The sequence below is a fragment of the Pseudomonas sp. GW822-FHT03F08 genome (assembly GCF_058801265.1).
In genome coordinates, this window is record NZ_JBXANC010000004.1 from 114,119 (window position 1) to 171,789 (window position 57,671).

General features: G+C 61.9%; 50 protein-coding genes (2 of these 50 running past the window's edge). 26 read left to right on the forward strand and 24 right to left on the reverse strand.

Annotated elements, in window-relative coordinates:
• The 10 genes in view from urtB to ureC are tightly spaced (at most 43 nt apart) and all read left to right on the forward strand, a layout consistent with a single transcriptional unit that may run on beyond the window.
• A protein-coding gene (gene urtB, locus AC1RME_RS11040) for an urea ABC transporter permease subunit UrtB (protein WP_096819768.1) crosses the window boundary here: on the forward strand, positions 1 to 523 show its final stretch. It extends 980 nt beyond the left edge of the window; only the last 523 of its 1,503 coding nucleotides appear in the window; its start codon lies beyond the left edge, outside the window; the stop codon is at positions 521 to 523.
• A complete protein-coding gene (gene urtC / locus AC1RME_RS11045; RefSeq protein ID WP_096819769.1) occupies positions 523 to 1,602 on the forward strand; it encodes an urea ABC transporter permease subunit UrtC in 1,080 nt (359 codons plus the stop codon). The genes urtB and urtC overlap by 1 nt, the downstream gene beginning before the upstream one ends.
• Positions 1,599 to 2,468, forward strand: coding sequence for an urea ABC transporter ATP-binding protein UrtD (urtD, locus tag AC1RME_RS11050; RefSeq protein ID WP_085711202.1), 870 nt, complete (start codon positions 1,599 to 1,601; stop codon positions 2,466 to 2,468). Before urtC ends, urtD begins: the two co-directional genes overlap by 4 nt.
• A 14-nt stretch (positions 2,469 to 2,482) precedes the next feature.
• Entirely contained in the window at positions 2,483 to 3,181 is a 699-nt protein-coding gene (gene urtE, locus AC1RME_RS11055) for an urea ABC transporter ATP-binding subunit UrtE (RefSeq protein WP_096819770.1), read from the forward strand.
• Positions 3,182 to 3,224: 43 nt separating this feature from the next.
• Positions 3,225 to 4,064 (forward strand): urease accessory protein UreD, encoded by an 840-nt coding sequence (locus tag AC1RME_RS11060; protein ID WP_096819771.1) that lies wholly within the window; start codon positions 3,225 to 3,227, stop codon positions 4,062 to 4,064.
• A 33-nt stretch (positions 4,065 to 4,097) separates the two neighbouring features.
• A complete protein-coding gene (gene ureA, locus AC1RME_RS11065; RefSeq protein ID WP_007950602.1) occupies positions 4,098 to 4,400 on the forward strand; it encodes an urease subunit gamma in 303 nt (100 codons plus the stop codon).
• Between the two features lie 9 nt (positions 4,401 to 4,409).
• Positions 4,410 to 4,943 (forward strand): GNAT family N-acetyltransferase, encoded by a 534-nt coding sequence (locus tag AC1RME_RS11070; RefSeq protein ID WP_096819772.1) that lies wholly within the window; start codon positions 4,410 to 4,412, stop codon positions 4,941 to 4,943.
• A gap of 5 nt (positions 4,944 to 4,948) precedes the next feature.
• Positions 4,949 to 5,482, forward strand: coding sequence for a GNAT family N-acetyltransferase (locus AC1RME_RS11075; RefSeq protein WP_096819773.1), 534 nt, complete (start codon positions 4,949 to 4,951; stop codon positions 5,480 to 5,482).
• Positions 5,482 to 5,787, forward strand: a complete 306-nt coding sequence (locus tag AC1RME_RS11080; RefSeq protein ID WP_096819774.1) for an urease subunit beta — start codon at positions 5,482 to 5,484, stop codon at positions 5,785 to 5,787. The genes AC1RME_RS11075 and AC1RME_RS11080 overlap by 1 nt, the downstream gene beginning before the upstream one ends.
• A gap of 36 nt (positions 5,788 to 5,823) precedes the next feature.
• The gene (ureC, locus tag AC1RME_RS11085; RefSeq protein WP_096819775.1) at positions 5,824 to 7,524 is read left to right on the forward strand and encodes an urease subunit alpha; all 1,701 of its coding nucleotides are present in this window, start codon (positions 5,824 to 5,826) and stop codon (positions 7,522 to 7,524) included.
• A 49-nt stretch (positions 7,525 to 7,573) separates the two neighbouring features.
• Here the strand turns inward: ureC and AC1RME_RS11090 are convergent, their stop codons facing one another.
• Positions 7,574 to 14,626, reverse strand: coding sequence for an NEL-type E3 ubiquitin ligase domain-containing protein (locus AC1RME_RS11090; protein ID WP_493091211.1), 7,053 nt, complete (start codon positions 14,624 to 14,626; stop codon positions 7,574 to 7,576).
• A 178-nt stretch (positions 14,627 to 14,804) separates the two neighbouring features.
• Between AC1RME_RS11090 and AC1RME_RS11095 the strand changes: the two genes are divergently transcribed.
• The gene (locus AC1RME_RS11095; RefSeq protein WP_096819777.1) at positions 14,805 to 15,932 is read left to right on the forward strand and encodes a sensor histidine kinase; all 1,128 of its coding nucleotides are present in this window, start codon (positions 14,805 to 14,807) and stop codon (positions 15,930 to 15,932) included.
• Positions 15,933 to 15,936: 4 nt separating this feature from the next.
• Here AC1RME_RS11095 and AC1RME_RS11100 read toward each other — a convergent pair whose 3' ends face one another.
• Together AC1RME_RS11100 and AC1RME_RS11105 are read right to left on the reverse strand one after the other, a co-directional pair.
• Positions 15,937 to 16,242, reverse strand: a complete 306-nt coding sequence (locus tag AC1RME_RS11100; RefSeq protein WP_096819778.1) for a chaperone modulator CbpM — start codon at positions 16,240 to 16,242, stop codon at positions 15,937 to 15,939.
• 23 nt (positions 16,243 to 16,265) lie between these two features.
• Complete coding sequence (locus AC1RME_RS11105; RefSeq protein ID WP_096819779.1) at positions 16,266 to 17,216, reverse strand: DnaJ C-terminal domain-containing protein; 951 nt, start codon at positions 17,214 to 17,216, stop codon at positions 16,266 to 16,268.
• A gap of 293 nt (positions 17,217 to 17,509) precedes the next feature.
• Between AC1RME_RS11105 and AC1RME_RS11110 the strand changes: the two genes are divergently transcribed.
• Positions 17,510 to 18,784, forward strand: coding sequence for an Hsp70 family protein (locus AC1RME_RS11110; protein ID WP_096819780.1), 1,275 nt, complete (start codon positions 17,510 to 17,512; stop codon positions 18,782 to 18,784).
• A gap of 57 nt (positions 18,785 to 18,841) precedes the next feature.
• On the opposite strand, the gene AC1RME_RS11115 is transcribed toward AC1RME_RS11110, so the two are convergent.
• The 3 genes from AC1RME_RS11115 to AC1RME_RS11125 all read right to left on the reverse strand — a co-directional run bounded on the left by AC1RME_RS11115 (position 18,842) and on the right by AC1RME_RS11125 (position 21,117).
• The gene (locus AC1RME_RS11115; RefSeq protein ID WP_096819781.1) at positions 18,842 to 19,855 is read right to left on the reverse strand and encodes an AI-2E family transporter; all 1,014 of its coding nucleotides are present in this window, start codon (positions 19,853 to 19,855) and stop codon (positions 18,842 to 18,844) included.
• A gap of 98 nt (positions 19,856 to 19,953) precedes the next feature.
• Positions 19,954 to 20,259, reverse strand: coding sequence for a PsiF family protein (locus AC1RME_RS11120; protein WP_025111807.1), 306 nt, complete (start codon positions 20,257 to 20,259; stop codon positions 19,954 to 19,956).
• Positions 20,260 to 20,322: 63 nt separating this feature from the next.
• Positions 20,323 to 21,117, reverse strand: a complete 795-nt coding sequence (locus AC1RME_RS11125; protein ID WP_096819782.1) for an AraC family transcriptional regulator — start codon at positions 21,115 to 21,117, stop codon at positions 20,323 to 20,325.
• 98 nt (positions 21,118 to 21,215) lie between these two features.
• Between AC1RME_RS11125 and AC1RME_RS11130 the strand changes: the two genes are divergently transcribed.
• Positions 21,216 to 22,109 carry a DMT family transporter gene (locus AC1RME_RS11130; RefSeq protein WP_096819783.1) on the forward strand — a complete coding sequence of 298 codons (894 nt, stop codon included), beginning with the start codon at positions 21,216 to 21,218 and terminating at the stop codon, positions 22,107 to 22,109.
• On the opposite strand, the gene AC1RME_RS11135 is transcribed toward AC1RME_RS11130, so the two are convergent.
• The 3 genes from AC1RME_RS11135 to AC1RME_RS11145 all read right to left on the reverse strand — a co-directional run bounded on the left by AC1RME_RS11135 (position 22,106) and on the right by AC1RME_RS11145 (position 24,032).
• Positions 22,106 to 22,996 carry an esterase/lipase family protein gene (locus AC1RME_RS11135; RefSeq protein ID WP_096819784.1) on the reverse strand — a complete coding sequence of 297 codons (891 nt, stop codon included), beginning with the start codon at positions 22,994 to 22,996 and terminating at the stop codon, positions 22,106 to 22,108. The genes AC1RME_RS11130 and AC1RME_RS11135 overlap by 4 nt on opposite strands.
• Positions 22,997 to 23,087: 91 nt before the next feature.
• On the reverse strand, positions 23,088 to 23,393 hold the full coding sequence (locus AC1RME_RS11140; RefSeq protein ID WP_096819785.1) for a DMT family transporter: 306 nt from the start codon (positions 23,391 to 23,393) through the stop codon (positions 23,088 to 23,090).
• Positions 23,394 to 24,032, reverse strand: a complete 639-nt coding sequence (locus AC1RME_RS11145) for an FMN-dependent NADH-azoreductase (RefSeq protein ID WP_096819786.1) — start codon at positions 24,030 to 24,032, stop codon at positions 23,394 to 23,396.
• Positions 24,033 to 24,151: 119 nt separating this feature from the next.
• Here AC1RME_RS11145 and AC1RME_RS11150 point away from each other — a divergent pair, with 119 nt between their 5' ends.
• Positions 24,152 to 25,057: a LysR substrate-binding domain-containing protein gene (locus AC1RME_RS11150; RefSeq protein WP_096819787.1), complete on the forward strand. Its 906-nt coding sequence runs from the start codon at positions 24,152 to 24,154 to the stop codon at positions 25,055 to 25,057.
• A gap of 30 nt (positions 25,058 to 25,087) precedes the next feature.
• Here the strand turns inward: AC1RME_RS11150 and AC1RME_RS11155 are convergent, their stop codons facing one another.
• Positions 25,088 to 27,163 (reverse strand): AsmA family protein, encoded by a 2,076-nt coding sequence (locus tag AC1RME_RS11155; RefSeq protein WP_096819788.1) that lies wholly within the window; start codon positions 27,161 to 27,163, stop codon positions 25,088 to 25,090.
• Between the two features lie 376 nt (positions 27,164 to 27,539).
• Here AC1RME_RS11155 and AC1RME_RS11160 point away from each other — a divergent pair, with 376 nt between their 5' ends.
• From AC1RME_RS11160 to AC1RME_RS11190, 7 genes are all read left to right on the forward strand, one after another.
• Positions 27,540 to 28,046, forward strand: a complete 507-nt coding sequence (locus AC1RME_RS11160; protein WP_096819789.1) for a hypothetical protein — start codon at positions 27,540 to 27,542, stop codon at positions 28,044 to 28,046.
• A 174-nt stretch (positions 28,047 to 28,220) separates the two neighbouring features.
• Positions 28,221 to 28,853 carry a TetR family transcriptional regulator gene (locus AC1RME_RS11165; protein ID WP_096819790.1) on the forward strand — a complete coding sequence of 211 codons (633 nt, stop codon included), beginning with the start codon at positions 28,221 to 28,223 and terminating at the stop codon, positions 28,851 to 28,853.
• A gap of 203 nt (positions 28,854 to 29,056) precedes the next feature.
• A complete protein-coding gene (gene ureE, locus AC1RME_RS11170) occupies positions 29,057 to 29,557 on the forward strand; it encodes an urease accessory protein UreE (RefSeq protein WP_096819791.1) in 501 nt (166 codons plus the stop codon).
• Positions 29,554 to 30,228 (forward strand): urease accessory protein UreF, encoded by a 675-nt coding sequence (locus tag AC1RME_RS11175; RefSeq protein WP_102620117.1) that lies wholly within the window; start codon positions 29,554 to 29,556, stop codon positions 30,226 to 30,228. The genes ureE and AC1RME_RS11175 overlap by 4 nt, the downstream gene beginning before the upstream one ends.
• A gap of 22 nt (positions 30,229 to 30,250) precedes the next feature.
• Entirely contained in the window at positions 30,251 to 30,865 is a 615-nt protein-coding gene (gene ureG, locus AC1RME_RS11180; protein WP_007950645.1) for an urease accessory protein UreG, read from the forward strand.
• Positions 30,866 to 30,892: 27 nt separating this feature from the next.
• Positions 30,893 to 31,465 carry a HupE/UreJ family protein gene (locus AC1RME_RS11185; RefSeq protein ID WP_493091216.1) on the forward strand — a complete coding sequence of 191 codons (573 nt, stop codon included), beginning with the start codon at positions 30,893 to 30,895 and terminating at the stop codon, positions 31,463 to 31,465.
• Positions 31,466 to 31,565: 100 nt separating this feature from the next.
• Positions 31,566 to 32,699 (forward strand): AGE family epimerase/isomerase, encoded by a 1,134-nt coding sequence (locus AC1RME_RS11190; RefSeq protein ID WP_493091218.1) that lies wholly within the window; start codon positions 31,566 to 31,568, stop codon positions 32,697 to 32,699.
• Positions 32,700 to 32,738: 39 nt separating this feature from the next.
• Here the strand turns inward: AC1RME_RS11190 and AC1RME_RS11195 are convergent, their stop codons facing one another.
• From AC1RME_RS11195 to amaB, 9 genes are all read right to left on the reverse strand, one after another.
• On the reverse strand, positions 32,739 to 33,644 hold the full coding sequence (locus AC1RME_RS11195; RefSeq protein WP_102620120.1) for a cation diffusion facilitator family transporter: 906 nt from the start codon (positions 33,642 to 33,644) through the stop codon (positions 32,739 to 32,741).
• 130 nt (positions 33,645 to 33,774) lie between these two features.
• Positions 33,775 to 34,539 (reverse strand): SDR family oxidoreductase, encoded by a 765-nt coding sequence (locus AC1RME_RS11200; protein WP_493091220.1) that lies wholly within the window; start codon positions 34,537 to 34,539, stop codon positions 33,775 to 33,777.
• A 757-nt stretch (positions 34,540 to 35,296) separates the two neighbouring features.
• Positions 35,297 to 36,013, reverse strand: a complete 717-nt coding sequence (locus tag AC1RME_RS11205; RefSeq protein WP_096819796.1) for an ABC transporter ATP-binding protein — start codon at positions 36,011 to 36,013, stop codon at positions 35,297 to 35,299.
• Complete coding sequence (locus AC1RME_RS11210; protein WP_096819797.1) at positions 36,010 to 36,882, reverse strand: ATP-binding cassette domain-containing protein; 873 nt, start codon at positions 36,880 to 36,882, stop codon at positions 36,010 to 36,012. Before AC1RME_RS11210 ends, AC1RME_RS11205 begins: the two co-directional genes overlap by 4 nt.
• Complete coding sequence (livM, locus tag AC1RME_RS11215) at positions 36,879 to 38,180, reverse strand: high-affinity branched-chain amino acid ABC transporter permease LivM (RefSeq protein ID WP_096819798.1); 1,302 nt, start codon at positions 38,178 to 38,180, stop codon at positions 36,879 to 36,881. The genes AC1RME_RS11210 and livM overlap by 4 nt, the downstream gene beginning before the upstream one ends.
• Before the next feature lie 3 nt (positions 38,181 to 38,183).
• Positions 38,184 to 39,098: an ABC transporter permease subunit gene (locus tag AC1RME_RS11220; protein ID WP_007950661.1), complete on the reverse strand. Its 915-nt coding sequence runs from the start codon at positions 39,096 to 39,098 to the stop codon at positions 38,184 to 38,186.
• Positions 39,099 to 39,244: 146 nt separating this feature from the next.
• Positions 39,245 to 40,378, reverse strand: a complete 1,134-nt coding sequence (locus AC1RME_RS11225; protein WP_096819799.1) for an ABC transporter substrate-binding protein — start codon at positions 40,376 to 40,378, stop codon at positions 39,245 to 39,247.
• A 364-nt stretch (positions 40,379 to 40,742) separates the two neighbouring features.
• Entirely contained in the window at positions 40,743 to 42,026 is a 1,284-nt protein-coding gene (amaA, locus tag AC1RME_RS11230; protein WP_493091222.1) for an L-pipecolate oxidase, read from the reverse strand.
• Between the two features lie 89 nt (positions 42,027 to 42,115).
• Positions 42,116 to 43,606: an L-piperidine-6-carboxylate dehydrogenase gene (gene amaB, locus AC1RME_RS11235; protein ID WP_096819801.1), complete on the reverse strand. Its 1,491-nt coding sequence runs from the start codon at positions 43,604 to 43,606 to the stop codon at positions 42,116 to 42,118.
• 161 nt (positions 43,607 to 43,767) lie between these two features.
• On the opposite strand from amaB, the gene AC1RME_RS11240 reads away from it, so the two are divergent.
• From AC1RME_RS11240 to nadE, 3 genes are all read left to right on the forward strand, one after another.
• The gene (locus tag AC1RME_RS11240) at positions 43,768 to 44,673 is read left to right on the forward strand and encodes a LysR family transcriptional regulator (protein ID WP_096819802.1); all 906 of its coding nucleotides are present in this window, start codon (positions 43,768 to 43,770) and stop codon (positions 44,671 to 44,673) included.
• A gap of 107 nt (positions 44,674 to 44,780) precedes the next feature.
• Complete coding sequence (gene pncB, locus AC1RME_RS11245) at positions 44,781 to 46,004, forward strand: nicotinate phosphoribosyltransferase (protein ID WP_085685119.1); 1,224 nt, start codon at positions 44,781 to 44,783, stop codon at positions 46,002 to 46,004.
• Between the two features lie 4 nt (positions 46,005 to 46,008).
• Entirely contained in the window at positions 46,009 to 46,836 is an 828-nt protein-coding gene (nadE, locus tag AC1RME_RS11250) for an NAD(+) synthase (protein WP_096819803.1), read from the forward strand.
• A 55-nt stretch (positions 46,837 to 46,891) separates the two neighbouring features.
• On the opposite strand, the gene azu is transcribed toward nadE, so the two are convergent.
• Positions 46,892 to 47,338, reverse strand: a complete 447-nt coding sequence (gene azu / locus AC1RME_RS11255; RefSeq protein WP_096819804.1) for an azurin — start codon at positions 47,336 to 47,338, stop codon at positions 46,892 to 46,894.
• Positions 47,339 to 47,679: 341 nt separating this feature from the next.
• Between azu and AC1RME_RS11260 the strand changes: the two genes are divergently transcribed.
• Both AC1RME_RS11260 and AC1RME_RS11265 read left to right on the forward strand, forming a co-directional pair.
• Positions 47,680 to 48,267 carry a cytokinin riboside 5'-monophosphate phosphoribohydrolase gene (locus AC1RME_RS11260; protein WP_273539032.1) on the forward strand — a complete coding sequence of 196 codons (588 nt, stop codon included), beginning with the start codon at positions 47,680 to 47,682 and terminating at the stop codon, positions 48,265 to 48,267.
• 68 nt (positions 48,268 to 48,335) lie between these two features.
• Positions 48,336 to 48,515: a hypothetical protein gene (locus AC1RME_RS11265; protein WP_085732676.1), complete on the forward strand. Its 180-nt coding sequence runs from the start codon at positions 48,336 to 48,338 to the stop codon at positions 48,513 to 48,515.
• 69 nt (positions 48,516 to 48,584) lie between these two features.
• Here the strand turns inward: AC1RME_RS11265 and AC1RME_RS11270 are convergent, their stop codons facing one another.
• The 4 genes from AC1RME_RS11270 to AC1RME_RS11285 all read right to left on the reverse strand — a co-directional run.
• The gene (locus tag AC1RME_RS11270) at positions 48,585 to 49,478 is read right to left on the reverse strand and encodes a transglutaminase family protein (RefSeq protein ID WP_096819806.1); all 894 of its coding nucleotides are present in this window, start codon (positions 49,476 to 49,478) and stop codon (positions 48,585 to 48,587) included.
• The gene (locus AC1RME_RS11275) at positions 49,478 to 51,964 is read right to left on the reverse strand and encodes a circularly permuted type 2 ATP-grasp protein (protein ID WP_493091225.1); all 2,487 of its coding nucleotides are present in this window, start codon (positions 51,962 to 51,964) and stop codon (positions 49,478 to 49,480) included. Before AC1RME_RS11275 ends, AC1RME_RS11270 begins: the two co-directional genes overlap by 1 nt.
• 88 nt (positions 51,965 to 52,052) lie before the next feature.
• On the reverse strand, positions 52,053 to 55,328 hold the full coding sequence (locus AC1RME_RS11280; RefSeq protein ID WP_493091227.1) for a transglutaminase family protein: 3,276 nt from the start codon (positions 55,326 to 55,328) through the stop codon (positions 52,053 to 52,055).
• 211 nt (positions 55,329 to 55,539) lie between these two features.
• Positions 55,540 to 57,671, reverse strand: partial view of a YgiQ family radical SAM protein gene (locus tag AC1RME_RS11285; protein ID WP_096819809.1) — the 3' portion only. It continues 181 nt past the right edge of the window; the window shows 2,132 of its 2,313 coding nt (coding positions 182-2,313); the start codon falls outside the window, past its right edge; the stop codon is at positions 55,540 to 55,542.

The window sequence follows — 57,671 nt, forward strand, 5'->3', positions numbered from 1 at the left end:
AGTGGCGAACCCGGCATGGTTGTCCGGCGGGATTCAGGTGTTGCCGAATCTGGTGCTGCCGTACAACCGCATCGTGATCATCGCCTTCGCATTGTTCGTAGTGGTGCTGACCTGGCTGTTACTGAACAAGACTCGCCTCGGTCTGAACGTGCGCGCCGTCACCCAGAACCGCAACATGGCCGCCTGCTGCGGCGTGCCGACCGGGCGTGTCGACATGCTCGCCTTCGGTCTCGGCTCGGGCATCGCCGGGCTCGGCGGCGTGGCGCTGAGCCAGATCGGCAACGTCGGCCCGGACCTCGGCCAGAGCTACATCATCGATTCATTCCTGGTGGTGGTGCTTGGCGGCGTCGGGCAACTGGCCGGCAGCGTGTTCGCAGCGTTCGGCCTGGGCATCGCCAACAAGATTCTCGAGCCGCAGATCGGTGCGGTGCTCGGCAAGATCCTGATCCTCGCGCTGATCATTCTGTTCATCCAGAAACGTCCGCAAGGCCTCTTCGCACTGAAAGGACGGGTGATCGACTGATGAACCAGCCCCTGCTCGTTACGGCCACACAAAAGGCCGGCCCCAAAGTTTCCATCGCTGTCGGTGCCGTTGTTCTCGCGTTGCTGATCGCCCTGCCGCTGCTGTCGTTGTTGCCGGCGGACAGTGCGCTGCATGTCTCGGCTTACACCCTGACGCTGGTCGGCAAGATTCTCTGCTACGCCATCGTCGCCCTGGCGCTGGATCTGGTCTGGGGCTACGCCGGTCTCTTGTCCCTCGGTCACGGCCTGTTCTTCGCCCTCGGCGGTTATGCGATGGGCATGTACCTGATGCGTCAGGCCGCCGGCGATGGCTTACCGGCGTTCATGACCTTTCTGTCGTGGAGCGAATTGCCGTGGTACTGGAGCGGCACCGGCAACTTCCTCTGGGCGATGTGTCTGGTGGTGCTGGCGCCGGGTTTGCTGGCGCTGGTGTTCGGCTTCTTCGCCTTCCGTTCGCGGATCAAAGGCGTGTATTTCTCGATCATGACCCAGGCCCTGACTTTCGCCGGGATGCTGCTGTTTTTCCGCAACGAGACCGGCTTCGGCGGCAACAACGGCTTTACCAATTTCCGCACGATCCTCGGTTTCGGCATCACCGAACCCGGCACCCGCGCGGTGCTGTTTCTGGCGACGGTATTGCTGCTGGTGGCGAGCCTGTTCATCGGCTGGCGGCTGGCGCGCAGCAAGTTCGGCCGGGTGCTGACCGCCCTGCGTGACGCGGAAAACCGCCTGATGTTCTGCGGCTACGACCCACGGGGTTTCAAGCTGTTCGTCTGGGTATTGAGTGCGGTGTTGTGTGGTCTGGCCGGTGCGCTGTACGTGCCGCAGGTGGGGATCATCAACCCGAGCGAAATGTCGCCGACCAACTCGATCGAGGCCGCCGTGTGGGTGGCCCTTGGCGGGCGCGGCACCCTGATCGGCCCGCTGCTCGGCGCCGGCGTGGTCAACGGCATGAAGAGCTGGTTCACCGTGGCGTTCCCCGAATACTGGCTGTTCTTCCTCGGCGCGCTGTTCATCGTCGTGACGTTGTACCTGCCCAAAGGCGTGATCGGTCTGCTGAAGAAACGAGGTGAATCATGAGAGTCACGGCGAGCGCTGAATTCATGCTGGAACCGGCCTTTTTCCCGGTGGAGCCCAACAAGGACGAAGGCACCAGCCGCGACTCGATCGGCCTCGGACAACGCGTCGGTCCGGGCCTCGACACCCGTCACGGCACGATCCTGACCCTGGAAGACATCAGCGTCAGCTTCGACGGTTTCCGGGCGCTGAACGCTCTGAACCTGTACATCGGCGTCGGCGAACTGCGCTGCATCATCGGCCCCAACGGCGCGGGCAAGACCACGCTGATGGACGTGATCACCGGCAAGACCCGCCCGAGTCATGGCAAGGCGTGGTTCGGCGAAACCCTCGACCTGACGCAAATGAGCGAAGTACAGATCGCCCAGGCCGGCATCGGTCGCAAGTTCCAGAAACCCACGGTGTTCGAAGCCCTGAGCGTGTTCGAGAACCTTGAGCTGGCGCAGAAAACCGACAAGTCGGTGTGGGCCAGCCTGCGGGCAAAATTGAGCGGCGAGCAGAAAGACCGGATCAGCGAAGTGCTCGACACCATTCGCCTGACCACCTCGGTCAATCGCCCGGCGGGGCTGCTGTCCCACGGGCAGAAACAGTTTCTGGAAATCGGCATGTTGCTGATGCAGGACCCGCAACTGCTGCTGCTCGACGAACCGGTGGCGGGCATGACCGACGCCGAAACCGAATTCACCGCCGAGCTGTTCAAGTCGCTCGCGGGCAAGCATTCGCTGATGGTGGTGGAACACGACATGGGCTTCGTCGGCTCGATTGCCGACCACGTCACCGTGTTGCATCAGGGCAGCGTGCTGGCTGAAGGCTCGCTGGAACAGGTGCAGGACAACGAGCGCGTGATCGAAGTCTATCTCGGGCGCTGAAGAGGAATTCCAACATGCTGCAAGTCGACAAATTGCATCAGTACTACGGCGGTAGCCACATCCTGCGTGGCCTGAGCTTTGACGTGAAGGTCGGCGAAGTGACCTGCCTGCTCGGCCGTAACGGCGTGGGCAAGACCACGTTGCTCAAATGCCTGATGGGCCTGTTGCCGGCCAAGGAAGGCGCGGTGAACTGGGAAGGCAAACCGATCACCGCGTTCAAGCCGCATCAACGGGTGCACGCCGGGATCGCCTACGTGCCGCAGGGCCGGGAGATTTTCGGCCGACTGACCGTGGAAGAAAACCTGCTGATGGGCCTGTCGCGCTTCCCCGGCAGCGAAGCCAAAGAGGTTCCTGCGTTCATCTACGAACTGTTCCCGGTGCTGCTGCAAATGAAACAGCGGCGCGGCGGCGACCTGTCCGGCGGTCAGCAACAACAACTCGCCATCGGCCGAGCGTTGGCCAGCCGTCCGCGACTGTTGATCCTCGACGAACCCACCGAAGGCATCCAGCCGTCGGTGATCAAGGAAATCGGCGCGGTGATCAAAAAGCTCGCCGCCCGAGGCGACATGGCGATCCTGTTGGTGGAGCAGTTCTACGATTTCGCCGCCGAACTGGCCGATCAGTACCTGGTGATGTCCCGGGGCGAGATCGTGCAGCAGGGCCGTGGCGAAAATATGGAAGCCGAAGGTGTGCGCGGGCTGGTGACTATTTGAGGTTACGGACTAATCTGTAGCGTCCTAACGATAATCAGAAAACATGAACTTACCTTTAGCGACTGCCCTGTTTACCCCGAGCTGGCACGCCGAGCTTGAGCTGGCCTACGCCCGCTTCGGCGATTGCACGCGGCCGACCCGACGCCGACACCTCGGTCCGTTGCGGGTGCAAAAGCATCTGTATGCCGAAGGGCCCGAGGTCTGCCAGCACATCATCGTCCACCCGCCGGGCGGCATTGCCGGCGGTGACCGGCTCGACATCAGCGCCCGCGTCGAACAGAGCGCCTGGGCACAGATCACCAGCCCCGGCGCGGCCAAGTGGTATCGCGCGGCAGGCCCCGCTTATCAGTCGCTGGACCTGCACGTCGCCGCCGGCGCGACACTGGAATGGCTGCCGCAGGAAACCATCGTCTACAGCGCCGCCCAGGCGGAACTCACGACCTCGATCGACCTTGAAGGCGATGCACGACTGTTCTACTGGGACGTGGTGGCCCTCGGGCGCCCGGCCAGTGGTGAGCGTTTCGACCTCGGGCATTTCCAGGCGCATCTGGATATTCGCCGCGATGGCCGGCTGCTGTGGCATGAGCGCCAGCGCATCGTCGGCGATGACGGTTTGCTTGATTCGCCGATCGGACTGGACGGCAATCCGGTGTTTGCGACGTTGCTGGTCACCGGTGAGATTGATGCTGAACTGCTGGAGCGCTGCCGCTCGCTGGACCATGAAGTGCGCGGGGATCTGACGCAATTGCCCGGACTTTTGGTCGCCCGTTGCCTGGCCAGTGAAGCATTGCTGGCGCGGGCCTGGCTGATCGAACTCTGGCGATTGCTCAGGCCTGCGCTGCTTGGCCGTGAAGCCCTGCCTCCCCGAATCTGGAACACCTGATTTTCTTCAACTGCCGACAATGGATTTCAAACGATGGACCTGACCCCACGCGAAAAAGACAAGCTGCTGATCTTCACCGCCGGCCTCGTTGCCGAGCGGCGACTGGCCCGTGGCGTGAAGCTCAACTACCCGGAAGCCATGGCTTTCATCTCGGCGGCGCTGCTCGAGGGCGCCCGGGACGGCCAGACCGTGGCTGAACTGATGCATTACGGCACCACCCTGCTGACCCGCGATCAGGTGATGGAAGGCATCCCGGAAATGATCCCGGAGATCCAGGTCGAAGCGACGTTCCCCGACGGCACCAAACTGGTCACCGTTCACCAACCGATCGTCTGAGGCCGCGCCATGACTTACACCATCCGCGATGCACTGCATGCCGACCTGCCGGCGATCCGCGACATCTACAACGACGCCGTGCTCAACACCACGGCGATCTGGAACGAATCCCCGGTCGACCTCGGCAACCGTCAGGCGTGGTTCAGCGCGCGCCAGGCCCAAGGCTATCCGATCCTGGTCATCGTCGACGCCGACAACACCACCCTCGGCTACGCTTCGTTCGGTGACTGGCGGCCGTTCGACGGTTTCCGTCACACGGTCGAGCACTCGGTCTACGTGCGCAGCGACCAGCGCGGCAACGGCCTCGGCCCGCAACTGATGACCGCGCTGATCGAACGTGCGAAAACCTGCGGCAAGCACGTCATGGTCGCCGCCATCGAAAGCGGCAACGCCGCGTCGATCCGCCTGCACGAACGCGCCGGGTTCATCAGCACCGGGCAAATGCCGCAGGTCGGCACCAAGTTCGGCCGCTGGCTCGACCTGACGTTCATGCAACTGACCCTCAACCCTGGCGCGGAGCCGCCGCTCGCCAACAAGGAGTGACACCGATGAACCCCGCCCAACTGCGACGCGTCAATGCTGAAAGTTTTGCGCACTATCGTCAGGGCCTGATCGACCTGCTGCTCGACGCCGTGGGGTATGGCGCCAGCGTCGGCTTCATGGCCGATCTGGATGCCACTCAGGCCCGCGCCTATTTCGATGAAGTGCAGGACAACCTGAACAAGGGCAACGTCTTGCTGTGGGTGGTGGTCAAGGACGAACAGGTGCAGGCCAGCGTGCAACTGGGCCTGTGCCAGAAGGCCAACGGTCTGAACCGCGCCGAAGTGCAGAAACTGCTGGTGCGCGAACAGGCCCGGCGGCGCGGCCTCGGTCAGCAGTTGATGGAAGCGCTGGAACTGACCGCTCGCCAGTACAAGCGCGGCATGCTCTACCTCGATACCGAGGCCGGCTCCCCCGCCGAAGATTTCTACAAGGCCCTGGGTTACACCCGCGCCGGGGAAATTCCCGATTACGCCTGCGACCCGAGCGGCACGTATCGCCCGACAGCCCTCTATTACAAGATCCTGCAAGGAGCCCACTGATGATTCCCGGCGAATACCGGATCCAGCCCGGCGACATCGAACTCAACGTCGGTCGTCGCACGATCAGCCTGAAAGTGGCAAACAGTGGCGACCGGCCGATCCAGGTCGGTTCGCACTACCACTTTTTCGAGACCAACGACGCCCTGACCTTCGACCGCGCCGCCAGCCGTGGCATGCGCCTGAACATCCCGGCGGGTACGGCCGTGCGTTTCGAGCCGGGCCAGAGCCGCGAAGTGGAACTGGTGGATTACGCCGGGCACCGGCGGGTGTTCGGGTTTGCCGGGCGGGTCATGGGTGACCTCTGAGTCCGTGTGTGCCGTTATTTCTCTGAAGGACGCTAGATGAAGATTTCCAGACAAGCCTACGCCGACATGTTCGGCCCTACCGTCGGCGACAAGGTGCGCCTGGCCGACACCGAGCTGTGGATCGAAGTCGAACAGGACTTCACCACCTACGGCGAAGAAGTGAAATTCGGTGGCGGCAAAGTGATCCGCGACGGCCAGGGCCAGAGCCAGTTGCTGGCAGCCGAAGTGGTCGACACTGTCATCACCAACGCGCTGATCATCGACCACTGGGGCATCGTCAAGGCTGACGTCGGCCTCAAGGACGGGCGCATCGCCGCCATCGGCAAGGCCGGCAACCCGGACGTGCAGCCCGGCGTGACCATCGCCATCGGTGCCAGCACCGAAGTGATTGCCGGCGAAGGCATGATCCTCACCGCCGGCGGCATCGACACGCACATCCACTTCATCTGCCCGCAGCAGATCGAAGAAGCACTGATGAGCGGCGTCACCACCATGATCGGCGGCGGCACGGGGCCGGCCACCGGCACCAATGCAACGACCTGCACTTCGGGACCGTGGCACCTGGCGCGGATGCTCCAGGCGGCCGATGCGTTCCCGATGAACATCGGCCTCACCGGCAAGGGCAACGCCAGCCTGCCGGAGCCATTGATCGAACAGGTCAAGGCCGGCGCCATTGGCCTCAAGCTGCACGAAGACTGGGGTACGACCCCGGCGAGCATCGACAACTGCCTGAGCGTCGCCGACCAGTACGACGTGCAGGTGGCGATCCACACCGACACCCTCAACGAATCCGGTTTCGTTGAAACCACCCTCGGCGCATTCAAGGGTCGGACCATCCACACCTATCACACCGAAGGTGCCGGCGGCGGTCACGCGCCGGACATCATCAAGGCCTGCGGTTTCGCCAACGTGCTGCCGAGTTCGACCAACCCGACCCGGCCGTTCACCCGCAACACCATCGACGAACACCTCGACATGCTGATGGTCTGCCACCACCTCGACCCGAGCATTGCCGAAGACGTGGCGTTCGCCGAAAGCCGTATCCGCCGCGAAACCATTGCCGCCGAAGACATCCTCCACGACCTCGGCGCGTTCTCGATGATCAGCTCCGACAGCCAGGCCATGGGCCGCGTCGGCGAAGTCATCACGCGCACCTGGCAGACCGCCGACAAAATGAAAAAGCAGCGCGGCCCGTTGCCTAAGGACGGCGAAGGCAACGACAACTTCCGCGCCAAACGCTACATCGCCAAGTACACCATCAACCCGGCGATCACCCATGGCATCAGCCACGAGGTAGGTTCGGTGGAAGTCGGCAAGTGGGCGGATCTGGTGCTGTGGCGCCCGGCCTTCTTCGGTGTAAAACCGACGCTGATCCTCAAGGGCGGCGCCATCGCCGCGAGCCTGATGGGCGACGCCAACGCGTCGATCCCGACCCCGCAACCGGTGCACTATCGCCCGATGTTCGCCAGTTACGGTGGCTCGTTGCATGCCACCAGTCTGACGTTCATCAGCCAGGCAGCGCAGGAATCCGGGCTGCCCGAAGCGTTGGGCCTGAAAAAGAAAATCGCCGTGGTCAAAGGCTGCCGCGACGTGCAGAAAACCGACCTGATCCACAACGATTACCTGCCGAACATCGACGTCGACCCGCAGACCTATCAGGTCAAAGCCGACGGCGTGTTGCTCTGGTGTGAGCCGGCCGAAACCCTGCCGATGGCGCAGCGTTACTTTCTGTTCTGATGTCTGGCCCCGGTCGTCGAGCCTCTCGACGACCGAGGCTGCCAGCGCTTCAGCGGTCTGAGGTGTCCATCAGATACCGCGAAGTGCCGGACCGCTCCCCCTCAAGCCCGACCGTCACCGGCTCGCCGGTTTCCAGGCGTGACAAGGCAATCAGTTGCTGGTTGCGCTCAATACTGCGTTCAACCTCGAGCATCTGCACCGCCTCCTGGTACGCCGCGCTGGTGACGTCTTCGTATTCATCCTCAAGTCGCTGCAATTTTTCATCCGAACTGCGCTTGAGCGCGCCGAGTTCATCCGGGTACTTCTCGGTCAGGTATTGCACCCAGTAATCACGGCTGATCAGTTCCTCATAAAACCCCTCGCCTTTTTCAGCCTTCACCACCGCAGCGCGAGCGGCTGCCAGATCCTCGCCCCTGAGCGGCCGGGCAAACCGCATGTGGCTGGGTTGCCCCGGCAGTTGCAGACCATCCTCCCAACCCGACGTCAGGCCGATTCGATACTGCAGGCGCACTTCCGCAGGATCGGCGTGACGGCCCATGCTGCGCGCCGCGAGTTTTTCCACCTCACCCAGGCGAAACAGTTGTCGCGACAGGTCGAGCAAGGCACGCCCTTTCGCCGCAAGACCTGGCTGCAGGTGTCGCAAGGCGTTGTACTCATACACTTTGACCTCGATTTCGCTGAGCGCCAGGGTTCGCCCGTCGACGCAGGTCGTGTGCGTGGTCGCCATGGAAAACAGCGTATCGCGCAGCTCTTGGCTGCCATCGGCCGCCTCGACGATTTCCCAGACCCGTCGGGTCAGGTCGGCGCGAAACACCCGGAATTCCTCGGTGTCCGGCATCCGCGACAGCAGATGGAAGAAGGCCTCGTTGTCGGGTTCGACTGCCAACCGCTGCCACATCGCCCGATAACGCACGGCGTCCTCCTGGGGGATGTTTTCAATCCACGGCGTCATTTGCTGCTCGAGAACCGTTTCGGCGAGTGCCGGAATGTCCTCATCCGGCTCGGGATCGCTATCGGTGCCCGCGCCCTCCGCATCGCTTTCGGTGGTGCTGCCCAGATCGTCGATCATCCGGTCGATATCGGCATACGTCATGCCCAGCGCGTCACGACGCCCATTCGCATCAGCGTACTCGCGCAGCAGAACGAGACTTTGCTGCGACATTTCATAGTTTTCCGAAAGATTGCTGCCGGCAATCAGCGCAGCATGGCTGCCGTCATACAGCTGCGTTGGAATTGACGATATTTCGTTGTTGCTCAAGTCGATCGCCTGCAAGTGCGGGGCTTGCAATACTCCCTCCGGCCAGCCCGTGAGCAGGTTGTCGCGCAGATCCAGCCGCTCCAGCCGCCCGAGTCGAGCGACACTGAACGTGCGCAGGCTGTTATGGCTCAGATCCAGCCATTGCAATTGGGTCAACCCCTCAAGCGTTTGAGACAGCGCCGCAGAATCCGCAAGGCCGGTGAACGACAGTTCCAGTCGCGCCAGCTGACGCATTTGCCCGACAGGTTCGGGGAGAGCCGGCAAGTGGTTGCCGCTGAGATTGAGTCGGCGCACCTGCGTGAATGCCCTGAGGAACGCATTGGAGCCATCGGTGGAAAGCTTGACCCCCGCCAGGTTCAGGGTGCTCACCGCAGGAAACACGTTCGTCAGCTCGGGCAGATTGCCTACTTGCAGACCGTCGAGGTTCAGCTCGCGATCAGTGACGCCATTCCAGTCGACCGTACCGTCCCGCCAGCATTCGATGATGCGCTGCGCAGCAATCTGGCGGGTGCGCGACGACACGACCCAATCCATACCGCGGGTTTCGTGGGTGAACAACCAATCGTTGAGGCGCCGCGTCAGCGACTCGAATGTCTGTTCCCAAGCGTCGATTCGCGCACTGATCTGCACCTCGGTCAGCCCCGCGCCCTGCATCCGTTCGATGGCCTGTTGTGCCCGAGTGTTGTCGTACTGCGGGCGCAGGCGGCGCAAGCGCGCGCCCCATCCGGCCGGCCCTTCAACAGCAGGCAACCGTGGCGGCAACGGCAACAGGCGCCGCGCGATGACCGAACCGCTTTCGGTGGGCGGTGTACGGTGACGCGGTTCCTCCAGCGCAAAACGCTGCAACGATCCGGGGGCCAGGCCTCGGGCGCCTTCGATCCTCTGCCGCGCAGTGGCGAGCGCGGCTTTGGCTTGCGGGTTCAACGGGGTGCCGGTCAGGCTGGTATCCAGCAACAATGCATCACGCGTCAGCAGCGCATCCGGCAGCGAGGTCAACTGGCTGCCACTGAGATCCAGCCAGGTCAGTTCCGGAAGATCCTCGGCACCGGCCGGCCATTCGCGCAGGGCCGTCGAACTCAGGTCCAGCGCCATCAGGCGATTCATGCCGCGCACGTCGACACGCTCCAGAGGGTTATCGTGCAGGTTCAGGGTTTCGAGCGCCGGCAGATCGCTCGGCTCCAGCGGCAGTTCGGTCAAGCCACAATGGCTCAGGTCGAGGGTATCGACCCCGCGGAAGGTGCGGATGAAACCGCGCAACTGTTCGACCGGGGCCTGCAACCCGGCCAGATGCAGGCTTCTGACGTGGCTGAAACCTTCAGCAGACAAGACCGGCAGACTGTCCACGGGAGAACCCAGAAGATCCAGCACCGACGGATCGGTGGGCAAACTGACGTACAGGTTGAAAAACACGCTTTCGGTGCGCGCGCCGTAGCGCTGGAACAAGCCACTGCGCCAATTGCTCCGCAAGGTTTCGGCGACTGCCGAGCGTGCGGCGCCGCCATTGGCGATGGTCGGTTCGGAACCGACCCACTCCGTCAGCCGGTTGAGTTCGCTGAACTGTTCACTCAGGGCTTCGATGGCGACGAGCCGGCTCCCGGCATCTGTCCATTGCATCTTGAAACCATTGCTCAGGACATCGAACAGGCTGGACTCCATACCGACAAAACGCTTGAGCTCACCGCGACAGTAGTCGGCAACCATTTCGTCCAGATCGATCAGATGCCGAGGTTGACTGCGGACGAATTCGTAGATCGGTTTGAACACCCGGCGCGGGAACTTCGACCAGTCCAGCGACAGACCGGACAACAGTCGCTGATGACCTTCATAGATTTCCATCGGCAGCGCATTGATCGAGGTTGATCGCAGGTTCAGACGCTCCAGTCGTGATAAATCCAGAACGCCGCGCGGCCATTGGTGCATTGGCGGGCTGCCGACTTCAAGCCTGCGCAGCTGGCGCATGCCGCTGACATCCAACTGCATCGGTATCACTGTGTTGATGCCGCCGCCCGTACAGTGCAGTTCCAGTTCCTCGAGCCGGATCAGTTCCCTGACCCTCGACGCCACCGCGCCCGTGATGGGTGTGGCCAGTTTCAGCCGGGTCATGTGCCGCAGTGTCTTCAACGTCGTGAGGACCTTGTCGAATTCCCCGACACCGGCGCTCATCACCAGTTTTTCAACATTGGGGAACGCTGCAAGCGTGTCACCCACTACCGGGGCACGCAATGTCAGTTCGCGCACATGAGAGAAATCCGCCGTCAATGACGGCAACGGAGCATCACTGATGATCGTGAGGCGCGCCGCTTGAGCGTTGTGCTCGGCCAACGGTGCGTTGCGCCAACAGTCCTTTATGTTTTGCACCACGCTGACGAATTCGTCGCGGGTACTGCGCAGGCGCAGGTTCTGCGACATCAGCCATTGATCAAGCGTTGTTTCCAGCTCTCGCCATTCGCTCATTCGATTGTTGAGCAGATGAAAGATCTGTTGGTCGGTCTTGCCCAGCCGCCATTGCTCAAGAATGAAGCCGCGGGCCTGGACGTCGGTCAATCCCGGATAGACGTTCTGCACGTGCCCGATCAACACCGGGGCCGGCCCCGGTCCATCGCCGCTGGCGGGATAGCCAAGCAGTTTGGGGGCAATGCGTTGCGGCGGTTTGAACCAGGTTTTTTCTGCGGCGCCTGCACGCAGAATCCCGGCCGACTGACTGCGTTCGGCGAGCGCACGATCAAAGATTGCGTCTTGTAATTGGACACTCTGCCCGACATTCGGCAGACCCAGTGCATGACGTGCCTGATCAGGCAAGGCGTGCATCAACGAGGCGAAAAAGTTGTCGCCCCTGAACGGAATGCTGTTGAGCGGCTCGCCTCGTTCATTGGCGGCTTGATAGGCGTCCCTGTACTTGACCAGATACTTGTGTTCGGCGGCCGTTTCGCTGCCGATGGCATCCAGCATCGGGCCGCTGATACTGCCCTCGCGGATTTCCAGACGCACGTCATTGGACCAGCCCGGTAGCCGTCCCAACGTCTGCAACGCGAGATGGCGGCTATCGGCAGAGGCCATGGTTTCACTGCGCAATCCGGCCAGGGCCCGGCTCAAGCGCCCTGCCTGGCCATACCAGCGACCGAGTTCCTGTAAATGCAAGGGGACCTTCGCTGCGCTGTCCAGCCGTGCCAGTTCCCCGGCATTGGCTTGCCCCAACACGGCTGCGGCCGCACGGTCGGTCAGGCCGGGGATCACTCGTTGCAGCTTTGCTGTCCGAGGCTCTACAGGCTCGGTTCCCTTGAGCAGGCTGTTGAATAACGCAGGCTGACGAGCGCTGGCGAAGTCGGCCATCTGTCTGGAGAACTCCTGCGCCCGTGCCGACCGAACGCGTGCAGGCTCACCACCCAACAGGCGAATCGTCTCTGCTTCATCCAGCGCCGCGAGTATCCGGGTCGGCATCTGACCGTTCAACACCTCGGCCCGGCTGATCCGGATCGGCGCCTTGCCGCCGCGCCTCGTCCCGTAACTGCGCGCCCTCCCCGAGAGTTCAGGGCTGTCGTAGATCTTCAGCACTCGTCCGAACGGCCAGCGTGGCATATCGGGAAGCAGCGCCAGCAGATGCAGAAAGCGACTGTCGATCGCCTGTGCACCGGCGGCCTGCCCGACGATCAGTCCGGCGTCACGCTCGGCGTTGAACAGGCGCATGGCGTCCGCCAGTTCCGGCGGCGGCAAGGCATTGTCCAGGTGCATCTTGCGCAAGGCGTTGTCGCTGACACCGGCGACATCGGCCAGCGTCAGCAACTGCGCGTCAGCGAAGGGCTCGGTGCTGTGGCCGATGCGCCGCAACAGCGTCAATCGATCCCAGTCCTGTGGGCGTTCCAGAGTATGCCGCCATGCGCCGGCGCCGTTGTGCGCCAGGGGCGGCTGATAGGCCTGCGGATCGCTCGGATGCTGGATGCGCCAGGTCTTGAGCGATTCGTCATAAGCCTGCTGGTAGGTCTTGCCGTCGAGCCGGATGCAGGTTTTTTCTCCGGCCTCGTATTGCCCCAGCGCATTCGGCATCGCGTGCGGATCCAGCCTAACCGGACTCTCGTAACCACGAAGGTCAGGCTTCCACAAACGGGTCGTGCCGTCGGGCAATTCCACCTGATGCAGGTTCTCGATGACCGGCACCGATCTGGCTGCCGCCAACCGAGCAAACCCCTTTCCCGCCCCCGCCATCAAGGCAATCAACGCGAGATTCTGCGCGACATCGATCAGATGGGCCTTGGCAGCCTTGCGATCACCTTCGCTCCACTCGATGGCGCCTTCAAAGGTTTCTTCGAACAGTTGCCCGGCCATCACTACCATCATCACCTCGCCCAGCACCGGCACGAACATCGAGACACCCATCAGCACCAGCATGCCAATGTTCAACAACGCGGCGAGCTTCTCCGAGCGTACCCTGGCGTCGACATCCGCCGTGGGCACGGCATGGCTGCGGGCATCGGCGATCAACCGCTCACGATGCTGCTCGAACTGGTAATTCCACAGGTCGACATTGTCCGACCAGATCCCGCCCCCCTTGCGAGACAGGTCAACCGGGTTCAGATACGGCTCAACATTCGGCACCTGCTCGACCGGCGGCGCAGGCGGCAATTCGCGGATCCCTGTCAGCGCGGCGTTGATCGGGTTGAGTGCCTTGAAAAACTCGTTGAGCAGCGGCTCGTAGGGCGCCAGTCTTTGCGTGAACGTGCGGTTCGGCGTGTCGTCGGTGAACTGGTCGAAGTAGCGCGGCCGGTCGGCATAGGCGACGAACTGACTGAAAAAGCGCTGGTAGGCATTCGGTTCGGCGGGATGAGTTTGAGTCGCGTCGCGTGCGGTAAACCGCTGCTTGAACATTGCTGCGATTTCCCGCCCCTTGTAGCGTTTGAGCGGGTGGTAAGGATCACCCGGGATATACAGGATCGAGTCGTCGCTGTAGCGATACTTCTCGCAGATTGTGAACATCACGCAGCCAGTCATGCGCCGGCCCATCAGGCCCAGATCACGGAACCAGATCTGCCGACGGCCCTGACGCGGCGCCAGTTCGCCGTTGAGGATCGAGCGAATCGAGGCGTAGTCTTCGTGTCCGATATCACCTTTGACCAATGCCAGTTCGGCCGCCGCACGCAACGCGGCTTTATGCGCGGCGACGAATTTGTCGCGCAGCACGTGTTCGGCCACCGCGTCCTTGGGGCGCAGGAAATCCTTGAGGTAAGCCTGATATTTCGCCCCGATGTCCAACGAACGGCACAGACCGGTGAATTGCTCGACCGTCAGGGGCGTGCTCAACGGCGCAAGCGTGCCGGGTGTCGAGGTTTCCCTGCGAAATCCCGAGGTTTCATGAAAGGCGCCACGTTTACATTCACGATCTTCGAAGTTGTGCAGGGCCGCTTGCAGCAATGGCAGTTTCAGGACTTCGAAGAAATCGATGTCAATGGCAAAAATCCCCATTTCCACCGGTTTGTTCAGCAGCAGCCAGGTCTTGTTGACGTCCAGCGTCACGTTGAAGCGGTCCTTGAGGGCCTTGGTCAGCAACGGCGCGGCGAAGCTGTCGATGTCCTGGAAGCTCGACATGGCTTTGTCCAGGCGAGCCTGGGCAGCGAGGCTGGCAGTCACGGCGTCGCCCACAGCCTTGCGCTGATCGCGCGAGGCGCGCCTGTACCAGTCGGGTGTGGCGTTATCGGCACTTTTCAGCCCTTCACGCTGCTGAACCGGTGCATTGATCAGCCAGTCGGGGATGGCCTGCTGAAGAAAACCGGCGTGCAGACTTTGCGTCACGACCGGCCCCGGCGGCGGTGCAGCCTTATCTGGCGAAGGTGGGGTGAGAAGGATTTCGGACATGATTTCGCTCCTTGAAATGGAGCGAAAGCAGACCATGGCGAACCTCCGTGGCTGCGGTATATATGTCTCGCAGTACGGCGTCTTGTCAGCGGAAATGTCAGGCTCGAGCGGCGCTATCTTTCCCGCGCAAAGGGACTAATATTCGAACGCCCCGCCTTGAATTTCCAGGAACCCGGACATGCGTTTATCCGAATTCATCAGGCAACACGCGGATCACATCGTCGAGGAATGGGAGCAGTTCGCCCGGACCATTACCCCGGCGGCCGACACCATGGACCGGGCGGCACTGCTTGATCATGCCAGGGCGATCCTGTTGGCTACCGCACGCGATATGGACACCGCACAAACCGCCAGCGAGCAAATCGCCAAGGCCAAGGGCGAAGGCCCCGAGAAAACCCCGAGCCTGGACGAGGCCGGCGCCAGCCACGGTGAGTTGCGGCATACGGTGGGGTTCGACCTGGTGCAGATGACCTCGGAGTTCCGTCACCTGCGCGCCTGTGTGATTCGCTTGTGGGTCAATTCGCTGCAGTCGCCGGACATGGCATATTTTCAGGACATGATCCGCTTCAACGAAGCCATCGACGAAGCGCTGGCGGAATCCACGGCAGCCTACGCCGAGCAGGTCAACCGCTCGCGCGACATTTTCCTCGCCATCCTCGGTCACGACCTGCGCGCGCCGCTGCAAGCGGTCAGCATGTCGACCGAAGTGCTGATGCGCAAAACCACCCTGGAAGGCGATGCGCTGACCTGCGCGCTGAACATCAAACACGGTGCGCGGCACATGGCGGCCATGGTCAGCGACCTGCTCGAACTGGTGCGCAGTCGCCTCGGCAAAAGCCTGCCGATCAACCCTGTCCCCATGGACCTGGCAGAAGCCGCGCGCCGGGCGATCGCCGAAGCCTGCGCCGGGAATCCGGAATGCGATCCGACACTGACCATCAGCGGCGATACCCGGGGTGCCTGGGATGCCGGACGGATCGATCAGCTGTTGCAGAACCTGATCGGCAACGCCTTGCAGCACGGCTCCGATCCCCGCGAGGTGAGCGTTGATCTGCGCGGCGACACCGTCAACGTGTGCCTGAGCGTGCATAACGACGGCACGCCGATTCCCGAAGAGGCCATCGGCACGATTTTCGATCCGTTGGTACGCAGCGCCGACGAAGAACTCGGGCAGCCGTCGACCAGCCTCGGTCTGGGGCTGTTCATCGTCAAGGAAGTGGTGACCGCCCACAGCGGGACGATCGAAGTCAGTTCAAGCGAAGCCGACGGAACGCTGTTCAGCGTGACGCTGCCCAGACAGGTTTGAAGCGCTACTCGACCACCAGCCGCGCCAGACGCTGACGAAGCATCCGGTTCTCGGCGCGCAGTTCCTTCACTTCTTCCAGCAGGTCCAGCGCCAGGGCGACGCCTTCCCATTCCAGCTCCAGGTCGCGCCGCAGCTTGACGGCGCGTTTGGCCAGGGCCAGCTCGTAGTCGGTGAAGCGCCATTCCCGGGGCTGCGCGCCCTGAGGTTCGAGGATGCCGTGTTCGACGATTTCGATCACGTAGACGTCCGACAGGTCGGCCGCCTCACAGAATTCTGCCATGTCCAGTTGAACGATCAGGGGGCTGCTCATGATGGGCTACTCCGTCGCCGGGTTCAGAAGTTCTCTCGCGGGTTGAAGGCGGCTTTCTTCGCCAGTTCCTGCCACAGCGCCTTGACGTCATCGCCCGCAGCCTTCGGCATCACGGCCTTGAGCTGGACGAACAGATAACCGCGCTCGCCGGCCTTGTTCTGCAGACCATGGCCCTTGGCGCGCATGCGCTGGCCGTTCTGGCTGCCGGCCGGGACCTTGAGGTTGATCTTGCCGGTCAGGGTCGGCACGGCCACTTCGGCACCCAGCGCCAGTTCCCACGGTGCCAGCGGCAAGGTGATGATCAGGTTTTCGCCTTCGACATCGAATTTCGGGTGCGGCGCGAAACGGATGGTCAGGTACAGATCGCCATTGGCACCGCCACCGATGCCCGGTGCGCCCTGGCCCTTGAGGCGGATGCGCTCGCCGTCGGTCACGCCCGCCGGGATCTTCACGTTCAGGCTCTTGCTGGTGTTGCTGACGTGCTGGCCGGAACCGTTGTATTGCGGCACCTGGAAGCTGATTTTTTTCGATTCGTTCGAAAGCGTCTCTTCGAGAAAGATCGGCAGTTCCAGTTCCACGTCTTGCCCTCGCCGTCCGGCGCTGCGGGATTGCCGGCCTTCGCCGCCACCGAAACCGGGGCCGCGATTGCCGAAGATCGAACTGAAGAAGTCCGAGAAGTCACCGGTGTCGCCACCGCCGCCACCAAAGCCGCCACGGCTCTGCCAGCCCGGTGGGCCCTGGAACGGCTGACCGTGCTGGCCGTAGCGGCGCAGGTCATCGTATTCGGCGCGCTTGTCGGCGCTTTTCAGCGCTTCATAGGCTTCCGAGGCATCCTTGAACTTGGCCTCGGCGTCTTTTTCCTTGCTGACATCGGGGTGGTATTTGCGCGCAAGCTTGCGATAGGCCGCCTTGATTGCCTTGTCGTCAGCCGTCGGCTCCACGCCGAGTATCTTGTAATAGTCTTTGAAGTCCATTGAAGGAGTCACCATCCGTTATCGATTTCGCGCCGCCGTCAGCATGCGCCGATTCGCGCGTGCCAGGTTGACCGATCTCAAACTTGTGACCGGGTGGCGCAGCAGAAGTTTATCGGCAGTGGACGGCGGTTCTTGCGACCGCCGGTATGTCTGCCGGCCCATGCCAGCAAGTTTGGGGCAAAGCGGCGACTTTCAAGCAAGCTTAGTCGTGAAATAGCAGATGACTGGCCTTCGAATCTGTCGCGCACTGGCATACACTGCGCGGCCGTTTTTTTGACCGGAACCGAAAGACCATGAAAGACGCCTCTCCAGCCCGTGCCTGCGGCATCGACTTCGGCACGTCCAACTCCACCGTCGGCTGGCTGCGCCCCGGCATGGAAACGATGATCGCGCTGGAAGACGACAAGATCACCCTGCCGTCGGTGGTCTTCTTCAACATCGAGGAGCGCCGCCCGGTTTACGGTCGCCTGGCGCTGCACGAGTACCTGGAAGGCTACGAAGGCCGGCTGATGCGCTCGCTCAAGAGCCTGCTCGGTTCCAAGCTGATCAAGCACGACACCAGCGTCCTCGGCACCGCGATGCCGTTCAAGGACTTGCTCGGGCTGTTCATCGGCCAGCTCAAGAACCGCGCCGAAGCGGCCGCCGGTCGTGAGTTCGAGCAGGTGGTGCTGGGACGTCCGGTGTTCTTCGTCGACGACGATCCGCTGGCCGACCAGGAAGCCGAAGACACCCTGGTGGAAGTGGCGCGCAAGCTCGGCTTCAAGGACGTGTCGTTCCAGTACGAGCCGATCGCTGCGGCCTTCGACTACGAGTCGACCATCGAAAAGGAAGAGCTGGTACTGATCGTCGACATCGGCGGTGGTACGTCGGACTTCTCGCTGGTGCGCCTGTCGCCCGAGCGTCGGGGCATGGATAACCGTCACGACGACATCCTCGCCACCGGCGGCGTGCACATCGGCGGGACCGATTTCGACAAGCAACTGAGCCTGCAAGGCCTGATGCCGCTGTTCGGCTACGGCAGCCGCATGAAGAGCGGCGCGTTCATGCCGACCAGTCACCACATGAACCTGGCGACCTGGCACACCATCAACTCGGTGTACTCGCAGAAATCGACCCTGGCCCTGGGCAGCATGCGTTATGACATCGAGGACACCGGCGGCATCGACCGTCTGTTCAAGCTGATCGAACAGCGCGCCGGGCACTGGCTGGCGATGGAAGTGGAAGAAACCAAGATCCAGCTGACCCACAACGACAGCCGCCACGTGCCGCTGGACCGGATCGAATCCGGGCTGAGCGTCGAGCTGACCCGGGCCTTGTTCGAATCGGCGATCGATTCGCAACTGGAGCGCGTGCGCGGCAGCGTCACGCAATTGCTGGCGGACGCCAATGTGGCGGTGGGTCAGGTCGATACGGTGTTCTTCACTGGTGGTTCCAGCGGTATCCCGGCGCTGCGCAACAGCGTCTCGGCGATGCTGCCAAACGCGCGGCATGTGGAAGGCAACATCTTTGGCAGCATCGGCAGCGGCCTGGCGATTGAAGCCATGAAACGCTATGGCTCGATGAACTGACACTGCACTGATGATCGTTCCCACGCAGACGGTTCGACGTGGGAGCGATCAAATCGCTTAAACCATCCCGCCCAGCTTCAACTCACTCTTCAGATACGCGTAATAAATCGGCCCCGCCACCACCCCCGGCAGGCCGAACGCGGCCTCGAACACCAGCATCGCCAGCAGCAACTCCCAGGACTTGGCACTGATCTGCCCGCCGACGATGCGCGCGTTGAGGAAGTATTCGAGCTTGTGGATAAAGATCAGGTAGCCCAGCGCGGCAATCGCCACCCAGATCGACAGCGACAGGCCGACGATAGTGATCAGCGTGTTCGACATCAGGTTGCCGATCACCGGCAGCAAGCCGAGCAGGAACGTCAGCACGATCAGGGTCTTGGTCAGTGGCAGCTTGATCCCGAACAGCGGCAGGATCACCGCCAGGAAGATCCCGGTGAAGAAGGTGTTGAGCAGGGAAATCTTGATCTGCGCAAAAACGATATTGCGAAACGCCTGAACCAGCAGGTGCAGACGATCGAACAATGCGGCCGCCAGCGGCTTGCGCTTGGTGACGTCCGGTACGCGCTGCAGCGCGATGATCGCGCCGAGCACCATACCGATCAGCAGGGTCACGAACATGTGCGCCGCGTCCTTGCCCACCAGTTGCAGGTCGGACAAGTGCTTGCTCAGCCATTCACCGATGGCCACGCGAAACTCCGCGGCACTGGCCGGCAGATACGCATCGACAAACGGCGGCAGTTGCCCGCGCGCACGATCGACCACGCCCATGAATTTGTCGAGGGAAGCCCCGGGATTTTCCGCCTCGTGCAGCAGGAAACTGATGGCCCCGGCAAAGATCAGCGCCAGCACACTCACCACCAGCGTGCCCAGCAACGCCACCGCCAGCCAGCGCGCGCGGCGGCCTTCGATCAGCCGTTGCAGTTGTGGGGTGAGCATGTTGACCAGCTCGAACACCAGCAGACCGGCCAACAGACTGGGCAACAAGCGCAGCGGCAGCACCAGCAGCAAACCGCCGAAAATGATGATGCAACTGACCCAGAACACAACATGACGCTCAGAAAACGTTGGCATACAGCCTCAAAACGAACGGCGTAAAAGGATTGGCAGTCTGCCAGCGATCCAGCGCCGAAGCGAGCGGATGCCCTGCCGCTCGCTGCGATCTGTCGATCTTATTTTTTCTTCAGGCAATCACTCATGAAGGTTTTGCGCGCATCGCCGGTCAGGGCCTTGGTCTTGGCGTCGGCATTACAGGTTTTCATCTTTTCCTGCTGCGGGGTCAGGGTCTTGGCGTCGTTGGCCGCCGGCGCTGCCTTCAGGCAAGTGCTCATGAAGGTCTTGCGCTCATCGCCTTTCAGGCTCTTGGCCGTGGCGTCGGCGTTGCAAGTGGTCATCTTGTTCTGTTGCGCCGTGGCGGCAAAACCCTGGGAGCACAGCAGCAGACCGATCATCAACAAAGGGACACGCAACATCTTCATGGAGTTTTCTCCTTGTTGCCGCATCGATGGAGGCGGCCTCCGGCTGAGTGTAGTCAAAGCTTGTTACACCTTCCTAGTCTCCAGATGGCTACGCCGGTATTGTTCCGGCGTACATCCGGCCTGCCGGGCAAACATGGCGATGAACGCCGAGCCACTGCTGTAGCCGAGATCGAAGGCGATTTCCTGCACACTGCGCGTACTTTCCAGCGCCTCGATGGCCGCGAGATAGCGCAGCCGCTGGCGCCATTCGCCGAAACTCATCCCCAACTCCCGCACGAATTGCCGGGCCAGGGTGCGCTCGCTGACATGCACCTGCGCCGCCCAGTGCGCCAGCGGTTCATTGTTGCCGGGCTCGGCCTGCAGGGTTTCGAGGATCGTCAGCAACCCGGGACTGCTGGCGTATGGCAGATAACACTGATGAACCGGCGCCTGCCGCAACTGATCCACCAGCACCTGGGCCAGGCGCTGGTCGGCATCGAACGCGGGGATCTTCACATCCCGGGCGGCGAAGTCCTTGAGGATTGCCTTGAGAATGTCGCTGATCGCCAGGGTGCAAGCCTGCGCCGGTAAATCCGCGCACACCTCGGGCGCCAGGCACACCGCCCGATAATTGACCGGCTGATGACTGTAGAAACTGTGCTCGACCTGCGGTGGCACCCACACCGCGTACTGCGGTGGCGACATGAAGCGGCTGCCGTCGACATCCATGTGCAGCACGCCGTGGGCCGCGTATTCCAGCGTGCCCCACGGATGGCGGTGCGGCGCGGCGTATTCGTGGGCGTTGAAGTCGGCATAGCGGAAATACACCGCCGACGGCAGTTCGCTGAAATCCAGCAGATCGATGTGTTTACTGTTCATGCTGTCCGGAATCAGAGGCAGGTTGTCCGGTTCGCAGTATAGGCCTGCATCCAGACAGGGGATAATCACCGTTCATCAACGTACTGGTTTCTCTTCCCATGCAATACGCGTTTCCCCTGCTGGCGATTTTCATCTGGGCCGGCAACACCGTGATCAACAAGCTGGCTGTCGGTGCGATCTTCCCCGCCGAAATCGGCTTCTACCGCTGGCTGCTCGCCGGCCTGCTGTTTACCCCGTTCATGCTCAGGAAGGTGATTGCGCACTGGCCGCAGATCCGCCCGAACCTGGGCAAGATTTTCATCCTCGGCGTGCTCGGCATGGCGGTCTATCAGAGCCTGGCCTACTTCGCCGCGACCATGACCACCGCCACCAACATGGGCATCATCCTGTCGCTGATGCCGTTGATGTCGCTGGCGATGGCAATCATCAGCCTCGGCCAGCGCCTCACCGCCGGCGCGCTGGTCGGTGCGGTGCTGTCATTCGCCGGTGTGCTGGTGGTGGTGTCGTCCGGCAGCCTCGGCGCGCTGCTGCAACACGGGGTGAACCTGGGTGACGCGATGATGCTGATCGCTACCCTCGCCTACGCGATCTACAGCACCCTGCTGAAAAAATGGCAGCTGCGCCTGCCGCCACTGGTGTTGCTGTACTTGCAGGTGCTGGTGGCGGTGGTGGTGCTGTTTCCGCTGTACGCCGTGTCGCCGAAAACCGGCCTGACCCTGCAGAACATTCCGCTGGTGCTGTACGCGTGCCTGCTGGCCTCGATGCTCGCGCCGCTGGCGTGGATGCAGGCTGTGCAGCGTCTGGGGCCGAGTCGGACCACGCTGTTCTTCAACCTGTTGCCGTTGATCACCGCGCTGATTGCCGCGGTGGTGTTGAAGGAACAACTGGCGATGTATCACCTGGTAGGCGGTTTGCTGACCTTGGGCGGGGTGATTCTTTCCGAGCGCTGGACGACCGTCCTCGGCCGCTCCCGCACCCCGAGCGCCGCCTAGACCCCGGCGGCTTTCAACCGCGCCGCGTGCTCGACGAACAGCCGCACCGGGTCCGCCCCTTTGCCGACCAGTCCCAGCGACTGGTTAACGATGTCGAAGTGATCCATCGGGTAGTCATCACCGATCACCGTGCCCAGGTGCGAGCTGTAGCGTCCGACCATGCCGTCGCACTGCCCCGGCTCGCGCACGAAGGTCTTGGCAAACAACCGGCAACTGCGATTGGTACCGTCGAACAGGTTGCCGCCACGGTCGGTCTTGCCCGGCTGCAAGGTGCCGGACCACGAGTAATAACGCACGCCGTTGACCTCTTCCGGCCCCTGCCCGCCCCAGGTTTCCGGCAAGCCCTGTGGATAACGCTGGTTGAACAGCGCCACGCCTTCGGTGGTCAGGGAATGGTGTGAGGCGTGGATATCCACCGGCAGTTTCGGCCCGAGGTAACCGGTTTCCATGAGTGCCATCAACCAGCCGACAAAACGCAGCAGCGCCTCAAGAATGCGGCCCCGGGCACTGTCTGCCGGATAGTGTTTCGCCAGATAGTCGGCCAGTTCCGAACCGTGATTGGGTCCGGCCACCGACGTTACCGACGCCACCAGATCCGGGCGCTTCGCCGCCGCGTAACGCGCCGTCAGCGAGCCCTGGCTATGGCCGAACAGATTGACCCTGGCGGCGCCGGTCTCGCGCAGGATTTCATCGATGCGCGCCAGCAACTGCTCGCCGCGCACCTCGGTGGAATTGAGCGGCGACACCTGCACCGCAATCACAGTCGCACCACCCCGGCGCAACGCGGCGATGATCCCGTACCAGTACGGGTACAGCACCAGCCGGATAAACCCGAGCATTCCCGGCACCAGCACCAGTGGATAACGTGTGGCCGAATCCTGCGACATGGGCAGACATCCCTGTGGTCGGTGGGTGGATGCATGACGTGCAAAACGCCCGCCAAGCATCCTCCTCGATGATGACAACTCCACGACCAGCCTACTTCAGCCCCACCACCCCCGCCACAATCAGCCCCACCGACAGCAACTTCACCAGCGTCAGGCTCTCGCCCAGCAGCGCGAAACCGAGAAACACCGTGCCGAGCGAGCCGATGGCGGTCCAGATCGGGTAGGCGATGCTCACCGGCAGCTCGCGCATTGCCAGGGTCAGGAAATAAATCCCGCCTACCGCCGCGACCACGGTAACCAGCGACGGCCACAGCCGGGTGAAACCCTCGGCGTACTTCATGCCCATGGCGAAGGTGACTTCGAACCCGGCGGCAATCAGCAGAAACAGCCAGGCCACTTAGAACTCCCGGGCCAGGTCGAGCAAGCGCTGCTCGGCCTCAGCCACCGACACCGCGAAGGTGCGTTCGGCGGATTCCTCGCCCTCGGCTGCGACCACCGTGACGTCGTTGATGCCGATGAAACCCAGCGCCGTGCGCAACCATGGATCGGCGTGGTTCAGCGCCTCCAGCTCGCCACCCGGGCCGAAACCGAAACCGCCGCGACTGGTGACGATCAGCGCTTTCTTGCCGCGCAACAGCGGCGTGTACTGGGCGATGCCATTGTCCAGGGTGTGATCGAACGTCAGGCCCAGGCGCACGATCTGATCGACCCAGGCCTTGAGGCCGCTGGGCACGTTGAAGTTGTACATCGGCATGGAAATCAGCAGCAGGTCGTGCTCGAACAACTCGCCCACCAGTTGATCGCTGAGGGCCAGATCGGCCTGCATCGACAGTGGCCGAGCCTCGGGCTCCGGGTAAAACGCCGCCGCGACAAACGCCTCGTTGACCGCCGGGATCAGCGCCCGCCCGACTTCACGGCGGGTGACCTGAGCCTGCGGATGACGGATTTGCCAGGCGCTGAGAAAACTTTCCGCCAGGCGCCGCGAATGGGAGCGCTCACCGCGTGGGCTGGCATGGATCGCAAGAATCTTGCTCATCTGAATCTCCTTGGGACTAGACTTGAGTGGCTGTGTGGCGCCAGATTGCTGCCATTCAGTCATCGCCTCAAATGAGCAAAAATCAGTCTGGATGAATTGATTTCATCCATGGAGTTTTCATGTTCGCTTCATTGCCGCTGACCGCCCTGCGCGCGTTCGAATCCGCCTCACGGCTATTGAGTTTCAAGGCTGCCGCCGAAGAACTGGCGGTGACGCCGACGGCAATTTCCCATCAGATCCGCTCGCTGGAGGACTGGCTCGGCGTGGCGTTGTTCGAACGCCTGCCGCGTCAGGTGCGACTGACCGAGGGTGGCGAGCGGCTGTTCCGCAGCCTGCACGGGGCGTTTCTGGAGGTGGCGCAAAGCGTCGACACCCTGCGCCCGCAACGCAGCGGCAGCAGCCTGACGCTGTCGACCACCGCCGCCTTCGCCGCGCTGTGGCTGGTGCCGCGACTGGGGCGGTTTTACGCGAAACACCCGAACATCAACGTGCGTCTGGACACCCATTGCGAAGTGATCGATCTGAATCAGGACGCCAGCGTCGATCTGGTGTTGCGCTACAGCCTCGACGACTACCCGAACCTCTACGGGTTGTGCCTGTTCGATGAATCGTTCGGCGTGTATGGCTCGCCGGAACAGGTGGCGCTGGCCGCCCGCCGCACCCCGGCATTGATCAGCGTGCGTTGGCATAACTCGAAGCTCTACGCCCATGGTTGGGAAGCGTGGTGCGCGCAGTCAGGCGAGAACTGGTTGTATCAGCACCCGGCCGTCCGCGAATACGACGAAGAACATTACGCGCTGCAAGCCGCCATTGCCGGGCAAGGGCTGGTGCTGGCGAGCAATATTCTGGTGTCGGAGAGCGTCGCCAGCGGTCTGCTGGTGCCGTACAAGGGAGAGGTGCAGGTCAACGGCGCCGGTTACAGCGCCCTGTGCGTTCCGGGGCGCGAGCGACATCCCCCGGTGAAAGCGTTTTTTGCCTGGCTGCGCGAAGAGGCGCTGTTGTCGGGACTGTCGCCGCGATCGTAGCCTCGGCCCGAAGCTACGATCATTTGGGGTTTATCGGGTGGGTTTGACGGTCACCGGCGCCTTGCCTGCCTTCATCTGCTCCAGCAACGGCGCGCACTGATTCGGCTCGCCGCCGCTCGGCGCCACCAGCGCCAGCAGCCCCGCCGCCGGCGCGGCGATCACGCCCAGCGCCACCATGCCGGCCCCACGCAGGATCAGCGGCACCGCTTTCACCCCGGCATCAGGTTTGATGAACTTGCCGCGCACGTACAACGGCGAGCGCAGGGAGATCAGACGCCAGCCCTTGGATTCCGGGGTCACGGTCAGGTCCAGTTGCTCGGTGGCCATGTTCGCCGTGCCGTCGATGTAGATGATCGCGTTCTCGGTGTCGAAGACGAATAGCCGCGTGGTCGCCAGCCCGGTCTTGATGTCGAAGTCCGCCGCCGCGCAGTTGATCTTCACTTCCTTGTCGCCAAAGACCTTGCCGACCACGTAGTTGCCGACGTTGAGGCCCGCCAGCTCCATCAGCTCACGACTGATCGCCCCGTCGTTGATCAGCATCTTCAGATTGCCGTTGGCACCGCCCAGCAGCTTGGCCACCGAGTTGCCGCGACCGCTGATGTCGGCGTCACCATTGAGTTCACCGAAGCTGGTCTTCATCGGTTCAAAAGTCGGGAACAGTTGCTTGAGCTTGAACTTGCGCGCGGTCAGTTTTGCCCGGCCTTCCAATGGTTCAGTGCGGCCATTGAGGCGGATCTGCGCATCAAGGTTGCCGCCGGCCACGCCGAAGCGCAGCGGCTCCAGGCTCAGTTCGCCGTCGTTGAGTTTGAGGTGGGTATAGAGGTCGGTGAACGGCAACTTCTCGCTGTGGACGATGCGTTTGCCGGTGAATTCGACGTCGGCATCCATATCGCGCCAGCGCTCGGTCTTGAACTCTTCCACCGGCAGCACTTTGTCCGCCGGTTGTTTGCTTTCACCGCCGCGGGCCTTTTGCTTGTCATTGGAGTCGGCACCGATCAACGGTGCGAGGTCGGCGAACAGCAGTTGATTGGACAGCAGCGCGCCACTCAGCTTGGGCCGTGGCTGACTGGCGACGTAGGCGAGATCGCCGTGAATGTCGCTGCCGCCGATCTTGCCGTTGAACTGTTCATAGCGGAACTGCGCGCCGTCCGGCTCATGCAGTTTGGCGATCAAATGACCGTCGGTGGCGTATGGCGGTGTATCCGGGAGGGTGACGCCGGTCAGCGGATAGAGATTGCCCAGGCTGGCGCCCGCCAGTTTCAGGCGCAGATCGAGGGCGCCCAGGTTCAGTGGATCGGTCAGGGTGCCGGCGAGTTCGATACTGGTGTCGCCGATCTTCGCCTGGGCCTGCAGCGGGAACGGTTTGGCCGCATCCTGCAAGGCCAGCAGGCCGCCGATCTTGCCTTGGCCGGCGAGTTTCTGACCGTGGTACTGGCCGGTGACTTTCAGTGCGAAAGCATAATCCTGCGGTGCGCCGCCCTTTTCCAGCGCGGTTTTCGCCGCTTTGTCGCCGACGATTTCGCTGAAGGGAATCGGCTTTCCCAGCGGGTCGATCAACAGGTCGAGGTTGGTCTTGAGGGTCTGGTCGTCCAGAGTGACGTGGCCCTTGTCGAAACCGATGGCGCCGATGTCTACCACCCAGCTCGAGGGCTCGGCATTCGGGTCCTTGGGATCGAACTTGAACGTCCAGTTGGCACGACCATCGGCCAGGCGCTGCAATTGCGCGTTGGGTTCAGTCAGGTCGATACGCGGGATCGTCACCCGTTGCGCCAGCAGCGCCAGCGGCGAAATGCGCAGTTCAACCCGCTTGAGGGTGACCATCTGCGGCTGCTTCGACCAATCCGGGTTGCCCAGGGTCAGGTCTTCGGCCACCACATGCGGCCACGGCACCCAGGCGCGCCAGCCGCCCTCGTCCGGCTCACGCTGCCAGACCACGGCGAGGTTGCCGTTGATGGCGAACGGTCGGTGCAATTCTTCCGATACTTTGGCGTTTAGGGGCGGTTTGATCCGGTTCCAATCGAAGAACACGATGATCAGGACCAGCACCGCCAGCAACAGCAGGAGGGTGGCGAAGGTCCAGGCGAAGATTTTACGCGTGCGCGTCATTGCACAAAGCTCCTGAATACGACGGCGGATCGACACCGCTGAAACGACGGGCCTGATAGGGCCCTCATGAAGTCTACGACTGACAAACAGCCCGCAGGTTTAATCGAAAGCCCCATCAGGGCCAAAAAACGGTCGCCATTCTGACCGATCGGTCGAGTCGGCGTTACCGGCCCCGCACTTTTGCGAGGCGTAAGTGGGTGGAAAATACCCACTGCGGTGCAAAACCGCTCGCCTGAAACGCCCGAGCTAGAGCCTCCCGAGCGAACAATCAATTCTGTTGATTATTACCATTGTGTTTATGAACTTTTATATCGACTTATCGAGAGTAGCATTAGCTTCGTACCCACTTTATCGCCCTCCCAAGGAGCAACCCATCATGAAACGCCAACTTCTGTTCAGTCTTACCCTCTCGATGCTGGCCAGCACCGCTTTCGCTCTGCCAGCCGCCGACCAGGCTACCCCGCAAGTGAAATCCAGCCACTCGGTGTTCAGCCAGACTGTTGCCGCTGACGGTTCTGACCGCACTCCACAAGGCCAGACCCTGGCTGAAAACGGTCGTAACCGCCTGGAAGAAAAAGGTCTGGTTCAAGATGGCTATGACAAGACCCCACAAGGTCAAACCGTAGCTGAAGGTGGCCGTGATCGTCTGGAAGAAAAAGGTCTGGTTCAAGACGGCTCGGATCGCACTCCACAAGGTCAAACCCTTGCAGCCGATGGTTCCGATCGCACCCCACAAGGCCAGACCCTGGCTGCTGATGGTTCCGACCGCACTCCACAAGGCCAAACCCTGGCTGCAGATGGCTACGACAAAACCCCACAAGGTCAAACCCTGGCCGAAGGTGGTGGTGACCGCGTGATCGAACGCAACAGCGCTTTGAGCTAAGCCCGTGGCGGCCTGGAAAAAAAGCCCAATCCCCGGATTGGGCTTTTGACTTTTCAGCAGCCTGTATAAAGAAGTCGCGATTTCCCGCTTCCATCTCCCCCGCTGCCGTTCGACGCCGACAAAGCCGATTTGCTAGAGTGCGGCGCTTGTCTTGCCTAAGAACACACCCTTGCGATGCTGCCCCGCGCCGAACAGAAACAACAGACCCGCAACGCCCTGATGGACGCTGCCCGCCACTTGATGGAAAGCGGCCGAGGATTCGGCAGCCTGAGCCTGCGTGAAGTGACGAAAACCGCTGGCATCGTGCCCACCGGTTTCTACCGGCATTTCGCCGACATGGACGAACTCGGCCTGGTACTGGTCAGCGAAGTCGGCCAGACCTTCCGCGAAACCATCCGCCTGGTGCGCCATAACGAATTCGTCATGGGCGGGATCATCGATGCGTCGGTGCGGATCTTCCTTGACGTGGTCAGCGCCAACCGTTCGCAGTTCCTGTTTCTGGCCCGTGAGCAGTACGGTGGATCGCTGCCGGTGCGTCAGGCGATTGGCCGTTTGCGTGAAAACATCAGTTCCGACCTGGCGGCGGATCTGGCCTTGATGCCCAAACTCCAGCACCTGAACCGTGAAGGCTTGAGCGTGATGGCCGACCTGATCGTCAAATCGGTGTTCGCCACCCTGCCGGACATCATCGATCCACCGGCCGAAGCCCTGCCCGAGCATCTGACGCCACAGGCGAAGATCACCCAGCAGTTGCGCTTCATCTTTATCGGGCTCAAACACTGGCAAGGGCTCGGGAGTACCGAGTAAGCAGACCAAAATCGCAGCCTGGAGCTGCGATTTTTTTTGCGCCGTAAATTGGTGCATGTAAAAACCTTCATGCACCAAAATACCTCACAATCCTGCAACATCTTGAAACATCCGCTAGGCTCCGACAGGGTTTTCCTACGTCTCGTCCGATTGGCAAGCCCCTTGCTCTAACCTGAGCATTGTCCATAGCAGGAAGCTTTCCGATGCTGGTGATTCATCGCAGAATCGACCCTCAACCCGTCTGGGCCGCCGAGTTGCACCTGACTTTCGAAGCCCGGAGCAAAAGCCGCCTGCGCTGTTTCAGTGCCGAAGGCGAAGACGTCGGATTGTTTCTGGAGCGCGGCCAGCCGCCGCTGCATGACGGCGAATGCCTGCAAGCCGAAGATGGCCGGATCGTCCGGGTCTGCGCCCGCCCCGAACAACTGCTGCACGTCACCTGCGCCAACGCCTTTGAACTGACCCGCGCGGCCTATCACCTGGGCAATCGCCACGTCGCGCTGCAAGTCGGTGACGGCTGGTTGCGTCTGCTCGACGATTACGTGCTCAAGGCCATGCTCGAACAACTGGGTGCGCAGGTCGAATCCATCGAAGCCCCGTTCCAGCCGGAACACGGCGCCTACGGTGGCGGCCATCACCATTCGCGACACGGTGACGAGGACTTCAACTACGCGCCGAAACTCCACCAGTTCGGCGTCCGTTTGTGAACCCGGCCTGGGCGCTGCTGCGCCTGGCCAGTCCGCAACTGCCGATTGGCGGCTACAGCTATTCGCAAGGCCTGGAGATGGCGGTGGATAACGGCCGCGTCGACAGCCCGGACAGCGCCCGCCGCTGGATCAGCGATCAATTGCTGCTCAATCTCGCGCGGTTCGAAGCGCCCATGCTGCTTGCCCACTGCCAGAGCGCAGCGGACGAAAACTGGGATGAATTGCGCAAACTCTGCGAAAGCCACCGCGCCAGCCGCGAAACCCGCGAACTGCATCTGGAGAGCCGGCAGATGGGCTACTCGTTGCAGCAATTGCTCAACGGCTTGCCCGAACTCGATCAGGCAGCGCGGGACTTTCTCGAACACTGCGCCGAACCGCACCTTGCCCTGTGCTGGGCACTGGCGGCCCGCGCCTGGCAGATCAGCCCGCAGGACGCCCTCGCCGCGTGGCTGTGGAGCTGGCTGGAAAACCAGCTCGCGGTACTGATGAAAACCCTGCCGCTGGGCCAGCAAGCCGCCCAGCGCCTGACCAGCGAACTGCTGCCGCTGCTGCAACAGGCCCAGCAGGACGCCACCCGAATCAATCCCGAACACCTCGGCAGCGCCGCGTTCGGTCTGTCCCTGGCGTGCATGGCCCATGAGCGCCAGTACAGCCGCCTGTTCCGTTCCTAGGGCCTTTTATCTGGAGAATCACATGAACACACAACCCCTTCGCGTCGGCATTGGCGGCCCGGTCGGTTCCGGCAAAACCGCGTTGACCCTGGCCCTGTGCCTGGCGCTGCGCGAACGCTACAACCTGGCGGTGGTCACCAACGACATCTACACCCGCGAAGACGCCGACTTTCTGGTTCGCAATGAAGCGCTGGCGCCGGAACGCATCATCGGCGTGGAAACCGGTGGCTGCCCGCACACGGCGATTCGCGAAGACGCCTCGATCAACCTTGAAGCGGTGGATCAACTGAACCGGCGTTTTCCGGGGCTGGACCTGATTCTGGTGGAGTCCGGTGGCGACAATCTTTCCGCGACCTTCAGCCCGGAACTGTCCGACCTGACCATCTACGTGATCGACGTGTCGGCCGGCGACAAGCTGCCGCGCAAGGGCGGGCCCGGCATTTGCAAATCCGACCTGCTGGTGATCAACAAGATCGACCTCGCGCCGCTGGTCGGCGCCTCGCTGGAGATGATGAACAGCGACACTCAACGCATGCGCAACGGCAAGCCGTTCGTGTTCAGCAACCAGAAAACCGGTCAGGGCCTGGAAGACATCATCGCCTTCATCGAACGCCAGGGCCTGCTGACTGCAGCCTGATTCATTGATCAACACGGAAGCTTATTCATGACACTCAAACGCATTCTCGGCGCCATCGCACTCCTGCTGACACCGGCACTGGCCTTCGCCCACCCCGGACACGGCGACTCTGGCCTGGTGGCCGGCATCAGTCACCCGATCGGCGGCCTCGACCATTTGCTGGCGATGGTGGCCGTCGGTCTGTGGGCGGCGCAGCAGCAAGGCGCGGCACGCTGGGCGCTACCGTGCACTTTCGTTGGCACCATGCTTATCGGCGGCCTGCTCGGGTTTGAAGGGCTGGAGTTGCCGGCGCTGGAAAGCGGGATTGCCGCGTCGGTGCTGGCGCTGGGCCTGGCGGTGGCGCTGGCGGTGCGTCCGCCATTGGTGATGGCGGTGGCGGCAACGGCGCTGTTTGCGCTGTTCCATGGCGTGGCCCACGGTCTGGAGTTGCCGGATATGTCGAGCCCATGGGCGTATACCGCCGGTTTCGTGGTCGCGACAGCTGCCCTGCATGCAACGGGTTATGCGGTCGTGCGTTTTCTGCCTCAGGCTGCTGCACCACTGGTGCGACTGGCCGGAGCGGCTTCGGCGGTGACGGGCGCGTGGTTACTGGCCGGCTGAATGGCACCTCTGATCGTTCCCGCGCATGGCGCGGGAACGATCGATCGCCACTCTCTGCTACCATGTCGCGCAATCGCCCCTGCCGTGACGACGTCCGCCCATGCCCCACGCTTCCCGCTCCACCTCCCTGCCTGAATTGACCACCCTGTTCGGTGAAGTGCAACAGCACTTTCTGGACGTGATCGTGCCCCTCTGGCAAGGACCGGGCTGGAACGCCGACATGGCGTTGCCTTACGAGGCGCTGGATGCCGCGCATCAGCCGCTGCCACCGCAGCGCTATCGGGCCATGGCCTGCGCACGGCAGCTGTATCTGTTTTCCAGCCTGATCGGGGTTGTGGATAACGCCGAAGTTCGGGCGGCCGCACTGTTCCGCTCCCTGCAACGGCACTTCCACGATGCCGAGCACGGCGGCTGGTTCTACAGCATCGATCCGCAGGGCAAACCGCTGGATCAGCGCAAGGACCTCTACACCCACGCCTTCATCCTGTTCGCTTGCGCGCATTACTGGGAAAAGTCCCGCGAGCCCTTGGTCGAATCGACCCTGAACGCTGCGCTGGAAGTCATCGGCCGGCGTTTTGCCACCGGTGACGGCCTCTATGAAGCCTGCCTCGACCGTGACTGGATCACCCTGGAAACCGGCCCGCTGCAAAACCCATTGATGCACCTGGCCGAAGCCTTCCTGGCCACGCTGGCCGTGCGCGAAGACGCACAGGTCAAGCAAGCGCTGAGCGAGTTATGCACAGCCATGCACAAGCGTTTCGTCGATCCGCAACATGGCGTGCTGATGGAAAAACCGCTGGGGGCTGTGGATAACTGGTATGAGCCGGGCCATCAGTTCGAGTGGTATTTCCTGCTGGAGTCCTCGCCCCTGCTGCTCGGTTCGAAACTGCATGCCGCCCTGGACCGGGCCTTTGCGTTCACCGAGCAGTTCGGTGTGGTGCAGCCGTCCGGTGCCGTGCGGGCCATGCTCGATCTGAATAGGGACGGACGCCCGAAAGATTCGACCCAGCGCATCTGGGCCCAGGCCGAATACCTGCGCGCGCTGACACTGCGTCCGGGCAGCGAAGCCGCCGTGCTGCGCCAGTTGCAGGCGTTGCAGCAGCGCTTCCTGCATGCAGGTGGCTGGAACGAGTGCCGCGACGAACAGGGCGAGGTCAGCCGCAAGGACATGCCGTCGACCACGCCGTATCACTTGGCGACCTGCTATCGCGGCCTCGCCGACTATCTGAGCTGACAGCCGTGGCGAGGGAGCAAACTCCCTCGCCACATAACATCAGGCAATCCACTTCCTGTCGCCAGTGAAGCTGATGGTCAGCCAGCGCGCCGCATCCGGTTTGCCCAGCTTCGCGGAAATCGCCTCACGCAGCACATCCAGTTGGCCGACGCTCTGCAGCCGGTAATCCGCCGGCAACACCACATGAATCTCGATGAACCGCGCCCGCCCGTGCTTCTGCACGTAGGACACGTAGTCGTCGAAACCATGCTCGACCTTTGCCGCGTCCATCACCTGACGGACTTGATCGTCCAGCGTGTCCGGCGCAATACCGAGCACGTCACGCAGCGCCGGGCCAAGAATCTTGAAGGCCGGCGGCAGCATGGTCAGGGCCAGCACGATGAGAATCAGCGGGTCGACAAATTTCGCCCATTCGCCATAGCCCTGGGACTTGAGCAGCAGCGCCGCGAGGAAACTGATCAACAGGCCCACCGACAGCATCGCATCCACCAGCCAACTGATGTTGTCGAACTGGATCAGGCTCGACTTGAGCTTGCGATTACGGTGGCGCACGTAGAAGAAGTAGGCGAACTCGACAACGGTAAACACCGCCGCGTAGATGATCACCAGACCCAGCTCGATTTCACGACCGCCGTTGATGATGCCGAACACGCCGTTGAGAAACGCATAGATCGCGATCAGCAGCAGGAAACTGCCCTCGATCAGCAGCACCATCGGCTCCAGATGCCAAAAGCCGAACTGGAAGCGCTGGTTGCTTTGCTTGGCGATGAGCTTCGCCGTGATCAACATCAGGACTTTGATGAACGTTGCAATCAACGAAAAAAAGCCATCGAACAGGATGGACTGGGAACCCGAAACAAAACCGGTGACGATCCCGGCGATCGCCACGGCGAACATCAGGATGGTCGATTGTTTGAGCAGCGACTGCTCACCTCGGTTACTCACTTGAACTCCTCGAAAAACCTTGAAAACCGCAGGGTGCGGCGGGGTTGTTGAGGGATGAGTCTACCTTACTGCCAGATTCTGGCCGATTTGCCCTCTTCGCCAGCCCGCTGGCGAAGAGGGCAAAACCGTATCAAGCCTTGTTACGCTCGATGGCAAAACCCGCCCAGGTCTGGCTCAGCGGCATCAGCTCCAGGCTGTTGATGTTGATGTGCGCCGGTGCGTTCAGCACCCAGAAGATGGTCTCGGCAATGTCCTGCGGCTGGATCGGCTCGGCACCGGCGTAGGTCGCGTCGTAACGCGCCTGATCGCCCGCGAAACGCACCAGCGAGAACTCGCTCTCGCACAGGCCCGGTTCGATGTTGCTGACGCGTACGCCGGTGCCCTGCAAATCGCAGCGCAGGTTCAGCGAGAACTGTTTAACGAACGCCTTGGTCGCGCCATAAACGTGGCTGCCCGGATACGGGTAATTACCAGCGATGGAACCGAGGTTGACGATGCTGGCGCCGCGACCATGGGCGATCAAACGTGGCAGCAGCAGACGCGTGCTGTACATCAGGCCTTTGACGTTGGTGTCGACCATGGTGTCCCAATCATCGAGGTCGCACTTCGGTGCAGGATCCACGCCCAGCGCGAGACCTGCGTTATTGATCAGGCCGCGCAGCTTGGCGAAAGACGGCGGCAGGTTGGCAATCGCCTCCTCCATCGCCTTGCGATCACGCACGTCCAGCACCAGACCATGCACTTCGGTCTGCTTCGACAGCTCGGCACACAGCGCGTTGAGGCGTTCTTCACGACGACCGGTCAGCACCAGTTTCCAGCCGGCCTCGGCAAAACGACGGGCACAGGCTTCACCAAAACCGGACGTCGCGCCGGTGATAAACAGGGTGTTGGACATCGTGTTCTCCTTGCTTCGGCCACCCGGGGCAGCCATTGGAATAGAAAATCAGCAGGCAGCATGCCCGGCCCCGCATTCACGAGCAACCACCGACTGGCGTGCATTTCTGCTCATTATTTGATCAATGCTCGCAACGCCTTGAGTGGCGTGGCCTGTAGCCACATGCACGCACGTTATCCACAAGCCCTTCCACAGTTTCCGGGGGCAAGTGGAAATGCGCAAAGCCACGCCACACAAGGCTTTGCGCCGTAAAAGCAAAGTTTTTCGCTTGACCCTGATCCGCCGATTGTGCCGGGCAAGGCATTTTGCACGACCGACCGGTCACCGCCGTGATTGCGCAGGGCCAGTAATCACGGCCCTTAGCGCAGTCTTTCCAGAGTTTAATCACAGACTTATCCACAGGCTTGCGCACATGCATTCGCCTGTTTTGCCGTGGCCATAAAAAGGTTGACAAACGAACCCTCAGCAACTGGGAAAAGGCCTGTTCAAAAAACAACCACAGGCCTGCAAGCCACGGTTTGAAAGGCTCTCAGCCAGCTACTCCCACGTTATTCACAGCCGGCTCCACAGCAAACGGGGACAAGTCAAAACTGTGGAAAAACAGCGATTTGCAGCGTCTATATGTCGCGCTTTGGCAGGTTGGGGATTTTGTTTTCCACAATTTCGGGAATGGCGTGGATCGTGATGGATTCTGGATACAAAAAAGCCCCGGGACTGGCGTCTCGGGGCTCTGTATCGCTGTGGAAAACCTGAAAACTCAGTGCCCGCCGAGATAGGCGTTACGCACCTCCTCATTCACCAGCAGTTCCTTTCCGGTACCCGTCAGGCGGATCTCGCCGTTGACCATCACGTACGCCCGGTCGGACAGTTTCAACGCATGGTTGGCGTTCTGCTCGACAAGGAAAATGGTCATGCCGGTTTTCGCCAGTTCCCGCAGGGTGGCGAAGATCTGTTTCACCACGATCGGCGCCAGCCCCAGGCTCGGCTCATCCAGCAGCAACAGCTTGGGACGGCTCATCAGCGCCCGGGCAATGGCGAGCATCTGCTGTTCGCCACCGGACATGGTCATTGCGCGCTGAGTGCGACGCTCTTCAAGCCGCGGGAACAGCTCGAACATGCGCTGCATGTCTTCCTTGGCGTACTTGTCGCCAATCGGGATGGTGCCCATCAGCAGGTTTTCCTCGACGGTCATGTCGGGGAACACCCGCCGCCCTTCCGGCGACTGCGCGATGCCGTTGGAGGCGATGTAGTGCGATGACTTGTGGGTAATGTCCACGCCTTGATAGACGATCTGTCCGCCTGCCGCCCGTGGCTGGCCGAAGATCGACATCAGCAGCGTCGACTTGCCCGCGCCGTTGGAGCCGATCAGGCTGACGGTTTCCCCTTCGTTGATCTGCAGCGAAACGCCTTTGAGGGCCTGGATCGGGCCGTAGAATACGTCCAGATCCTTGAGTTCGAGGATGGGTTGCGTCATACGACTTCCTCTTCGTCGGCGCCCAGATAAGCCGCAATCACCTTCGGATCGTGACGGATAGCCTCCGGACCGCCCTCGGCGATGACGATGCCGTGGTCCAGCACCACGATGTGATCGGAAATGCTCATTACCATGCCCATGTCGTGTTCGATCAGCACCACGGTCAGATCGTGCTCGTCGCGCAGCAGCCGGATCATCGCGCTCAGCGCTTCGGTTTCCTGAGGGTTGAGGCCGGCGGCCGGTTCGTCGAGGCAGATGATCTGCGGCCGCGTGCACATGGCCCGGGCAATCTCCAGACGGCGTTGCTGGCCGTAGGACAGTTCACCGGCCAGACGGTTGGCGCAGTCCACCAGGTCCACCACTTCCAGCCAGTAGAACGCGCAGTCCAGCGCATCGCTTTCGGCCTTGCGATAGCCCTTGGTGTTGAGGATGCCGGCCAGCATGTTGCGGTTGACCCACATGTGCTGGGCCACCAGCAGGTTTTCCAGCACCGACATTTCCTTGAACAGGCGAATGTTCTGGAACGTCCGGGCCAGACCCGCGCGGTTCACCAGGTGGGTGCCGCCGAACATCTTGTAGTACAGACGACTGGCAAAGTTTTTCGGCGAGACGAAGTCGGTCGGCTTGAACGACTCGCCCAGCAACTTGATGACGTTGGTCTGCTGGCCACGCACGTTGAGTTCGATCTTGCCGCCAGAGGCCTTGTAGAACCCGGTCAGGCAGTTGAACACCGTGGTCTTGCCGGCGCCGTTGGGGCCGATCAGGGCGAAGATCGAATTGCGTTTGACCTTCAGGCTGACGTCGCTCAAGGCCTTGATGCCACCGAAGTGCATCATCAGTTTTTCAACAGAGAGTACGACTTCACTCATGGCGCAGTCCTCTCATAGTGAATGGCACCTTTGCGTGGAGTGACCCCGGTACGGCTGATGCGGATCAGCCCGCGAGGTCGCCAGATCATCATCAACACCATCAGGATCCCGAACAGCAGCACGCGGTATTCGGCGAAGCCGCGCAGCAGTTCCGGAGCAACGGTCAGCACGAACGCTGCGATCACCACACCGATGGTCGACCCCATGCCGCCGAGCACGACGATGGCGAGGATCAGCGCCGATTCGAAGAAGGTGAACGAGGTCGGGTTGACGAAGCCTTGATAGGTGGCGAAGAACACACCTGCCAGACCGGCGGTGGATGCACCGATAGTGAACGCCGAGAGCTTGACCAGCACGTGGTTGAGGCCCATCGAGCGGCAGGCGATCTCGTCTTCACGCAGGGCTTCCCAGGCGCGACCGACCGGCATCTTCACCAGACGATGCTTGATGTACAGCACGGCCAGCACCACCAGGAACAACACCGCATAGATGAAGTAATACTTCACGTCCGGGTTGTAGGCGATGCCGAAGAACTCGTGGAACGGCACCCCGCCATCCTTCGCCCGCTTGCCGAATTCCAGGCCGAAGAACGTCGGCAGTGGCGCCGGCATGCCGTTCGGACCGCCGGTCAGGGACAGCCAGTTGTTGAGGATCAGACGGATGATTTCACCGAAACCGAGGGTCACGATCGCCAGGTAGTCGCCGTGCAGTCGCAACACCGGGAAACCGAGGATGCAACCGGCCAGCCCAGCGGTGATCGCCGCCAGCGGCAGCACGGTCCAGAAACCCAGGCCGAGGTACTGATACCCGAGCGCCAGACCGTAGGCACCGATGGCGTAGAACGCCACGTAACCGAGGTCGAGCAGGCCGGCCAGACCGACCACGATGTTCAGTCCCAACCCCAGCAACACGTAGATCAACCCGAGGATGACCACGCCCAGCAGGTAGGAGTTGGAAACGAACGGCACGGCCACGGCCAGCACGATCAGCAGCGGGATGATCCAGCGCAGCCTGGATTTGTGATCGGCGGGCAGCACATGCACGCCGGAACCGGTGCTCTCGAATCCTTCGAGGATTTTCAGGCCCTTGGGGGTTTGCAGGAACAGGCTGAGGGCAAACCGGCCGGCCATGACGATGGCAATGATCCACGCCACGCGGGTCGGTTCGAGGTTGAAGCTGTAGCCGTCGAGTACCACGCCGACAATCGGCCCGAACACGATCAGGGCAATCAGACCGGCGAGAATCGCCTCAACCAGGCTTTTTTTGACATCTATGGATTTTGTAGTGGTTGAAGACATCGCTTACACCTTCGACACAAGAGGACGGCCCAGCAGGCCCTGAGGCCGGAAGACCAGAACAAGTACGAGCAGCGAGAAGCTGAACACGTCTTTGTAGTCGGAGTTGACCAGGCCCGAGAACAGCGACTCGGAGATCCCGAGGATGATCCCGCCGAGCATGGCGCCAGGCAGCGAGCCGATCCCGCCGAGCACCGCGGCAGTGAACGCCTTGATGCCGATGACGAAGCCTGCGTAGAAGTCGAACGTGCCGTAGTTCATGGTGATCAGCACGCCGGCCAGGGCCGCCATCGCTGCACCGATGATGAACACGTAGGAAATCACCCGGTCGGTGTTGATCCCCAGAATCGAAGCCATCTTGCGGTCTTGCTGGGTCGCGCGGCACATACGGCCGAGCTTGGTGTACTTGATCACGTAGGTCAGCAGGCCCATCCCGACGAACGCCGCGACGAGAATGAAGATCTTGGTGTAGGTCAGCTGGACGAAGCCCGAGCCGACGTCGATGCGCCAGGCACCGGTGAGCAGCGTCGGAACACCCTGTTGACGGGCGCCCTGGCTGATCTGCGCATAGTTTTGCAGAATCAGGGAGATACCGATGGCGCTGATCAGCGGTGCCAGTCGGGTGGAGTTGCGCAGTGGTTTGTAGGCGATGCGTTCGATGACCCAGCCATACACCCCCGTGACGACGATGGTGAAGACCAGTGTGCCGAGCATCAGCAGCGGGAAGGATTCGATACCGAAGTAAGCCAGCAGAGCCAGACTGATTGCCGCGAGGTAAGCGGAAATCATGTAAACCTCGCCGTGGGCGAAGTTGATCATGCCGATGATGCCGTAGACCATTGTGTAGCCGATGGCGATCAGGCCATAGACCGACCCGAGGGTCAGGCCGTTGACCAGTTGCTGCAGGAAAATACCATCCATAACGCAATCTCACGCAGTGAGAACCTGCACACCCTGGGGCGCGCGGTTCTTCTAGGAAAAATACAGATGTACGTCGGAGCAATGTCAGCCACGACCGGGCTGGCCCCCACAGAATTTCTGCAGAGGTCAGCCGATCGCGTCAGCCCTTACTTCTGTTTTTCCAGCTGGTGATATTTGCCGTCCTTGTCCCACTGGTAAACCACGTAGTCGGAGACTTTCAGGTCGCCCTTGGCGTCCCAGGTCTTCTCGCCCATCACGGTTTTCACAGGGTTGGCTTTCAGCCATTTGGCAGCGTCTTCGCCCTTGTTGGACTTGGCGCCGTTGAAGCCCGCAGCCAGTGCTTGAACCGAAGCGTAGGCGTACAGGGTGTAGCCTTCAGGCTCGGTGCCGGCCTTGCGGAAGGCATCCACTACAGTCTTGCTTTCCGGCAGCAGGCGCGGGTCGGCGCCGAAGGTCATCAGCACGCCGTCGACGTATTGCGGGCCGCCGGCGGTGGTTACCAGTTCGTCGGTCACGATGCCGTCGTCAGACATGAATTTCACGTCTTTCAGGCCTTCGGTACGCAGTTGCTTGACCAGAGGACCGGCTTCCGGGTGCAGGCCGCCGAAGTAGACCACGTCGGCACCGGCCGCGCGGATCTTGGTGACCACGGCGCTGAAGTCTTTCTCGCCACGGGTCAGGCCTTCGTACAGCACCGGCGTCACGCCGCGCTTGGTCAACTGTGCCTTGGTCGCATCGGCCAGGCCCTGACCGTAGGTGTCCTTGTCGTGCAGCACGGCCACTTTCTTGCCCTTGAGCACGTCGACGATGTAGTCGCCGGCGACGATGCCTTGCTGGTCGTCACGGCCGCACATACGGAACATGGCGCTCAGACCGCGCTCGGTCACTTGCGGGTTGGTGGAACCCGGGGTGATCGCGATGATGCCGGCTTCGTCGTAGATCTCCGACGCAGGAATGGTGGAGGACGAGCAGAAGTGGCCAACCACACCGGCGACTTTCTGGTTGGTGAGGTCCTTGGCGACCGTCACCGCCTGTTTCGGTTCGCAGGCGTCATCGCCTTTGACCAGGACGATTTTCTCCCCGTTGACGCCGCCCGCCGCGTTGACCGCATCGGCCGCCGCTTGTGCCCCCTTCATGTACTGCTCGCCAAATGCCGCGTTGGCGCCAGTCATAGGGCCCGCCACACCGATTTTCACATCAGCTTGTGCAAACGCAGAAACACCCAGCGCAGTAGCCACTGCGAGGGCCAGAAAGCCTTTCTTGTAAAACGTCTGGGACATGAGGTGGTGCTCCAAGGTTTTTTTTAGTTGGCACTGCGACTTCACTGGATTGCTCAGAGCAAGGGCCGTGCCATCGGTTTTTTATTCTTCAAAAAGTCGCTGCTTTCTTGTTATTTCGACTGTTTCGTTCCCATTTTCATTGGGCGTGCAACCGTCTAAACCGCGGAAGGTGAAACCATTTATTTTTTCAGGCGCAACCCGCACGCGCCATCATTGCAACCGCGGCGCCAAACGACGTGCAACCAGCCTGTAACAGCCCGCGTCACCGAACTGCACACTGCTGGTGCGGGACTGCTACAACCCGCACCATTACAGGCTAGTCGCTACGCCGAAAAGCGCCGCTTCACGCAACATATTTCAACACTCAAATGACAATGCGCAGGCACTGGCCCGCGTGATACAGCGAGAACCCGGCCTCGTACAGACAACTGCGCAAACCCACGCCCGCCAGGGGCTGCATCGGTGCAAAGGGAATCGGCAACGCTTGAGGATTTCCGTTACACAGGTAGTCGGCGAAGGCTTTGCCGACCACGGTGCCGGTGGTCACGCCACGGCCGTTGTAACCGGTGACGGCCACCAGTCCCGGCGCGGGCTCGAACAGGCGCATCAAATGATCGGGAGTAAAAGCGATGCGCCCGGTCCAGGTGCATTCCCACTCCACAGGTTTGAGGTTGGGGAAGTAATGCTGCTGCACCCGGTCGGCCCAGGCCTTGAGGAACCAGGTCGGTTTCTGATTGCCGTTGCCAAGGCTGCCCAGCAACAGACGCCCGTCCTTGTCGCGACGGATGCTGCTCAGCACCTGGCGGGTATCCCACGAGCCCTGACCGCCCGGGAGGATTTCATGGGCGGCATCTTCGGTGAGCGGCACCGAAGCGACCTGATAGTAGTAACCGGGAAAGAAATTGCGTTTGAGTTCGGTCCAGTCGCCTTCGGTGTAGGCGTTGGAAGCGATCACCACTTGTTCGGCGAGCACCGAACCCTGCTCGGTCTGCACCGACCATTTCGGCCCCTGGCGCTCAAGACGCGCGACCGGGGAATGATCGAACATCTGCCCGCCAAGGCTGATGACAGCGTTGGCCAGCCCGGTGACATAAGCCATCGGGTTGAGCGTGCCGGCACGTCGGTCGAGCAACGCGGCGGCAATCTTCTGCGTACCGGTCGCCTGTTCACAGGCCTTGCCGGTCAGCAGTTCGACCGGCGCACCGCGGCGTTTCCATTGTTCTTCGCGACTGCGCAGATCCGCCTCACCCTTGGCGTTGTGCGCCATGTGCAAGGTGCCTTCGCGGCGCAACTGGCAATCGATGTTGTATTTATCCACAAGGCTGAACACCAGCGCCGGCGCCGCACCGAGCATGCGATTGAGCTGACTGCCGACCGCCTCGCCGAACCCGGCCTCGATCTCGTCCGGCGGAATCCACATGCCGGCGTTGACCAGCCCGACGTTGCGCCCGGATCCGCCATGCCCGGTGCGATGGGCTTCGAGCACGCAGACGCTTTTGCCCTTCTCCAACAGATGCAGCGCCGCCGACAGCCCGGTAAACCCGGCGCCGATCACGCAGACATCGACTTTGACCTCGCCCCTGAGCGCCGTGTTATCCGGTCGCTGCGGCGTGAGTTTTTCCCACAGACATTCTTCGCGTAACGGCATTGCCAGACTCCAACAGAAACCTGCCAAACACACCAAAATGACCGTTCCCACGCAGAGCGTGGGAACGGTCGATAGCTTTGAGAAAACTGTCAGTCGAACGTAATGCCCTGTGCCAGCGGCAACTCCAGCGAGTAGTTCACGGTGTTGGTCTGCCGGCGCATGTAGGCGCGCCATGCATCCGAGCCCGACTCGCGACCACCACCCGTCTCTTTCTCGCCACCGAACGCGCCGCCGATTTCCGCGCCGCTCGGGCCGATGTTGACGTTGGCGATGCCGCAATCACTGCCGACCGCCGACATGAATTTCTCGGCCTCGCGCACATCGGTGGTGAAGATGCACGAGGACAGGCCTTGCGGCACGGCATTGTTCAGGCGCAGCGCCTCTTCGAAGTCGCTGTAGCCAACCACGTACAGGATCGGCGCGAAAGTCTCGCTGCACACCACATCGCTCTGCTCCGGCATTTCAACGATGGCCGGCGACACGTAGTAGGCGTTGGGGAATTGGTCTTCCAGTTGGCGCTTGCCGCCGAACACCCGGCCGCCCTCGCTCAGCGCTTGTTCCAGCGCGTCCTGCATGTTTTCGAAGCTGTGTTTGTCGATCAGCGGGCCGATCAGGTTACCTTCCAGCGGGTGACCGATGCGGACCTTGGAGTACGCGGCTTTCAGGCGGGTGACGATTTCTTCTTTCACCGATTCATGGGCGATCAGGCGACGCAACGTGGTGCAACGCTGACCGGCGGTGCCGACGGCGCTGAACAGGATGGCGCGCACGGCCATGTCCAGATCGGCGCTCGGGCCGAGGATCATTGCGTTGTTGCCACCCAGCTCAAGAATGCTGCGGGCGAAGCGTGCGGCGACTTTCGGCGCCACTTCGCGGCCCATGCGAGTGCTGCCGGTGGCGCTGATCAGCGCGACACGCGGGTCATCCACCAGCGCTTCGCCGGCATCGCGACCACCGATGATGACCTGGCACAGATTGGCCGGCGCATCGCTGAAGTTCTTCACCACGCGATCAAACAGCGCCTGACAGGCCAATGCGGTCAGTGGGGTTTTCTCCGAAGGCTTCCACACCACCGGGTTGCCGCAGACCAGCGCCAGCGTGGTGTTCCACGCCCACACCGCGACCGGGAAGTTGAACGCACTGATCACGCCGACCACGCCCAGCGGGTGCCAGGTTTCACGCATGTGGTGGCCCGGGCGCTCGGAAGCGATGGTCAAACCGTACAACTGACGAGACAGGCCGACGGCGAAGTCGCAGATGTCGATCATCTCCTGCACTTCACCCAGGCCTTCCTGAGTAATCTTGCCGGCCTCCCAGGAAACCAGTTCGCCAAGATCATTCTTGTACTCGCGCAGCACTTCGCCGAACTGGCGCACCAGCTCGCCGCGACGCGGGGCCGGCACTTTTCGCCATTGTTCGAACGCATGATCTGCGCGACTGATGTGCTGCTCGACTTCGGCCGGGCCTTCCCAGTTCACGGCGGCGATGCGGCTGCCGTCGATGGGCGAATGCACCGGCACTTTGCCGTTCTGGTACAGGGCCGGGTTCACACCAAGACGATCAAGCAATGCGGCAACCATGGGTCACTCCTCAAGCAAAAAACTGAATGTGTGCGGGCGCGTTTTCACGACCGGGCAGACCTTTAGTTGTAGCGTCAGGAAGGCTGTGCAACAAACGACCTTTACGCGAGATATCATTCCGTTTATTCATGCTGCGCAGAAAGACAAGAAAAGGATCGCCCATGCTGAACAAACGCCACTTGCCGTCGATCACCGCGTTGCAGTGCTTCGAGGCCGTGACCCGGCACCTGAGTTTCACCCGGGCCGCCGAGGAACTGAACCTGACCCAGAGCGCCGTCAGCAAGCAGGTGGCGCAACTCGAAGAATTGTTACAGCACTTGTTGTTCCGTCGGGTACGCCGCCGTTTGCAGATGACCCCGGCCGGCGATCTGTACCTGGTGGAAGTCAGAAAAATCCTGACTCAGGTCGAGATGTCGACCCATTACCTGCGTTCCTACGGCGGCGAGACCGAAGTCCTGCGCGTCTCCACACCCTCGACCTTCGGCGCACGCTGGCTGGTGCCGCGCCTCAAAGGCTGGCGCCTGCGCCATCCGTCGATTCATCTGGACCTGTGCAACGAGCAGGAGGCCGATGACTTGCTGCAAGGGCGCAGCGACCTGGCGTTCTATTTCGGCCAGGGTTCACGCCCCGGCACCGAATGCCTGAAGTTGTTTGGCGAGGAACTGGTGCCGGTCTGCGCACCGAGCAGTCTGCCGGACACTCCGTTGACTGATCCAACGCAACTCACCGATCTGGTCCTGCTGCAGAATGCTTCGCGCCCACAGGCGTGGCACGACTGGTTCGACAGTCAGGGCTACCAGACCGAACACAGCTACCACGGCCCGCGCTTCGAAACCTTTTATATGTGCATCCGCGCCGCGCAGGTCGGCTGCGGCGTCGCCCTGTTACCAAGGTTTCTGGTGGAAGAGGAATTGGCCGACGGCAAACTGGTCATTCCCTGGCAGCATGCAATGCCCAGCACCGATGCGTATTACCTGGCCTACCCGGAACACGCGGCGGAAGTGCCCAAGGTGCGTGATTTCGTGAAGTGGATGCTGGAGCAGATCGACAGTCCTGAGGCGGTCTGAGGCTCAGCGCCGGGATAAAAATCGCTGGCAATCCATACCCCGGATATGAGCCACTAGCGCCATTGATTGATACCGCGCCAATGCGCGGTCCGCCTGGAGACCCCGTTATGAGCGAGAGTGTGTTTGCCGATCGCATCGTGCAGAACCTGCTCGACACCGACTTCTACAAACTGACGATGATGCAGGCGGTGCTGCACAACTACCCCAACGTCGAAGTCGAATGGGAGTTTCGTTGCCGTAACAGTGAAGATCTGCGGCCCTATCTGGCAGAGATCCGCTTCCAGGTCGAGCGTCTGGCCGAGTTGAGCCTGAGCGCCGATCAGTTGAGTTTCCTTGAGCGCATCAGCTTCCTCAAACCTGACTTTCTGCGATTCCTCGGCCTGTTCCGCTTCAACCTGCGCTACCTGCACACCGGCATCGAGAACGGCGAGTTGTTCATCCGTCTGCGCGGGCCGTGGCTGCATGTGATTCTGTTCGAAGTGCCGCTGCTGGCGATCGTCAGCGAAGTGCGCAACCGCTATCGCTACCGCGAAACCGTCCTGGAACAGGCTCGCGAGCAGCTGTACCGCAAGTTCGACTGGCTGACGGCCAACGCCTCGGCCGAAGAGTTGTCGCAGTTGCAGGTCGCCGATTTCGGCACACGCCGACGGTTTTCCTACCGCGTGCAGGAAGAAGTGGTGAACGTGCTCAAGCATGATTTCCCCGGGCGTTTCGTCGGCACCAGCAACGTGCACCTGTCCCGCGAACTGGACATGAAACCGCTGGGCACCATGGCCCACGAATGGATCATGGCCCACCAGCAACTCGGCCCGCGACTGATCGACAGCCAGATTGCCGCACTCGATTGCTGGGTTCGCGAGTACCGCGGCCTGCTGGGGATCGCCCTGACCGACTGCATCACCACCGATGCCTTCCTCGGTGATTTCGATCTGTTCTTCGCCAAGCTGTTCGACGGCTTGCGTCATGATTCCGGGGATCCGGTGCAGTGGGGCGAAAAATGCATCGCTCACTATCACAAGCTCGGCATCGACCCGATGAGTAAGACCCTGGTGTTCTCCGACAGCCTGACGCTGCCCAAGTCGCTGGAGATCTTCCGCGCGCTGCGCGGTCGGATCAATGTCAGCTTCGGCATCGGCACCAACCTGACCTGTGACATTCCGGGTGTCGAACCGATGAGCATCGTGCTTAAAATGACCGCCTGCAACGGCCAACCGGTGGCGAAGATCTCCGACGAGCCGGGCAAGACCCACTGCAAAGACCCGAATTTCGTCGCCTATTTGCGACACGTTTTCCAGGTTCCTGCCGTTTCCAGCCTTTCTAGCAAGGAGTGAATTCATGCAAGCCGTACAGCGTGAGATTGCTGAACAGCTCAACGTTCAGCCGCCGTTCGCCGATTACCAGGCCCTCGAAGCGGAAGTCGCCCGACGCATCACCTTCATCCAGGATTGTCTGACCAATTCCGGGCTCAAGACCCTGGTGCTGGGCATCAGCGGCGGTGTCGACTCGCTGACCGCAGGCCTCCTGGCCCAGCGCGCCATGCGTGAACTGCGCGAGCGCACTGGCGACAACGGCTACAAGTTCATCGCCGTGCGCCTGCCGTACGACGTGCAGTTCGATGAACACGACGCCCAGGCCTCGGTGGACTTCATCGCCCCGGACGAACGCCACACCGTCAACATCGGCCCGGCAGTGAAATCCCTGGCCGGCGAAGTCGCCGCCTTCGAAGGCAAGCACGCAGTGTCGGTGGATTTCGTGCTCGGCAACACCAAGGCGCGGATGCGCATGGTCGCTCAGTACACCATCGCCGGCGCGGCCCATGGCCTGGTGATCGGCACCGATCACGCGGCGGAAGCGGTGATGGGTTTCTTCACCAAGTTCGGTGACGGCGCCTGCGACCTGGCGCCGCTCAGCGGTCTGGTGAAAAATCAGGTCCGGGCCATCGCCCGCAGCTTCGGCGCACCGGAATCGCTGGTGGAAAAAGTGCCGACGGCGGACCTGGAAGACCTGTCGCCGGGCAAACCGGACGAAGCCTCCCACGGCGTGACCTACGCCGAGATCGACGCCTTTCTGCACGGCGAGCCGGTGCGTCAGGAAGCGTTCGACATCATCGTCAACACGTACAAGAAGACCCATCACAAACGCGTCATGCCGTTTGCGCCTTGAATCCAGGGCATAAAAAAAGCGTCCCTCGGGACGCTTTTTTTTGACCGTGTTTTTCTTACTTCACGGTCACTGTGCCTTTCATCATCGAGATGTGGCCCGGGAACGAACAGAAGAAACCGTAATCGGTGCCGGCTGTCAGTTTCGATACGTCGATGGTCAGCGAATCTTTCTCGCCGGCGCCAATGATCTTGGTGTGGGCGATGACGCGCTCGTCACCGTCCTTCAGGTAGTTCTTGTCGATGCCCGCGGCCAGGCCGTCAGTGGCGATCGGCTGCATGTCAGCGGTCTTGCTGACCACCAGGTTGTGGCCCATGACGTTCTTCGGCAAGCTGCCGGAATGGGTCAGTTCGACGGTGAAAGTCTTGCAGCTCTTGTCGATCACGATCTCCTTGGTGGTGAAGGACATCTGGTCGGTGGAGTCAACGGTGGTTTTGCACTCGGCAGCCATCAATTGGCTGCTGGCCAGCGCCAGCAGGGATACCGCAACAACTTTGGAAAACATGGTGAATCTCCAAGGCAGGGTTAACAAAAACACGAATGGGGGAAAGACTGCCTGAAATCTTCGCAAGTTCCTATGACTTGAGTCAAAAATTGTATACAACTTTCAGGCTATGACACTCATCGAAACAATCTAACAGCCAGACGTTTGGCCGGGCCGTATCTTCAGGGCTCAACTCTCATCTGGAGCATCAGTCATGTCCTTCAACAGTCTGTTGTGCAGCCTGCTCGCCGCCTACGCCTGTGGCGCCAGCGGCACCTATGAAACCCCGAAACGCGAAGTCTAGCCCTTGGATCAAGGCGTGCCAGCCATTACCCTGTGACGGATTGACCCAGGAGGAAGGCATGTCTCTCACATCCGTTTGTGTATTTTGCGGTGCCAACGCCGGCACCACCCCGGCGTACACCGAAGCCGCTATCGCCCTCGGCAAAGCCATTGCCGAGCGCAAACTGACGCTGGTCTACGGCGGTGGCGCTGTCGGCCTGATGGGGATTGTCGCGGATGCCGCACTGGCGGCCGGCGGTGAAGTGATCGGCATCATTCCGCAGAGCCTGATGGACAAGGAAATCGGTCACAAGAGCCTGTCGCGCCTGGAAGTCGTCGACGGCATGCACGCCCGCAAGGCGCGGATGGCCGAGCTCAGCGATGCGTTCATCGCCCTGCCGGGTGGCCTCGGCACGCTTGAAGAGCTGTTCGAAGTCTGGACCTGGGGCCAGCTCGGCTACCACGGCAAGCCGCTGGGCCTGCTGGAAGTGAACGGTTTCTACAGCAAACTCACCGCATTTCTCGATCACATCGTCGGCGAAGGCTTCGTTCGCGCACCGCACCGTGACATGCTGCAAGTGAGCGAATCGCCGCAATCGCTGCTCGATGCTCTCGACCAGTGGCAGCCGACCGTCACGCCAAAGTGGGTCGACCAGAAACCCGGTTAACCCCCGGGCACCGATACAGGGCAGAATACGCGCCGCTCAACCTCACCTTCGACCCAAGAGGATCGCCCATGGCCAAACCCAATTACTCCTTCGCCAAGCGTCAACGTGACCTGGCCAAGGAACAGAAGAAAGAGGAAAAGCTTCAGCGCAAGAAACAGATGGCTGAAGAAGCGGCACTGAACCCTGACGGTGAAGTGGCGACCGATGATGATGTTGATGCACCGAAAGACCCGGCGCCCGACGCCTGAGCAACACCGCAGGACCACTGAACGCAAAACCTGCAGGATCGGGCTTGCCCGCTCCTGCAGTGTGCTTCATCACTCATTCAGTGGCATCACCGTGACCCGGACCTCGGGATCATGGCTCCCCCCTCCCAGAATCACCCCCCGCAACGGCGACACATCGGAGAAGTCCCGGCCCCAGGCCAAGGTGATGTGCTCCAGTGCCGGTTGCACATTGTTGGTCGGATCGAAATCCACCCAGCCCAAGACCGGACAAAACACCGACACCCAGGCATGGGACGCATCGGCGCCGATCAATCGCGGTTGCCCCGGTGGTGGCCGTGTCAGCAGATAGCCGCTGATGTAGCGCGCCGCCAATCCTCGGGAACGCACGCAGGCCAGCATCAGGTGGGCAAAGTCCTGACAGACCCCGCGCCGCCGCTCCAGCACCTCGACCAGCGGAGTCGCGACTTGCGTCGCCTCGGCATCGAAGGTGAACTCGTCGAAGATCTTTTCCATCAACGCCTGCACGCCCAGCAGCAACGGTCGCCCAGGCGGAAAACAGCTTTCGGAGAACTCGACGAAACTGCGTTTCAAGTGAACGTAGGGTGACTGAAACCGGTAGCGACAAGCCTCCAGCAGCTCAGCGGACAACGGCTGACTGCTGTAGGTCAGCGCATTGCGCGTCAATTCCCAAGCCGGGGACAGATTGAAATCCAGCGCCGGCCTCGCCAGCACCTCGACCGTCAGCCGTGCGTTGACCTGCAATTCATCATGAGGCCGTTCGAACGCCAGGCGTGTCAGCGGATTGCCGAACACATCCTGTTCGTCACGACGTGCGGTCGGCTCCGGACTGATCAGCAATTGTTGCTCGGTGCAGCGCTGCCAGGCGCATTCCCGGGGCCACAGGTGTGCGAGCTGCTGTGCCAGCGAGACCGGGCTGTCGTAGTGATAACAAGTGTCGTGAAGGATCTGGTAGTGGGCATTCATCAGACGGACACCGTGCGCTGGCTGACATCATCGACATGGGCGAAATGGCGCAGGGCCAGACGATCGGACACCTGGCCGCTGGCGTCGGCGATGTCTTGCAGCAGATCCGCCAGCCCGTCGAGGGCCGCACGTACGCTGGATTCGCCGAACAGGGGATTTTCCAGACACCCTAGGTCGAAGCGCGCGAGACGCTCGACCAGTTCTGGCAACCCGGCCTCCCTCGGCACACCGAAATCATCGTTCAGACGCTTGAGGGTGCGCGTCACCAGTTTCAACTGGAACAACACCGCATGGGGGTTCTGCTCGTCCAGCAGCAACAGGTCGAGCACCGGAATCAACTGCGCCACCGCCAGATAGCGCGAACGATAGGTGATGCTGCTGTTGCCCAGTTCCAGCAACCACTCAAGCCCCGCTTGATCGAACGCCCCGGCGCCGCGCAGGAAACCCGCGAGACTGCTACTGAGAAATTGCAGACGCTCGATGCGCCGGCCGATCATCAGGAAGCGCCAGCCTTCGTCACGGGTCATGTCGTCGAGGGCAAACCCGGACAGCGCCGCCAGCGACATCACCAGCCGGTTGAGAAAATCCAGCAGCTCGCCAAAGTCCGGCTCGTCGGTGTCCAGTTCCGTCGCCTCGCGCTGCAACTCCACCAGCGCCTGCCAGTTCTCCCGCGAGAGCTTGCCGCGCACCTGCGACGCCGCCCACTGCAAGCGTTGCAGGTTGGAACGCAAGCTGAACGACCAGTCCTCGCCGAGCAAAGCCGCGAGCAGGCGCTCCGGCAGCTCGCCTTCGTCTGGCAGCAGCATCAGCCGCTCACCGAGCTCCACGGCAGCCTGCAGGGCCTGCGGATCATCACCGTCGACGTACCGCGCCAGCATGATCCGCAACAACCGCGCGCTGTCGTCACAGCGCTCGCAGTAACGGCCGAACCAGAACAGGTTTTCCACCACCCGCGACGGCAGATAGGGATCGCGCCGCACCAGATCAGGCACACCGATGTTGCGCTGGGCCTTCCATTGTTCACCGCTTGGCGGCCGCTCGCCCAGCACCCAGGTGTCCTTGCTCGCGCCGCCGCGCTGCATCGACACCACTTCGGCATCGGCTTCGGCCGCCACCCGGGTCAGGCCACCGGGCAGCACTCGATAGCCGTCGCGACTGGCCACCGCGTACATGCGCATGCCGATGGCTCGCGGTTGCAACTGGCCGTCCTCGGGCTGCCAGATCGGCGCGTGGGACAGTTGCGCAAGTTCTTGCGCGACATAGGCATAAGGCCGCGCCTGCATGCGCTCGGCGAGACTCTGGCGCTGTTTTTCGCTCAAATCACGTCCGAAAACGGGCGCAAAACTCTGGGATGGGAAAGCCGGTTTGATCAGCAGTTCCGGCAATTTTTCCAACGCTTGGGCCATTACCGGCGCCTCCCCACACCACCAGGTGGCGATGGAGGGCAGGATCAGTTCTTCGCCGAACAGGTGCTGATTGATCTTCGGCAAGAAACCCAGCAGCCCCGGCGACTCCAGCACGCCGCTGCCCAGCGCGTTGGCCACCAGCACCCGGCCCTGACGCACGGCCTCAAGCAGCCCGGGAACGCCCAGCGCCGAATCCGTGCGCAGTTCCAGCGGATCGCAGAAGTCATCGTCGAGCCGACGCATGATCGCGTGAACCCGACGCAGGCCACTGAGGGTTTTCAGGTAGACCGTGGCATCGCGCACCGTCAGGTCACCGCCCTCCACCAGCGGATAGCCGAGCTGGCGCGCGAGATAAAGATGTTCGAAATAGCTTTCGTTGAAACGCCCCGGGGTCAGCAACACCACCAGCGGCGCGTCATCGTCGCAGGGTGCCTGACGGGCCAGCGTTTCCTGCAAGGTACGGAAGAATCCGGCCAGATGCTGCACTTTCAAGTCCCGGTACAGCTCGGGGAAGGCCCGGGACACGATGGTGCGGTTTTCCAGCGCATAGCCGGCACCGGACGGCGCCTGGGTTCGATCCGCCGTCACCCACCAGCGCCCGTCCGGTGTGCGCGCCAGATCCACGGCATACAGATGCAGAAAGGCCCCGTCCGGTGGCGAGATACCCTGACAGGGCCAGAGGAAGTTGTTGTGGCCGAACACCAGCTCCGCCGGCAGCAACCCTTCGCTGATCAGCCGCTGCGGACCGTACAGATCCGCCAACACCGCATTGAGCAGGCGCGCGCGCTGGGCGATCCCGGCCGACAGCTGTTGCCACTCGTCAGCGGCGATCACGTGGGGCAGCAGGTCGAGTTCCCACGGACGATCCGCGCCCTTGGGGTCGGCATAGACGTTGTAGGTGACACCGTTTTCCTGAATCTGCCGGGTCAGCAATGCCTGACGCTGCACCAGTTGCGTCGGGGTGCTGCGCTGCAATTGGTCGAACAGTCGCTGCCAGTGCGGACGCACCGCCCCGCCGGCGTCGAGCAGTTCGTGGTAAGTGCCCGCCGTCAGCGGGTAGCGGTCAAGCAGGTCAGGCATGGAAAGCTCGGCAGCCAGCAAGGAACGGTCAGACTAACGCAGGCACATGACGCCCGGATATACGAAAAATCCGGGCGTCGCGTACGATCTAAAAGCGTCGCAAATCGAGAGTCATCGGTAGCTCGTCGTTCGTTTCGACAATGGGTATAGGAAGTTTCCCCGGCGTGTGCCCGATGCGGAAGAAACGCGCCATGCGCCGGCTCTCCGCTTCGTTGGCGTTGACCGGCAACGTCTCGTAATTGCGCCCGCCCGGATGGGCGACGTGGTACTGGCAGCCGCCCAGCGAACGCTGCATCCAGGTGTCGAGCAGGTCGAACACCAGCGGCGCATGCACCGGGATCGTCGGTTGCAGGCAGTTGGCCGGTTGCCACGCACGGAAACGCACACCGGCGACAAACTCGCCGACCCGCCCGGTCGGTTGCAGCGGTACCGGGAGGCCATTGCAGGTCAGCAGATAACGCTGCGGCGGCAGCCCCGTGAGCTTGACCTGCAGACGCTCCAGCGATGAATCGACGTAACGCACCGTGCCGCCCGCCGCGCCCTCCTCGCCCAGCACATGCCAGGGCTCAAGGGCCTGACGCAACTCCAGCTCGATGCCGTTGACGGCGTAATCGCCGACCTTGGGAAAACGGAACTCCAGATGCGCAGCGAACCATTCGGCACGCAGCGGATAACCGGCATTGTTGAGTTCGACGATGACGTCGGCAAAGTCCTGTTCGATGAAGTGCGGCAGCAGGAAGCGGTCATGCAACTCGGTGCCCCAGCGCGCCAGTTTCGGCGGCGCATAGGGCTCGCGCCAGAACCGCGCCACCAGTGCCCGCAGCAACAGCTGCTGAGCCAGGCTCATGCGCGCATGGGGCGGCATTTCGAACGCACGCAACTCCAGCAGACCGAGACGCCCGGTGGCGCCATCCGGTGAATACAGTTTGTCGATACAGAACTCGGCGCGGTGGGTGTTGCCGGTGACGTCGATCAGCAGATTGCGCAGCAAGCGATCCACCAACCATGGTGCGCACGCTTCTCCCGGCGCCGGCATTTGCGCGAAGGCGATTTCCAGCTCGTACAGCGCATCGTTGCGCGCTTCATCGACTCGCGGTGCTTGAGAAGTCGGGCCGATAAACAGTCCGGAAAACAGGTAGGACAGCGACGGATGGTTGTGCCAATAGCTGATCAGGCTGCGCAGCAGATCCGGGCGTCGCAGGAACGGTGAGTCGGCCGGCGTCGCGCCGCCGAGCACAAAATGGTTACCGCCGCCCGTACCAGTGTGGCGCCCGTCGATCATGAATTTCTCGGTGGACAGTCGGGTCTGGCGCGCCTCCTCGTACAGGAACTCCGTGCGCTCGACCAACTCGTCCCACGTCGCGGACGGCTGGACGTTGACCTCGATCACGCCGGGATCCGGGGTGATGCGAAAGTTGCTCAGGCGCGGATCGCTCGGCGGCTCGTAGCCTTCCAGCAGCACTGGACAGTGCAGTTCCTCGGCAGTGGCTTCGATGGCGGCCACCAGTTCCAGATAATCCTCGACCCGTTCCAGCGGCGGCATGAACAGATACAACCGGCCTTCTCGTGCCTCGGCGCAGAACGCGGTGCGGGTCAGCCAGTCGGCGGATTCGTCGATCTTTGGCGCCCGTTCATCCGCCGCAGCCGACGCATCGTGTCGATTGAGTTGCGCCGTGTCGGGCAGTTCGGGGAAATCCTGATTCGGGTCGTTCGGATGAATGAACGGATACTCCGCCGCCTTCACCCAAGGCTGCGAACCCAATGGCAGGCGATAACCGAGCGGTGAATCCCCCGGCACCAGCCGGCAATGCTCATCGCGCAGATACCAGCGCCCGCTCTGCCATTGATCGCCCTTGGCGGTGCGTGCCAGCGGCAGCACCTGACCGATGACCTTGTCCAGCCCCTGACTGAACACCTTGCGCAGGCGCGCACGTTCCAGCGGCTCCTCCAGACGCGAGTCTTCGGCGCTGACGTTGCTCGGCAAGGCGCCCTCGCGCCAGAGGTAATAGAAATTGTCTTCGTAGGCCGGAAACACAAAACGTGTCGGCAGTTTCAGGCGTTCGGCGACACTCGCCAGAAAGCGCCCGGCCAATGCGCCATCGGCGCCGTAGTCCTGCTGCTCATCGGCGATCAACGCGGTGTTGTGCCAGATCGGCAGGCCGTCGCGGCGCCAGTAGCAATTCAGCGACCAGCGCGGCAATTGCTCGCCCGGATACCACTTGCCCTGACCGAAATGCACCAGCCCTTTTGGCGCGTAGTGTTTGCGCATGCGCTGGAACAGTTCGGCGGAGAGCCGGCGCTTGTCCGGGCCCAGCGCGGCGGTGTTCCATTCGGCGCCATCCAGGTCATCGATGGACACGAAGGTCGGCTCGCCGCCCATGGTCAGACGCACATCGCCTTCCAGCAGGTCGGCATCAATCTGCCGGCCCAGCGCCTGGATCGCCAGCCATTGCTCATCGGTGTAGGGCTTGGTGACCCGAGGAGCTTCCCAGATCCGCTCCACGGACATTTCGTGGCTGAACTCACATTCGCAAGGCTCCACAAGACCGCTGATCGGCGCCGCCGAGGACGGATCGGGACTGCAGGCCAACGGGATATGCCCTTCCCCGGCGAACAGCCCGGAGGTGGCATCGAGGCCGATCCAGCCGGCGCCGGGCAAGTACACCTCGCACCAGGCATGCAGATCGGTGAAGTCCACTTCGGTGCCGGAGGGGCCGTCGAGGCTTTTCACGTCGGCGGTCAGTTGAATCAGGTAACCGGAGACGAAACGCGCCGCCAGCCCGAGATTGCGCAGCAGTTGCACCAGCAACCATGCCGAATCGCGGCAGGAGCCGGAGGCGTGTTCGAGGGTGTACTCCGGGGTTTGCACGCCCGGTTCCATGCGGATCAGGTAATTGATGTCCTCGCTCAGGCGCTGGTTGAGCGCCACCAGGAAGTCCACGGCCGGCAGCGGAGTGCGGTCGATGGCGTCCAGGTAGGCCTTGAGTTTTGGCGTCAGCGGCAGGGTTTCGAGGTACGGCGCCAGTTCCTTGCGTTCATCGGCGGCGTAGGCAAAGGGGATTTTCTCGGCGTAGGGCTCGAGGAAAAAGTCGAACGGGTTGAACACCGCCATCTCGGCCAGCAGGTCGACCTCGATCCGCAGCTCGGCGGTTTTCTCGGGGAACACCAGCCTCGCCAGGTAGTTGCCCTGAGGGTCCTGCTGCCAGTTGATGAAGTGCTGCTCGGGCGAGACTTTCAGCGCATACGACAGAATCCGCGTGCGGCTGTGGGCAGCCGGGCGCAGACGCACGATCTGCGGGCCGAGTTCGACAGCGCGGTCGTAGCGGTAATGCGTGACGTGATGCAATGCGACATGAATCGACACGGCGTGCCTCCTGCGAGCCTAAGCGTATTGGAAAGCGCGCAAGACTTATGCCATGCAGAGGCTTGGGCGCTTTCCCGGAATGCTCAAGGCAGTACAGCACCAAAATCGGGCGATGCGGTGAAATGGTTTGGCACAGTTGCACGCAAATGTTGCGAGGCACAACGCAAAACGCCAACCCGAAGGTTGGCGTTCTGTTTACATCAACAACGATTCAGCGTGGCACTACAGGCTTCTTCGTCGGCTTCGGCCCCTTGCCTTTCGCCGCGTCCTTGCGCTCCTTGGCAGCCTGCTGGTTGCGGGCGAATGCCGCAGCCTTGGCCTGCTCACGCTTGTCCCACGGATTACCGCCGTCGCTGGCGCGGGGTGGCAGACCGGTGTGCTGGGTGAGGATCTTGGTGGTCTTCTCTTTCACATCCTTCGCCACTTTATGGCTGCCGGACGGCGTCGAGTTCTTGCGACGGGCACTCTGATAGCTGTCGGTGGCCGGCTGATGCGTCGGAATCAACTGGTTCTTGCCCGGCCCGATCAGGTCAGCGCGGCCCATGCGGATCAGCGCTTCACGCAGCATCGGCCAGCCTTTCGGGTCGTGATAACGCAGGAACGCCTTGTGCAGACGACGCTGCTCCTCGCTCTTGACGATGGTCACGCCGTCGCTCTTGTAGGTGACCTTGCGCAGCGGGTTCTTGCCCGAGTGGTACATCGCGGTGGCGGTGGCCATCGGCGAAGGGTAGAACGCCTGCACCTGGTCGGCACGGAAGCCGTTGCCCTTGAGCCACAAGGCGAGGTTCATCATGTCTTCGTCGGTGGTGCCCGGGTGCGCGGCGATGAAGTACGGAATCAGGTACTGCTCTTTCCCCGCTTCCTTGGTGTACTTCTCGAACATGCGCTTGAAGCGATCGTACGTGCCGATCCCCGGCTTCATCATCTGGTTGAGCGGACCTTCCTCGGTATGTTCCGGGGCGATCTTCAGGTAACCGCCGACGTGGTGGGTCACCAGCTCTTTGACGTACTCCGGCGACTCGACCGCGAGGTCGTAACGCAGGCCAGAGGCGATCAGGATCTTCTTCACACCCGGCAACGCACGGGCGCTGCGATACAGCTGAATCAGCGACGAGTGGTCGGTGTTCAGGTTCGGGCAGATGCCCGGGAACACGCAGGACGGCTTGCGGCACGCGGATTCGATTTCCGGGCTCTTGCAGGCGATGCGGTACATGTTCGCGGTCGGGCCGCCGAGGTCGGAAATGACGCCGGTGAAACCCGGCACCTTGTCGCGGATCTCTTCGATTTCGCGAATGATCGACTCTTCGGAGCGGTTCTGGATGATCCGGCCTTCGTGCTCGGTGATCGAGCAGAAGGTGCAGCCGCCGAAGCAGCCACGCATGATGTTCACCGAGAAGCGGATCATGTCGTAGGCCGGGATCTTTTCCTTGCCGTACGCAGGATGCGGGATACGTGCGTAAGGCATGCCGAACACGTAGTCCATTTCTTCGGTGGTCATCGGAATCGGTGGCGGGTTGAACCAGACGTCGACTTCGCCGTGTTTCTGCACCAAGGCACGGGCGTTACCCGGGTTGGTTTCCAGGTGCAGCACACGGTTGGCGTGGGCGTACAGGACCGCATCACCACGTACTTTCTCCATCGACGGCAGGCGGATCACGGTCTTGTCGCGCGTCATCTTCGGGCTGGCCAGGATCTGCACGACCTTGGCTTCTTCCGGATCTTCAACCGGCCCCTTCTCTTGCTCGATGGCGCAAGCCTGAGTGTCCTGGGTGTTGACGTACGGGTTGATGATCTTGTCGATCTTGCCCGGACGGTCGATGCGCGTGGAGTCGACTTCGTACCAGCCCGCAGGGGTGTCGCGACGGATAAACGCGGTGCCACGGACATCGGTGATGTCTTCGATCTTGTGACCGTAGGACAGACGCTGGGCGACTTCGACGATCGCGCGCTCGGCGTTGCCGTACAGCAGGATGTCGGCGCTGGCGTCGATCAGGATCGAGTTGCGCACGCGATCCTGCCAGTAGTCGTAGTGGGCGATGCGGCGCAGGGAGGCTTCGATGCCGCCGAGCACGATCGGCACGTGCTTGTAGGCTTCCTTGCAGCGCTGGCTGTAGACCAGGCTCGCGCGATCCGGACGTTTGCCCGCCATGCCACCCGGGGTGTAGGCGTCGTCGGAACGGATTTTCTTGTCCGCGGTGTAGCGGTTGATCATCGAGTCCATGTTGCCGGCCGCGACGCCGAAGAACAGGTTCGGCTCGCCGAGCTTCATGAAGTCGTCTTTGGACTGCCAGTTCGGCTGGGCAATGATCCCGACGCGGAAGCCTTGCGACTCCAGCAGCCGGC

Coding starts and splice junctions, on each gene's coding strand:
- urtC (WP_096819769.1), top strand. CDS start 523: ATGAACCAGCCCCTGCTCGTTACGGCCACACAAAAGGCCGGCCCCAAA.
- urtD (WP_085711202.1), top strand. CDS start 1,599: ATGAGAGTCACGGCGAGCGCTGAATTCATGCTGGAACCGGCCTTTTTC.
- urtE (WP_096819770.1), top strand. CDS start 2,483: ATGCTGCAAGTCGACAAATTGCATCAGTACTACGGCGGTAGCCACATC.
- AC1RME_RS11060 (WP_096819771.1), top strand. CDS start 3,225: ATGAACTTACCTTTAGCGACTGCCCTGTTTACCCCGAGCTGGCACGCC.
- ureA (WP_007950602.1), top strand. CDS start 4,098: ATGGACCTGACCCCACGCGAAAAAGACAAGCTGCTGATCTTCACCGCC.
- AC1RME_RS11070 (WP_096819772.1), top strand. CDS start 4,410: ATGACTTACACCATCCGCGATGCACTGCATGCCGACCTGCCGGCGATC.
- AC1RME_RS11075 (WP_096819773.1), top strand. CDS start 4,949: ATGAACCCCGCCCAACTGCGACGCGTCAATGCTGAAAGTTTTGCGCAC.
- AC1RME_RS11080 (WP_096819774.1), top strand. CDS start 5,482: ATGATTCCCGGCGAATACCGGATCCAGCCCGGCGACATCGAACTCAAC.
- ureC (WP_096819775.1), top strand. CDS start 5,824: ATGAAGATTTCCAGACAAGCCTACGCCGACATGTTCGGCCCTACCGTC.
- AC1RME_RS11090 (WP_493091211.1), bottom strand. CDS start 14,626: ATGTCCGAAATCCTTCTCACCCCACCTTCGCCAGATAAGGCTGCACCG.
- AC1RME_RS11095 (WP_096819777.1), top strand. CDS start 14,805: ATGCGTTTATCCGAATTCATCAGGCAACACGCGGATCACATCGTCGAG.
- AC1RME_RS11100 (WP_096819778.1), bottom strand. CDS start 16,242: ATGAGCAGCCCCCTGATCGTTCAACTGGACATGGCAGAATTCTGTGAG.
- AC1RME_RS11105 (WP_096819779.1), bottom strand. CDS start 17,216: ATGGACTTCAAAGACTATTACAAGATACTCGGCGTGGAGCCGACGGCT.
- AC1RME_RS11110 (WP_096819780.1), top strand. CDS start 17,510: ATGAAAGACGCCTCTCCAGCCCGTGCCTGCGGCATCGACTTCGGCACG.
- AC1RME_RS11115 (WP_096819781.1), bottom strand. CDS start 19,855: ATGCCAACGTTTTCTGAGCGTCATGTTGTGTTCTGGGTCAGTTGCATC.
- AC1RME_RS11120 (WP_025111807.1), bottom strand. CDS start 20,259: ATGAAGATGTTGCGTGTCCCTTTGTTGATGATCGGTCTGCTGCTGTGC.
- AC1RME_RS11125 (WP_096819782.1), bottom strand. CDS start 21,117: ATGAACAGTAAACACATCGATCTGCTGGATTTCAGCGAACTGCCGTCG.
- AC1RME_RS11130 (WP_096819783.1), top strand. CDS start 21,216: ATGCAATACGCGTTTCCCCTGCTGGCGATTTTCATCTGGGCCGGCAAC.
- AC1RME_RS11135 (WP_096819784.1), bottom strand. CDS start 22,996: ATGTCGCAGGATTCGGCCACACGTTATCCACTGGTGCTGGTGCCGGGA.
- AC1RME_RS11145 (WP_096819786.1), bottom strand. CDS start 24,032: ATGAGCAAGATTCTTGCGATCCATGCCAGCCCACGCGGTGAGCGCTCC.
- AC1RME_RS11150 (WP_096819787.1), top strand. CDS start 24,152: ATGTTCGCTTCATTGCCGCTGACCGCCCTGCGCGCGTTCGAATCCGCC.
- AC1RME_RS11155 (WP_096819788.1), bottom strand. CDS start 27,163: ATGACGCGCACGCGTAAAATCTTCGCCTGGACCTTCGCCACCCTCCTG.
- AC1RME_RS11160 (WP_096819789.1), top strand. CDS start 27,540: ATGAAACGCCAACTTCTGTTCAGTCTTACCCTCTCGATGCTGGCCAGC.
- AC1RME_RS11165 (WP_096819790.1), top strand. CDS start 28,221: ATGCTGCCCCGCGCCGAACAGAAACAACAGACCCGCAACGCCCTGATG.
- ureE (WP_096819791.1), top strand. CDS start 29,057: ATGCTGGTGATTCATCGCAGAATCGACCCTCAACCCGTCTGGGCCGCC.
- ureG (WP_007950645.1), top strand. CDS start 30,251: ATGAACACACAACCCCTTCGCGTCGGCATTGGCGGCCCGGTCGGTTCC.
- AC1RME_RS11185 (WP_493091216.1), top strand. CDS start 30,893: ATGACACTCAAACGCATTCTCGGCGCCATCGCACTCCTGCTGACACCG.
- AC1RME_RS11190 (WP_493091218.1), top strand. CDS start 31,566: ATGCCCCACGCTTCCCGCTCCACCTCCCTGCCTGAATTGACCACCCTG.
- AC1RME_RS11200 (WP_493091220.1), bottom strand. CDS start 34,539: ATGTCCAACACCCTGTTTATCACCGGCGCGACGTCCGGTTTTGGTGAA.
- AC1RME_RS11205 (WP_096819796.1), bottom strand. CDS start 36,013: ATGACGCAACCCATCCTCGAACTCAAGGATCTGGACGTATTCTACGGC.
- AC1RME_RS11210 (WP_096819797.1), bottom strand. CDS start 36,882: ATGAGTGAAGTCGTACTCTCTGTTGAAAAACTGATGATGCACTTCGGT.
- livM (WP_096819798.1), bottom strand. CDS start 38,180: ATGTCTTCAACCACTACAAAATCCATAGATGTCAAAAAAAGCCTGGTT.
- AC1RME_RS11220 (WP_007950661.1), bottom strand. CDS start 39,098: ATGGATGGTATTTTCCTGCAGCAACTGGTCAACGGCCTGACCCTCGGG.
- AC1RME_RS11225 (WP_096819799.1), bottom strand. CDS start 40,378: ATGTCCCAGACGTTTTACAAGAAAGGCTTTCTGGCCCTCGCAGTGGCT.
- amaA (WP_493091222.1), bottom strand. CDS start 42,026: ATGCCGTTACGCGAAGAATGTCTGTGGGAAAAACTCACGCCGCAGCGA.
- amaB (WP_096819801.1), bottom strand. CDS start 43,606: ATGGTTGCCGCATTGCTTGATCGTCTTGGTGTGAACCCGGCCCTGTAC.
- AC1RME_RS11240 (WP_096819802.1), top strand. CDS start 43,768: ATGCTGAACAAACGCCACTTGCCGTCGATCACCGCGTTGCAGTGCTTC.
- pncB (WP_085685119.1), top strand. CDS start 44,781: ATGAGCGAGAGTGTGTTTGCCGATCGCATCGTGCAGAACCTGCTCGAC.
- nadE (WP_096819803.1), top strand. CDS start 46,009: ATGCAAGCCGTACAGCGTGAGATTGCTGAACAGCTCAACGTTCAGCCG.
- azu (WP_096819804.1), bottom strand. CDS start 47,338: ATGTTTTCCAAAGTTGTTGCGGTATCCCTGCTGGCGCTGGCCAGCAGC.
- AC1RME_RS11260 (WP_273539032.1), top strand. CDS start 47,680: ATGTCTCTCACATCCGTTTGTGTATTTTGCGGTGCCAACGCCGGCACC.
- AC1RME_RS11265 (WP_085732676.1), top strand. CDS start 48,336: ATGGCCAAACCCAATTACTCCTTCGCCAAGCGTCAACGTGACCTGGCC.
- AC1RME_RS11270 (WP_096819806.1), bottom strand. CDS start 49,478: ATGAATGCCCACTACCAGATCCTTCACGACACTTGTTATCACTACGAC.
- AC1RME_RS11275 (WP_493091225.1), bottom strand. CDS start 51,964: ATGCCTGACCTGCTTGACCGCTACCCGCTGACGGCGGGCACTTACCAC.